The sequence below is a fragment of the Nocardia brasiliensis NBRC 14402 genome (assembly GCF_000308475.2).
Lineage (GTDB): Bacteria > Actinomycetota > Actinomycetes > Mycobacteriales > Mycobacteriaceae > Nocardia > Nocardia brasiliensis.
Genome location: NZ_BAFT02000027.1, coordinates 287688 through 345358 on the forward strand (window position 1 = coordinate 287688; position 57671 = coordinate 345358).

Genomic DNA, 57671 nt, shown 5'->3' on the forward strand with positions numbered 1-57671 from the left:
GCGACGCTGAGCAATCCCCAGTTTCACTCGACATACTCGCCGAGGCGACCGACCGTCTCCTCGACACCATCCGCAAGTTGAGCGACGACGACCTGACCGGTCCGTCGCTGCTGCCGGGCTGGACCCGCGGCCATGTGCTCGCCCATCTCGCGCGCAATGCCGACAGCGTGCTCAACCTGCTGCTGTGGGCGCACACCGGGGTGGAGATCCCGCAGTACGCCAGCATGTTCCTGCGCGACTTCGATATCGAGGCCGGCGCGCCGCGACCGCTGGACGCGCAGCTCGCCGACAACGAGGCCGCGGCGAAACGCTGGGCGGCGGTAGCGAATTCACTGACCGATGCGGCCTGGCACGCCGAAGTCCGTACCCGGCAGGGCCGTCCGATTCCGGCGACCGAGGTGCGCTGGATGCGCCTGCAGGAAGTGGAGATTCACCACGTCGACCTCAATGCCGGGTTCTCACCCGCCGATTGGCCCGCCTCGTTCGTCGCGCGCATCCTGGCGCAGGCCACGGTCGACATGAACCGGCTCACCGCCGCGGCGGCCACACCCACGCCCGCGTTCGAGATCCGCTCCACCGACACCGACTTCGTCGGCTTGGTCGGCACCGGCACTCCGTCGGGCACCATCGCCGGCACTGCCGCCGCGCTGGCCGCCTGGCTGCTCGGCCGCTCCTCGGGCGAAGAGCTGACCGGCGAGCTGCCGGCCCTGCCGGACTGGAAGTAGCTGCTGGACAAGCAATCCCCAGGTAATGGCGGCAGCTCGACCGATCCTGCCACCGTTACCTGGTGATCTTGTGATCAGGCCCGATGGAAATGCTCCACTGCCTCTTGCACACGCAGTCCCGCCGCGAAGTCCGCGAGGGTCGAGGCTTCGCCGCGGATGGCGGCGGCGAACGCGGACAGCCGCGTGTGCTCGGTGCCGCGTGGACCGTCGAGGGCGTGCTCCTGCCATGCGGTGCCGGTGCTGACCTCGAGACGGGACCAGTCCGTGAGCCGATAGGAACGCTTGGTGCCGTAGAGGATCCACTCGTAGGTTTCCGGCGCGGCCGCGACCAATCCGGTGATCGTGACCGGGACCGCACCCGCGGTGTACAGCCCGTGCGCGCTGAGTTCGGCGTCCGCACCGTAGGCGATGCGGGTATGCGCCGGTGTCAGCGGGCCCAGCAGCCGGTCGGTCAGGAAGAGAAAGTGCGAACCGACCTCGCGCAGTAGTCCGCCCTGATCGCGACCCGCGACCCAGCGAGCGTCCCGCTGGAAGGCGCGCGGCCATTCCGGGAACGTGAAACGCATATCCACAGCGACGATTTCACCCGCTTCGCCGTCGTGCACGGCTCGCGTCACCGCAACAGCCGCCGCGCGATCGGACAACGTGAAATTGAGCGCGTTCACCGCACCGGTTTCCGCCGCGACCCGCACCATGTCCGCGCCGTCGGCGAGCCGCGCCGCGAGCGGCTTCTCCGAGAACACCGCCTTGCCGGCGTTCATGGCCGAAATCGCATAGGACGCATGCGTATTCGGCGGGGCCGCGATATAGATCGCGGCAAGCCGTTCATCCTGAACCAGCGCCTCGGGATCACGTCCGACCGCGAGATCGGGATACTGCGCGCGAATCCGTTCGACCGTCGCCGCGTCGGGATCGGCCGCCGCGACGACGTCGAACTCCGGATGCCGGTGCGCCACTTCGAGCATCTCGGTGCCCATCACGCCGAGACCGATGATGCCCAGGCGGATGCGGGAATTGTTGACCATCTCGCCAGCCTGGACGGCATTCTCGGCCGGGGCAAGCGGGGGCGGGACGGGAAAATAAAGTTCAGCGCGTCGGTTACATCGGTCAGCGGAAAGTCTCGTACAGTCGCGCGTCGACCAGGATGCCGAAGTGGCCGGTGATGAACTCGTTGCATTCGGCGTGCGGATGGGTCTGGGTGGCATCCATTTCCGGGTGCGGACCCGCGTAGGCGTGCCGCTGACTCGACTGCCGGTAGGGGCCGATCCCCGGGTTGCGGCCGATCGAAATACCGATGCAGTCCGCCTCCACCGTGAAGAAGCCGTCGCCGCCGGGACAGAAGCCCGTCGCGCCGGTCAACGTGCGATCGAGCGTGCAGTCTCGCGGTTCCGCGGCCGCGGGACCAGCGGTGACGATGGCCGAGGCCACCGCTGCCGCGAGCAAGGTGGACCCACTGATGAAACGAACCCAGCTGCCTGTCATTCGAATCTCCTTTTCTACGGTTACCGCGTCAACCTGGCGAAGCCCCGCCTTCGATATTTCGAGAGCGGGGCTTTGCTGGATGAGCGATGGGGGTGTTCAGACGGCGGCTCCCAAACCTGCGGCGATCAGCGCGGGGATCATGTACATCAGCGGGAACGGAATGTGCGCGTAGGCGCGGGCTTTGATGTTGGTGATCACCGCTCCACCGAAGTAGAGCACGATCCCGATAGTAGCGGCGATTCCGATCACAGGAAAGAACAATCCGGCGACAAGTCCCACGGCGCCAGCGGCTTTGGCGATGCCCAACCAGGTCCACCACGCCTGCGGCACGCCGTATTGCACCAGCGGATCCACCACCCAGGCGGCACGGAAGAAGATCGACGCGGCCGAGAAACCCACCCAGGCGGCGGCCAGAATCGTGACGATGACATAAGCGGCATGCATTGGTTCGTGCTCCTCGTGCGGTGTTCAAGGTGGGACACCGAGTAGACGAAGCACGGGAACCAGGTGTGACATGCCGCCCGAATCGTCAGTGCGCGGACCTCACGCTTCCCCGCTGAAGTCGCGGCGGACGAAATTGGGACGGATGTCGAGATCGGGCGGGTCGTAATAGCGGTGGAAAGTCGGGGTCAGGCCGGAAGAGAGCGGTGGGTTGATCCAACTCCAGTCGGTGGGACAGGCGCGGCCCGCGGACTTCTCCCGTTCGACGTGATCGCAGAACTGTTTCGCCACCGTGTGATGGTCGACCACATACACGCCCGCCTTGCGGAAGCTGTAGAGGACCGCGCGGTTGAGCTCGACGAGGGCCAGATCGCGCCACAGGTTGCGCTCGGATCTGGTGTCCAGGCACATCATTTCGGCGATGAGCGGCAGCATGTTGTACCGCGTGGTGTCGCTGAGGTTGCGCGCGCCGATCTCCGCGCCCAGGTACCAACCGTTGAACGGGGCGAACGGATAAGTGACACCGCCGATTTCGAGGTTCATGTTGGAGACGGCGGGGACCGCGTGCCAGCGCAGGCCGAGGCCGGCGAACCACTCGAACTCCGGATGCTCCAGCTTGACCTCGCGCGCCAGTTCGGGCGGGACGTCGAACCAGCGGATCGGTTCGTCGGGCGTGCTGATCAGAAGCGGAAGAATGTCGAAAGGTGTTCGCGCGCCGCGCCACCCGAGTTTCATCGCGAACTCGGTGAGCGCGATGTTGGCGGCGTCACCGGTGACGGTGCCGTCGCCGTTGCGGTACCCCGCGTACCGGATGAGCTGCGGGCTGACGATGCGGAACTCCCGCCCGTCGGCCTGGCGTGGTGGGCCGACGGTGATCATCGACTGAATGGCGCCGCCGTTGGTGGCGACCCGCAGATGCTCCCAGCAGACCTCGGCCAGGTCGCGCGCGGATCGCACCTGCCGGGCGTCGAGCAATTTCAGTGAGCGCCAATGCTTTCGGCCGACACAGCGGGCGTGGTTACGCCACGCGAGCTTGGCTCCGATCAGGATTTCCTCGGCGGTTTGCAGATAGCAACCGGTCTGTTCCAGGTGATGCAGCACGGTGCGACGGCGCTGCGCCGGTAGGTGCGCCAGCTCGGGCATGCGGAAGAATTCGTCGCACTCACGGAGTCTGCGTTTCAGATCGTTGCTGAAAGGCTTTGTGTCAGCGGTGGTTTCGAGCGGTGACGCGGGTAACACAGGGTTCACGGTTTTCTCCGGTCGGGCATAGGTACTGCGGTGAGACAGACAATTTCGAGCAGGAGAATTTCGCGCAGGCGCGCAGCCGATACCGCCTACCGGGGCGGCCCGCGCAGACGGGCCGGCGCGCCGATGCCGCGAAATAGCTTCAGCCGCACAGCCACACCCATGTTCGTCCTCATTCATGCCCGGAAAAGGCCCGGACAGTAGCGTACGGCGGGTGTGCTGGCAGTGTGCCCGGATTTGCTCGATTCACCACGTCGGCCCAAGTCGGCGATGATTGGACGCTGTCGAGCGTTATTGACAGGGTGATCTAGACAACACCAGCGCTCGGCTCCGCTGACCTGATGCGGCGACCGCACCGGCGCAGTGCACCTCGGCTATGGGCAAAGACGCTGGCAGTACCGCCACATTCGGCACAGCCGCATAAACGTGGCCCTGGTCACACATTATGGCCAACCGCTATGGCTGCCGCGGCGAACCGGGCGTTTCTGGCAGGATGGATCGCATGCTGTCTCGGCGTGGGGTGCGGCGCTGGGTGTCCAGCGTCATGGTCAGCGTGGCACTGGTTTCGGGTGCCGCGACGTTCGGCGCTCCGCAGGTGGCGGCCGAACCCGGGGACCCCCAGCAGCCCAGTACCGGTTCTTCCGATGGCCCGGCTCCGGCCCCGGCCACGACGGAACGACCCGCCAGGCCGCGGATCGACCGGATCGAGCCGATCGACGACCGGTGGCTGCGGGTGTTCGTCGCCTCCCCCGCCATGAGCCGCACCGTCGAGGTGCAGGTGCTGCTGCCGCGGGACACCTCGCACCCGCGGCCCACCATCTACATGCTCGACGGTCGCGAGGCGAACCCGACCACCAACAACTGGACCGAAAAGGGCCACGCCGACAAGTTCTTCGAGGACAAAGACGTCAACGTCGTGCTCACCGTCGGCGGCCCCGCCAGCTTCTACACCGATTGGCAGCAACCGGATCCGGTGCTCGGCACCAACAAGTGGGAGACCTTCCTGACCCGCGAGCTGCCGCCGCTGATCGACGCGAAATTCCGAGGCAACGGGCGCAATGCGGTGATGGGTGTCTCGATGGGCGCCGAAGCGGCGATGATGCTGGCGTTCCGGCAGCCGCAGCTGTACACGGCGGTCGCGGCGCACAGCGGCTGCTTCTCGATGGGCACCGATCTCGGTCAGGCTCAAGCCAGGGCGGTCGTCGCCACCTATAAAGGCGAGCCGGACAACATGTTCGGCGCGCAGGACGACCCCGCCTGGCTCGACCACGACGTCACGCTGCACGCGGAAGCGTTGCGCGGCAAGACGATCTACATGTCCGTGGGCAGCGGCCTACCCGGCATCCACGACGTACCGGGCGAGCCCGACGTCGACCTGCCCACCGCGATCACCTTCGGCGGTCCGCTGGAGGCGGCGACCAACGTCTGCACCCGCCGCCTCACCGATCGGCTGCGCGGTCTCGATATCCCGGTGACCGCGCACTTCCGGGCGACCGGCACCCACGCGTGGCCCTACTGGGCCGACGAGTTGGTGCGGTCGTGGCCGGTCATCTCGGGCGCGCTCGGGGTCTAGCCCAGGAAGCGCGCCACCACCGCGGGATCGGTGGCGAAGGCGAGGAACAGATCGTTCTCGTGCGGATCGCCGGTGGTGACCCGCACACCATCGGTGCCGTAGGGACGCACCAGCACACCCGCCTCCGCGCTCGCCTCGCCGTATTCGGCGCTGCGCGCGCCGAGCGGCAACCACACGAAGTTCGTTTCACTCGGCGGCACCTGGTAGCCGGCGGCGAGCAGGGCCTCGCGCATCCGATTCCGTTCGAGCACCAGCGCCTCGGTGCGGTCCAGCAATTCGTGCCGCGCCTCCAGCGAGGCGATCGCCGCCGCCTGCGCGAGCCGGTTCACGCTGAACGGGATGTGCACCTTGTTCAGCGCCGTGATCACGGCCGGATCGCCCACCGCGTAGCCCACGCGCAGGCCGGCGAGCCCGTACGCCTTCGAGAAGGTCCGCAGCACAAGGACATTCGGCCGGGTGCGGCCCAGCTCGATGCCGTTCGGGTAATCCTGCGGCGCGAGCCGCATGTACTCGAAATACGCCTCGTCGAGCACGATCAGGATGTGGGCGGGCACCGAATCGAGAAAGCGGGTCAGTGCGGCCTGGCCGACCGCGGTACCGGTCGGGTTGTTCGGGTTGCAGACGAAGATGAGTTTGGTGCGCTCGGTGATCGCCGCGTGCAGCGCGTCCAGATCGTGCACCAGGTCCGGGGTGAGCGGCACCTGCACGGCGGTCGCGTTGCCCACCTTGGTGACGATCGGATACGCCTCGAACGAGCGCCAGGCGAACAGCACCTCGTCGGTCGGGGTGTCGCAGGTGATCTGCACCAGTTCCTGGCACAGCGCCACGCTGCCGCAGCCGACCGCGATGTTGGCCTGCTCGACACCCAGGAAATCGGCGAGCGCCGCCCGCAATTCGACGGCCTGGTTGTCGGGGTACCGGTTGGCCAGCTCGGCCGCCTCCGCGATGGCCTTGGCCGCCGAAGGCAGCGGGCCGAAGGTGGTTTCGTTGCTGGCGAGCTTGACCGCGCCGGGGTGGCTGCGGCCTGGGACATACGCCGGAATCGCATCGAGGTCCGGCCGGGTTGACGCTGTCACCCCCCAACCATATGTCGCGAAGTCATGGGATCTTCTGGGTATCACGCACAAAGCCGGGCTTGCGTACCGAAAAATATGCGGCCGATAGGCTCTCAGCAGCAATTTCTACCGCAGAGCACGAAGTCGCCCTACCCTGGTTTCATGTCGGGCACTTACAACGACCTTGCCCCCTTACGCGGTGACGAGCCGGCACCCGAGCACCGAGCCGCGCCCGCGCATCCGTCCACCGACACCCAGGTGCCCATCATCGTGGTGGAGCCCGAAGGCAACGCGCGCGGCGGCATCGTGATGCTGCACGAGTCCCGCGAGTTCACCGGCGCGCTGCTCGCCCTGATGAGCGCCCTGGCCTCCGAAGGCTGGACCGTGGTGGCGCCCAACCTCTTTCACCGGACCGGGCACGAACCGGCGCAGGAGGTGTTCGGCGACGAGCTCTTCGACGACTTCGACGCCTGCTTCGACTGGCTGACCCGGCGCGGTGTCTTCCCCGACACCATCGGCGTGCTCGGCTTCGACACCGCCGGCACCGCCGCGTTCCTCGTCGCCACCAACCGCCCGGTCGGCGCCGCCGTCAGCGTCGCCGCGCCCGGCATCGTCGAGCCGCTCACCGAACAGGCCGACGCTCTGGTCCGGGTAGCTCCGAGCCTGCAAGCCCCGTGGCTCGGGCTGTTCGGCGCCGACGACCCGGCCACGCCGCCCGCCGAGGTCGAACGACTCCGCGACGCGACCGGCCGGGCCGCCGTCGCCAGCCTGGTCGTCAGCTATCCGGGACTGCGGCACCGGGCCGACCATCCCGACGTCGAAGACGACAGCACCCTGGTCGATTCACAGACCCGTATTTTCGACTGGTTCGACAGCAACTTACGCTGATAACCAGCCGTTTTGCGATCTGGACAGCAGCTCCTGTAACCTTCATGCTCGGCGGTTCGAAAGGACCGGTGCCCTCGAAGAGAAGGCTCCAGGAGGCGTGCCAGAGCGGCCGAATGGGACTCACTGCTAATGAGTTGTCCCTTCACGGGGACCGGAGGTTCAAATCCTCTCGCCTCCGCCACACCCGGGTAACCGGGTACACAACTGAATACCCATGCGGCTGTAGCTCAACGGATAGAGCATCTGACTACGGATCAGAAGGTTAGGGGTTCGAATCCCTTCAGCCGCACAATTCAGAACAGCCTCTCCGCACGGAGGGGCTGTTCTGTTGTCTGGGTGACGATGTGCGCTGGTGGCCCGAGTCGCGCAGTATGCGGGATTTCAAGGCGCTCGACTCGGCGGGGTTGCCCTCGCTGCTTAGGTTTCGGGGGGCCGTAGTCGGAGGCCGGTTGTGTAGTCGCGAGAAGTGCTGAGGACGAGGGCTTTTCGTCTCACGCTTTGCGCGGATAGGCCGTTGGTAGCTGAAACCCGCGTCGAAGCCCTACCCGTTCACCCCGCCCGATAGAACACGTTTCAGATAGCGTGCGGGGCGGATACGGCGCAGCCGTAGGTCTGTGCAGAACTGGGAGATGAGGGGGCACTTCCGTGGTCAGAGCTTTTTCGAGCATGCGCCGGTTCGGGCTCGGCGCTGCGGTCGCCGCGGCGGTCACCGTGCTTGCCGCGCCCACTGCTGCCGCGGCCGAAGCCCGGCTGACGATGACCTCCGACAACGGCACCTACTCCGTGTGGTCGACCTATGCGTTGACGATCACCGTCGAACCGCCGATGGAAGGGACGGCCACTTTCTGCTACAACGTCGATCGCATCATCAACTGCCTGAAGCCGGTCGCGGCGACGAACGGCACCGCGACCGTGCAATGGATGCCGGTCAAGCAGGGCACGTATGAACTCGAAGCCAAGTACGTCTATACCGATCCAAAGGGCCCGAACGGGAGTTACGGACTGCGCGACTACAAGACGATCAAGGTCTATTGCCCGGGGCATCAAGGGCAGTCGTGGGATTGCTCCCGGCGTCCCTGAACTCGCCTTCGTCGACCTTCAAGACGCGAAACAGGCCCCTTCCTGGCGAGGGCTGTTCTGCGTCCGGGCAGTTGGCGCGGGTAACGAGGGCTTACCGTCCGCCGATCTTCGGACAATCGGAATGTTCGGGACTGCATCGGGAGGAGCGGGATGAAGAACTTGTTGCGTGGAGTGGCCGGGGCCGTCGCGGCGGTGGGGCTCGGGGCGGGGATGTCGATGGTGGGCGGCGGTGTGGCGGGTGCGGCGCCGGAAGGTTGCGGAGTTGATCGTGGCGTGACGGCCGCGACATCGCACTGTGCGGGCGGGGACGGGGTACATCGGGCCGGAGTGCGATGCGTGGGCATCATGCCGTTGATCGCAGGTCCTGTGACGATTCCATTCCCCGGGCAATGGTCGGCACCGGGACCGACGGTGTCACCCGGCACCCCGTCGACCGCCTCGTGCGCGGGCGCGCCGATGGAGTTCGGCATCGTGATCGACGCGTGGGGCGATTGCGGGACGCCGCATCCGCAGTGGAGCCACTACATCGACTGGCGGCGTTGCTGAACCCCGCCCCTCGAAACGATGTGCGGGACGGGGCTTTTCGAGTGACTATTCGGGCCAGGTGCCGGTGAGGGACTGATAGCCGGTGGCGCCCGCGCGATCGATGGCCGCTTTGACCAAGCCGAAGATCGCGCCTTGCAGGGCGGCGGCGAGCAGCACTTCACGCCAGGTGCGGTTGCGCGCGGTGGCGGTGGGAGCTTGATCCTCGCCGCTCACGGCACGCCACACCCGAATGAACGCCGCGTTGGCCGCGAGTCCACCGACGATGCTCACCAGCATGCCGAGCGGCTTGTAGAGAGTTTTCACGCCTGCCGCCTCCGCACGATCCACCACACCAGCACGGCCGCGAACGCCGCCGCCACGGCGAGCGGAACGGGCTGACGGCGGGCGAAGCCGGCCGCCTGTTTGCCACCGGTCACCACGGAATCGGGTGTCGCGGCCTCGGCCCGGTCCGCCAATCGGCGGGCCTCGTTCTTGGCCTGGTCCGCGGCGATTCCGGCGACCTCCTTCGCCTCCGTAGCCTTACGGGACACGAGTTCCTCTGCCTGCGCGGTCTTTTCGGCCGCGGTGGTCTTCGCGTTGTCGGCCACCGAAGCCGCCTTCGCGCGGGCGTTGTCGGCGGTATCGTGCAGCTTGTCCTTGGCCCGCGCCTTGACGTCGAGTTTGTCGGTGAGCTCTGAAACCGTTTGGCCCAGTTGCTCTCTCGTCTCGTCGCGGTCCTGGCGCAATGCTTCCTCGTCGATCGGCCCGCTCACGATCGGATCCTCGGCCTTGGCGCGTTTCGAGTCGCTCATGAGTGGCTCCCGTGCTTGATGGTTTCGATGTCCTGTTTGACGCCCGCGGCGGCTTCCTGCGGCACCGGCGGAACCGCGCGCTCGACGTCCTTCTTGCCGAGCACCGCGAACAGCGCGGCCGCGATCAGCAGCACCGCGCCGACGATCAACGCGGCCGCCCACCCGGGCAGCGGAATCGCCAACGCGAAAACGGCCGCCGCGACCAACGCGGCACCGCCGTACAGGCCGAGCAACGCGCCGACCCCGGCAAGCCCGGCGCCCCGGCCGATCAACTTGCCCTTCTGCTGCACCTCCAGCCGGGCGAGCTGAATCTCGTCCCGCACCAGCCTGCTCACCTGCTCGGTGGCGTCGTTGACCAGCTCTGCCACGGACCGGGTGTCACCCGGCGCTCCGGTATGCGTTTCTGTCATGGTGAGACCTCCCAGTCGACGGCCGGGTACCCGGCGTATCGGGAGGCAAACTCGAATGGCTACGGACGACGTGCAGGCGGCTTCCTAGCGGGCCTGGCAGCTACCGACCGGCGCGGTGGGCTGATCCGCGTATCGAAGTGCGTACTCGCCAGCCGCCGTTCCGCCACGCCCACCAGGTCGAGAACGTCGTGCGCGAGGTAGCCGGTGGTCCCCGATCAGCCCGCATCGCTTCGCCCAGAAAGTATGAGATCTAACCTTTGACAGCGAAGCTTCTCATCAAAGGTTAGTTCCTAAGGTTTGATGAGAGCTCGGCTCGTCAAAGGATCGGGAGTATCACGCAGAGGGCGGAGCGGGGTTGCGGCGCTCGTCGAAACGACGTTGTTCCACCGCGTCGGCGAAGTCGGAGTGCGCGGAAACAACCAGGTAGTCGGTCGAATCCGTCAGCCAGACGTCGGCGAAGTAGCTGGACCGGGACCAAGCGACGACGGCGACGGCTAGGGCAATGGGGAAGCAGCCGGGGATGACCGCGAAGGCGAGGGGGACGGAGAGCTGGTCGAGGTGGAGGAGGCGAGCGGCGGCAATCGCGGCGAAGGTGAGGACGACAGCGAGCACAGCCAGCACGGCGAACCGCCGGAATCTACTGACCTCGTATAGGCAGTATTCGCACGCCGGACATGCGAATCGAAGCAGAGCGTCCGGCCCGCGCGACTCGCGGGGCTGCCAGGGCCAGCGCATGGATCGCAGGAAGGAGCGGGCAGTCGGCAGTTCGGAGCCTGGGCCGCTGGAACGCACTGTGCAGGAACGCGTTTCGACAGCGGGTAGGCCGTGCTCACTGCACAGGTCGGGCAGACTTTCGGCCAGGATCAGTTCGAGGGGTGCGGACGTGAGAACCGGAGCCCACTGCGGATTCACCTCTGTCGCGAAGAGCACTCGCCGCCGACCGCTCACTGCGGCCAGACCTTGAACGCGTCGCGCATGAACTCCCCCTTGGTGGCGCGCCGCACCTTCGGGTGGCTGAACGTGCGGCGGGGCCTCTGAGCGGAGACGGAGGGATTTGAACCCCCGGTCGCTCTCGCGACGCTCGCTTTCAAGGCGAGTGCATTCGGCCGCTCTGCCACGTCTCCAGGATCACGATGGTAGCGGACGGGTCAGAGGGGGCGCGTTCCGATTTCCTGATCGACGCGGGCGAAGACCTCGGCGATGACCTCTAGCTGGTGCGGGGTGAGCAGGTCGACGAAATCGCGGCGGACGGCGTCGACGTGGCCGGGAGCGGCGGCTTCGAGGCGGCGCATGCCTTCGTCGGTCAGTTCGGCGAGCACGCCGCGGCCGTCCTCGAGGCAGGTGTTGCGGCGCACCATCCGCTCGGCTTCCAGCCGCCGAATCTGGTGGGTGAGGCGGCTGCGGGAGGAAAGCACGCCGTCGGCCAGTTCGCTCATCCGCAGGGATCGGCCGGGCGCTTCGGACAGCAGGACGAGGATGCGATACTCGGCGACGCTCAGGTCGCTGTCCCGTTGCAATTGCCGGTTCAGCGCGGTCATCAGGCGCTGATGTCCGTCCATATAAGCCCGCCAGGCTCGTTGCTGCGCCGGGGTGAGCCACCTCGGTTCGGCCGCAACGGGACTGCTCGATTCGGGGTGCACGGTGCTCATTCTAAGCCGGGCGAACTGGGGAGATCCCTGGTGCGAGAAAGCCATACCGGACTACCGACGGAGTAGGTCTGCAGGCCGTTCGCCACAGCAAGATTTTGTGCCATCGCACAGATCGAAGCGCGAGGTTTGCGGTGCGGCGACCGGGGCCGCCGCCCGCGCGGGCGGGTACAGGGGCAGTATGGGTCTCGTGCATGCGATCAAGCTGAACGGTTTCGGCGGACCCGAGGTGATGGAGTGGGCCGAGGCGCCGGATCCGGTGCCCGGCCCCGGCGAAGTGCTGATCGAGGTGACGGCGGCCGGCGTGAACCGCGCCGATCTGCTCCAGCGCCAAGGGCACTACCCGCCGCCGCCGGGCGCGAGCGAGGTGCTCGGGCTCGAATGTTCCGGTGTCATCGCCGAACTCGGCGCCGGTGTGCACGACTGGCAGGTCGGCGACCGGGTGTGCGCGCTGCTGTCCGGTGGCGGGTATGCCGAGAAAGTGGTTGCGCCGGCGGCGCAATTGCTGCCGGTCCCCGAAGGGTTGGATCTCGGCGCGGCCGCGGGACTGCCCGAGGTGGCGGCGACCGTGTGGTCGAACCTGGTCATGACGGCGGGCTTGCAGGCCGGTCAACTGCTGTTGATCCACGGCGGTGGCAGCGGCATCGGCACCCATGCGATCCAGGTGGCCCGCGGCCTGGGCGCGCGCGTCGCGGTGACGGCCGGCTCGGCCGAGAAGCTGCGCCGATGCCAGGAACTCGGCGCGGACCTGCTGATCAACTACCGCGACGACGATTTCGTCGCCGCCGTGCGCGCGGACGGGTCGGGCGCCGACGTCATCCTGGATCTGATGGGCGCGGCCTACCTGTCCCGCAATGTGGAGGCGCTGGCGAACTTCGGCCATCTCGTGGTGATCGGGATGCAGGGCGGCGCGACCGGCGAGCTGAATCTCGGTGCGCTGCTACGGAAATGGGGCAGCGTGCACGCGACGAACCTGCGGAACCGGCCGGCCACCGGCGTCGGCAGCAAAGCGGCGGTCATCGCCGAGGTGCGGCGGCACCTGTGGCCGCTGGTCGCCGACGGCAGCGTCGTCCCCGTCATCGACGCCGAGGTGCCGGTCGCCGAAGCGGGCGAGGCACATCGGCTGCTGGAATCCGGCGACGCGTTCGGCAAGGTCACCTTGCAGATCCGCAAACCCTGACTCCCGCGCGCGAATTGTCGCGCCGCGCGCGGATTCGTCGGCGAATACGCGCGCGGCGTGCGAACACGTGCGCGACAGGCGAACACGTGCGCGGCGGGCAGATACGTGTGCGGCAGGCGAATATGTGCGCAGCAGGCAAATGCGTGCACGGCAGGCGAACACGTGCGCGACAGGAAATCACTTGCACGGCAGGCGAATTTGCACGCGGGCAGGCGAGTACGTGCACGGCGAGCAAATGCGCGCGCAACACGCGAGCACCTGCACGGCGAGCAAATACGTGCACAACAGGCAATTACGTGCACAGCAAGCGAACACGTGCGCGACGAGAGATCACCTGCGCGGCAGGCTAATTCGCGCGCGGCGCACAACACCTCGCGGTCTCACTCCAACGCGACGAGCGCCCGTCCCAGCTGATCGATCTCGAATTTGGTGGTGTAGGGCGCGAGACCGATGGTTACCGCCCCACCTTCGTCGTTCACGCCGAGCGCGTCGAGCAGCCTGCTGCCGCCGTGTACCCCGCTGACCGTGCCGATCCGGTTGTCGGCCAGCTTGGCGGCCACCTTCTCGGCCTGCATGCCCGCGAGAGTGAAACTGACGGTGGGGATTCGGGTGGAGGCGCGGCCGATGACGGTCAGGCCGGGGATCTTCTCCAGCACATCCATCAAATGCTCGAACAGCTGATCGTGGTAGTCCTGCAGCGACGTGATCGACATTTCCAGGCGCTGGCGCCTGCTGCCGCGCGCCCGCTCGTCCAGGCCGGCCAGGAAGTCGATCGAGGTGGTGAGCCCGGCGAGCAGGGCGTACTGATGCCCACCGACCTCGAGCCGCTCGGCGCCCTTCGCGTAGGGGTTCAACGACATCGACGGAATCCGGTCCAGGAAGGCCGGGTCGCGGAAGACCAGCGCGCCGATCTGCGGGCCGCCCCAGGCGGGGGCGCTGAGCGCGACCACGTCGGCGTTGAGTTCGTCGATGTCGATGAGCGCATAGGGTGCCGCGCCGAACGCGTCGGCGACGAGCAGCCCACCCACCTCGTGCACCCGGTCGGCGGCCACCCGGACCGCGGGCGCGGAGCCGACGATCGGCGAGGCGGCGGTGAGCGCGACCAGTCGCGCGGTGGGGCCGATCAATTCCTCGAACTGCCAGGAGGGCATCTCGCAGGTTTCGATCTCCACCTCGGCCCAGCGCACGTGCGCGCCGTAACGATTGGCGATGCGCAGCCAGGGGGCGACATTCGCTTCGTCGTCCAGCCGGGACAGCACGATGCCGGTGCCCAGCCCGAGCCGCGAGCTCAGCGATTCGGCCAGCCAGGCCAGCAGGACCGCGCGGTCGGGGCCCAGCACGACGCCCGCCGGATCGCCGCCGACCAGATCGGCCACCGCCTCGCGCGCCGCGTCCAGGATGGCGGCGCTGCGCACCGCCGCGCCGTTGCGGCCGATATGCGAAAAAGAGGACGTTCGGAAACCCGTTGAGACCGCGCGGGATACCGCATCGGGCACCAGCATGCCCGCCTGCGGGTCGAGATGAATCCAGCCGTCGCCGAGGGACGGTATCAGGCCCCGAACCCTCGCGACGTCGTAAGTCATGTTGGCCACTCTAAGGGCAGCGGGCGAGCCTGTGTAACCGTGTTCCCCTCCGCTTCCGCACGGGGGCACAGCGACCTGGGACTCAGCATGGCAACCGACTTTCAGCAAATCCGAACCACACGACCCGAACAGAATAGAACGCCGCCGCGTCGCCAGGGCGGGGACCGGGCACACCGGTGCGACAGCTCGTCGCGCCGCCGCGCGCGACTCTCAGCGCAGCCCCTTTAGCGCGTTCGGCGGCAACGCGACATGATAGGGACCATGACGCAATCGGATGAGTCACCGGACCACATCGTCGTCGTCGGACCGGACGGCCGCCCGTTGGTCATCCCGGCGGAGGCCGCATCGGACGCGCCCTTCACCGCGCAGGTGGTGACCGACGAGGACAAGAAGGGCGAGTCGGACGATCGCGACGACGCGGGCGAATCGCTGGCCGACATGGTCGAGCAGCCCGCGAAGGTCATGCGGATCGGCACGATGATCAAGCAACTGCTCGAAGAGGTGCGCGCCGCTCCGCTCGACGACGCGAGCCGCAGCAGGCTCAAGGACATCCACAAGTCGTCGGTGCGCGAGCTGGAGCAGGGCCTGGCTCCGGAACTGCGCGACGAACTCGAGCGGCTCACGCTGCCGTTCACCGACGACGCCATTCCGTCGGACGCGGAGCTGCGGATCGCCCAGGCCCAGTTGGTCGGCTGGCTGGAAGGGCTGTTCCACGGTATCCAGACGGCGCTGTTCGCCCAGCAGATGGCCGCCCGAGCCCAGCTCGAGCAGATGCGCCAGGGCGCGCTACCGCCCGGCATCCACGCGGCGGACCCGCGCGGCGGGCCGGCGAATCACGTCACCGGCGGTTCCGGGCAGTATTTGTGAGTCCCGCATCACGGCTGTGAGAGGCACCGGCCCGTGTGTGCCACGCGGGTCGGTACGAATGTCCAAGGGTAGGCTCGGGCACCGTGCCCGCCGCTGCCGCTCGCCCCGACTCGAATCAGAGTCCGGGGCGTCGTGAAGAGAGCTCAGTGCGTTCAGATGACAGCTCAGTGCGTTCAGAAAACCCCGAGCGTTCCGTTGAGTCCGAGCGTTCCGATGAATCCGCGCGTCCAGACGCCGACGCCGCTGTGGCGCGCGCCGAGGACAGCCAGCCGGAAGCAGGCTCGGTGAGCGCCGGGGAGGCTCCGGCCGTGTCGAAGGCGACCGCGGCGGACGAGCAATCGGCTGCCGCGCCCACCGAACCGGCCGACGATGCGCCGATCACCTCGGATTCGCAGACCTTCCAGCGCGCCTTCAAGGACTTCCGCGTCGGCTTCGGGCAGCGCGAGCTGTGGCTCTCGCTCGGCTGGCAGGACATCAAGCAGCGGTACCGCCGTTCGGTGCTGGGCCCGTTCTGGATCACCATCGCGACGGGTGTGCAGGCGGCGGCGATCGGCCTGCTGTATTCCGCGCTGCTCGGTCAGCCGGTCAAGGACTACCTGCCGTATGTGGCGGTCGGCATCATCGTCTGGAATGTGATCAACGCGAGCATTCTCGAGGGTTCCGATGTCTTCATCGCCAACGAGGGATTGATCAAACAGCTGCCCTCGGCGCTGAGCGTGCACGTCTATCGCCTGGTCTGGCGGCAGTTGCTGTTCTTCGCGCACAACATGCTGATCTATTTCGTGGTGCTCGTCGCGTTCGGTGTGTGGGAAAAGCTGCACTGGACCGCGATATTCGCGATTCCGGCACTGGGACTGCTGTTCCTCAACGCGATGTGGGTGTCGATCGTGTTCGGCATCTTCAGCACGCGCTATCGCGATATCGCGCCGATCCTCGGCAGCCTCACGCTGATGCTGTTCGTGCTGACCCCGGTGATGTGGAATACCAAGAGCCTCGAGGCGCAGGGCGGGCAGGTCAGCGAGCGCGCGAAGCTGGCCGAGATCGTGCCGACGTTCCACTATCTGGAGATCATCCGCGCCCCACTGCTCGGCGACGACCAGCACCTGTATCACTGGCTGATCGTCGGCGCCATCACGGTGGTCGGCTGGATCGTCGCCATCTTCGCGATGAAGCAATTCCGTTCGCGCGTGCCGTACTGGGTTTAGGAGCGGATCGATGACCGAGCATGTGAGTATCGAAACCCGCCAGGCCTGGGTCGAATTCCCGATCTTCGACGCGAAATCGCGGTCGCTGAAGAAGGCGTTCCTCGGCAAAGCCGGCGGCGCCATCGGGCGCAACAAGTCCGACGTGGTGGTGGTCGAGGCGCTGCGCGACATCACGCTGTCGCTGAAAGAAGGCGACAAGGTCGGCCTGGTCGGACACAACGGCGCGGGCAAATCGACACTGCTGCGGCTGCTTTCGGGCATCTACGAACCGTCGCGCGGCAGCGCGCGCATCCGCGGCCGGGTGGCGCCGGTGTTCGACCTCGGCGTCGGCATGGACCCGGAGATCTCCGGCTACGAGAACATCATCATCCGCGGTCTTTTCCTCGGACAGACGCGCAAGCAGATGCTGTCCAAGATCGATGAGATCGCCGATTTCACCGATCTGGGCGAATACCTGTCCATGCCGCTGCGCACCTACTCCACCGGTATGCGGGTCCGCCTCGCGATGGGCGTGGTCACCTCGATCGACCCCGAGATCCTGCTGCTCGACGAGGGCATCGGTGCGGTGGACGCGGAATTCATGAAGAAAGCTCGGCTGCGCCTGCAGCAATTGGTGGCCCGATCGGGCATCCTGGTATTCGCCAGCCATTCCAACGAATTTCTCGCACAACTCTGCGATACCGCGCTGTGGATCGATCACGGCGAGATCCGTTTGCGCGGCGGTATCGAAGAAGTGGTGCGAGCCTATGAAGGTCCGGACGCGGGCAACCACGTCGCGACCGTGCTGCGCGAACTGGAAGCCGAACGGGCCATGGAAAACGGACGAGAACTGGAGCGGAACCAGGTATGAGTGAGCCGACCGGGCAGGACACCCCGATCGAGACAGGGGCGGCCGCCCAGGTCGACTCCGCATCGGCGACGCCCGGTGACCCCGCGGCGGAACCCGTAGTGGGCGGCTCTGATTCGAGCGCGGTGACCCCCGCAGGCACCGGGCCGGACGCGCGCATCGTGGCCGTGGTGGTCACGCACAAGCGCCGCGAACTGCTCGCCGAGTCGCTGAAAGTCATTGCCTCCCAGTCACGTCCAGTCGATCACCTGATCGTGATCGACAATGCCAACGAGGCCGAGGTGGCCGAACTGGTCCGGGATCAGCCGATCGAGTCCACCTACCTCGGTTCGGCGCACAACCTCGGCGGCGCAGGCGGTTTCGCGCTCGGCATGCTGCACGCGCTGAGCATGGGCGCGGACTGGGTCTGGCTGGCCGACGACGACGGTCGCCCCGACGGTGCGGAAGTGCTTGCCACCCTGCTGGATTGCGCTCGCCGGCACGGACTCGTCGAGGTGTCGCCGGTGGTGTGCGATATCGACGAACCGGATCGGCTGGCCTTCCCGCTGCGCCGCGGCGTGGTGTGGCGGCGGCTGCGCTCCGAACTCGGCGACGAGGATTTCCTGCCCGGCATCGCGTCGCTGTTCAACGGTGCGCTGATCTCCGCCAAGGCCGTCGACGTGATCGGTGTGCCCGACCTGCGCCTGTTCGTGCGCGGCGATGAAGTCGAGGTGCATCGCAGGCTGGTGCGCTCCGGGCTGCCGTTCGGCACCTGTTTGCAGACCGCGTACCTGCATCCCAACGGCGCCGCGGAATTCAAGCCGATCCTCGGCGGGCGGATGCACACCCAGTACCCCGACGACCCGGTCAAGCGCTATTTCACCTATCGCAACCGCGGCTACCTGATGTCGCAGCCCGGCATGCGCAAGCTGCTGCCGCAGGAATGGATCCGCTTCTCCTGGTTCTTCCTGGTCACCCGGCGCGACCCGGCCGGGCTGCGCGAATGGTTCCACCTGCGCTCGCTGGGCCGGCACGAGCAGTTCGGCAAACCGGACCCACGCGGGTAGCGGCGCGGATTTAATTCGGTTGCGTGCCCTCGGCACGCATGCGATGGTGAGGGCCAACTGCGAGAGAGACGAGGAGGTGTGGACCGTGGCTAGGACTGTTCGGATTGCCGTGCCCGGACGAGCTGTGCGCATGCACGCCGCCACACGGACCTCCACCCTCATCTCCAGTCGCTGAGTCCGGTACGGGCTCGGTGCCCGACGAAGGATTCCCTCCATCATGGTCGAGTACGACCTTCTTGTCCCTTACGGCTGGACCGAAGCCGTAGCCGAGGAGTACACCGCGCTGATCGAAGAGAACTGCGTGCCCGCCCGAGTGATTCGGATGGACCGCAGCGAATGCGATGTGGCGACACCCACCGGGCTCGCGCGGGCCCGTTGTCCACGAGCCGATGCCGAGGTCAGCGGCCTGTGCACCGGTGACTGGGTGAGCGTCGACGCCGACGCCGCGGTCCGGCAACTGCTGCCGCGCCGATCGGTGATCATGCGGTCCTCGGTCTCCGGCCGGTCCCACGGACAGGTGCTGGCCGCCAATGTCGACACGGTCCTGATCTGCACGGCGGCCGACGCCGATGTCGATCTCGGACGGATCGAACGGATGCTCGCGCTGGCCTGGGAGAGCAACGCCCAGCCGGTCGTCCTGCTCACCAAAGCCGATGCGGCAGTGGATATTCCGCTCGACGCGGTGCAGGCCGTCGCACCCGGCGCCACGGTGCTCACGGTGAGCGCCGAGACCGGAGCCGGGCTCGATGTGCTCACCGCGGTACTCGACGGGACGGTCGCGCTGATCGGTCCGTCGGGCGCGGGTAAATCCACCCTCGCCAATGCGCTGCTCGGGCAAGAAGTGTTCGCCACCAACGCCGTTCGCGCCGCGGACAAGAAGGGCCGGCACACCACCGTGCATCGGGAGCTGCGGCCGCTGCCCAATGGCGGCACGCTCATCGATACACCGGGACTGCGCGGGATCGGCCTGTGGGATGCCGCCGAAGGTATCGAGAAGACCTTCAGCGATATCGAATCCTTGGCCGCGCGATGCCGTTTCGGCGATTGCGCACACAACGGTGAGCCCGGGTGCGCGGTACTGGCGGCCATCGACAGCGGTGAGTTGACCCAGCGCCGGTTCGACAGCTATCGGAAGCTGGCCAAGGAGAACGCCTGGATGGCGGCGCGCACCGACCAGCGGTTGCAGGCGGAGCGGCATCGCCAACTGCGCGAGATCACCAAACAGCAGCGGCAGATCTATCGGGAGCGCGGGTCGCGCCGCTGAACAGTGGCCGGGCGGGTGGTGCAGTCGGCGATCGGCACCACCCGCCCGGCGTCCTGTCGTAAGAGAGGAAGTTCACGCACTCCCCCTATGCAACTGGTTGCATAGTAATGGGGGTTACGCTTAGTGTGCGAAGTGCGGAAGGCCGCGGGGCCCACCTGCGGCATGGACGACAGGAGCAGGTCACATGACGGAATCGGGATCGAAGCCGCTCGCGGGCGCGACGATGATCATGTCCGGTGGTAGCAGGGGCATCGGCTTGGAGATCGCCAAGCGGGCGGCGGCCGACGGCGCGAACATCACGCTGATCGCCAAGACCGATCAGCCGCATCCGAAGCTGCCCGGCACCATTCATACCGCCGCGGCGGAGCTCGAGCAGGCCGGCGGCCAGGTGCTGCCGTTCGTCGGCGACGTGCGCAGCGACGAATCGGTCGCGGAGGCGGTCCGGCAGACCGTGGAACGGTTCGGCGGCATCGATATCGTGGTGAACAACGCGTCGGCGATCGACCTGTCCCCCACCGATCTGCTGCCGATGAAGAAGTACGACCTCATGCAGGACATCAACTGCCGCGGCAGCTTCCTGCTCGCCAAGCTGAGCATCCCGCACCTGCGCGCGTCGGCGGCGGCGGGGCGCAACCCGCACATCCTCACCCTCTCGCCGCCGCTCAACCTCGACCCCAAGTGGGCCGGGGCGTCGCTCGGCTACACCATCGCCAAGTACGGAATGTCGCTCACCACACTGGGTTTGGCGGAGGAACTGAAGAACGACGGCATCGGCGTCAACTCGCTGTGGCCGCGCACCACGATCGCCACCGCCGCGGTCAAGAACCTGCTCGGCGGCGAAGAAATGATCGCCACCTCACGCACCCCGGACATCTACGCCGACGCCGCCTACCTCGTCCTCACCTCCCCCGCCAAGGACACCTCCGGCAACTTCTTCATCGATGACGACGTCCTCGCCGCCCACGGCATCACCGACCTCGACAAATACCGCGTAGTCCCCGGCGACGGCCCCCTGACCACCGACCTCTTCCTCTGACGCACTCCCCCAGGCCACCTTCAGCCCACCGCCCAAGCTGAAGGTGGCCTTTCGGTCGTTATGCTCTCAGCACTGCCGTGGTAAGGGGAGGACGAAACCATGACAACAGGCGAGACGCCGATGCAGGCGGTGCCGGATGAGGTGAAGGCGATCGGCAAATTCGCCTACGACATCGCGGAGCAGCTGAAATCAGGCTCGACCGCGTTAGATCGGGAAGTACAGGCACTGTTCAGCACCTGGAAGGGCAGCGCCGCCGACGGCTACCGCACCGGGTGGGACGAAATGCAGGACGGCGCCATGCAGGCGTGGGACGCGCTCACGGAGCTGGCGGCAAAACTCGGTTTCAGTGCATCGACGCTGCAGGAGCGGGACGAGACGAACGCCTCGTCGATCAGCTCGCTGCGATTGGACTGACGCCATGACCTCGGAATTTCATTTCGACCTCGAGCACATCGACCAAGTGACCGCACGTGCCCGTGGCTTCAAGGAGTTCTTCGCCGACCAACTCGAGCAATTGGAAAGCCGCGTGCAGGGCGTCGCACAGAGCGGGCAGTGGACCGGCGCGGCAGCGACGGCCTATGCCGAGGAACATCGGGACTGGATGGCCGGAGCCCGTGAACTTCTCGACGGGCTGGCACAGATGGAGCAGGCGGCGCAGGCCGCGCACGATTCGTACGCTCGAGCGATCGAAGTCAACGTGCGAATGACGGGGGGCTGACATGGTCGGCGTCGCACCACAGACCTACTACACCGCCGCGGATGCCTGCTACAAGCTCTCGAAGGAGTTCCAAGCGGCCTACAACCCGCTACAGACGGCGTTGCTCGAGACCGGCGGGATGGCCGGAAATTACCAGGCGGCGAAGGCCTGGTCGCAGAGCTATGACGAGCGCGGTGGGGCCTTCACCACTGCGGCAACCGGATTCGCCAGGGCGCTGACGCATTTCGGGGACATTCTCATCGCGTCTGGATACAACTGGGAGTGCGCCAACTACGCGGCCAATCGCGACCCGAACAAAGGCGTCGGCCCGGCCTGTCCGCGGCAAATTCCTTCCGAATTGCCTTACGGCGCTGCGGTTGTCGTCGGCGTCGCATCGTCACGAGACAACGGCCCCGGGCTGCAGACCGAGTTTCCCGAGTTGTACGAGAAGATCACGGCCAAGCTCGCGGGTGGCGAGGTTCCCAACGGTGACACCGCAAAGCTGGAGAAGGCCGCCAAAGCCTGGAAGACCTTCGCCGACGACGACACGATCTTCGCCGCGCAGACACGCCTGCGAGTCGTCGCCGACGGCTTGGCCAAGTTCGACGCACCGGACATACCGAACCTGACCGAACATCTCCGGACACTCGCCACCAACGCAGGCGAAATCAAGCTGGCCGCAGATGATCTCGCGACGACGACCGGCAAACACCATGTCGCGCTCGCGGGACTGCACTCGGACATCAACACCCAGGTAGCCGCGACTCTGGTCGTCGCGTCGGTCGTGATCGCCGTGACCTGCGTGTGGATTCGTAACCCCCGCGCGGCGACAGTGGAAGGTCCCGCGCTCGACTCCGCGGCGACGGCGATCGCCGGAGTGATCGGCACGTTCGTGAGCGGATTGGCCGGAATCCAGTTCAGCACTGCGGCATTGGCCGCCACCGCGCTGGCCACCATCACCGGACTGACCATCCTGTCGATCGCAGGCGAGACGACATTCAACTCGAACTACAAGCCGCCCGCCAACGCGTACGACCCCAACGGACCCAAAGCACCGGGGCGACCGGGCGACGCCGAAGGGTTCGTGCCACCGAAGGACGGTGACAAGTGGGTGCCCAACCCGAACGGTAAGGGGTCCGGCTGGCTTGATGCCGATGGGCGGGTATGGGTTCCGACGGGGCAGGGTTCGACCGCACACGGTGGGCCGCACTGGGACGTCCAAGAGAAGAAAGGTGGGTATACGAACGTGTATCCGGGTGGGAAGTCGCGATGAGTGGGGTGGGCGAGGTGGTGATCGAGGCTGCCGGGGTTACCTATTATTCGGCGCTGGATGAGGCTGGGTTCTTCGGGTGGCTCGACCGGATTCGGTGTGTGGAGTCTTATCGCGGGGAACTGCGCACGTTGTATTTGACGGTGCGGCTCGAGGCGGTGGACGAGGACGGGTTGCGGGAACTCATTGCGCTGTATCGGAGATACGACATCGATCTGAAGCAGTTGCGGGTTCTCGACGCCGAGCGCGTGGGGCCTTGGTTCAGCGATCCTGAGCGCTGGTGGCATGCGGAGGTTTTCGGGTAGCGGCGAATCGAGACCTGAACGACCGCGAGCCGCCCGGCAGAGGTGCGGGGCGGCTCGTGGTGGGGTGGGCTATTCGGGGGTGATGCCGTAGAGGCGTTCCCAGTTGGCGCGGCTGGTGAGGTCGGGGACGGCGGCGCGGTATTGCTGTTGCAGGGTGGGGAGTTCGCGGCGCAGGCGGCGCAGCACGTGGAAGGTGCGGCGCAGGAGTTGGCGGGCGCGGGCCTTGTCGCGCTGCCGGACCCGGACACCGGACTGGGAAGCGTCGGTGACCACGACATGATCGAACAGCGAAACATGCCACCAGTAGGCGTCTTCGCGGGTGACGCCGATAACGCCGTGCTGGGTGCGGCCGAACCACTGGTTGATCGCCCGTTTGATCAACACGAGCAGCGGACGGCTGGGTTCGCCGGTGGCACGGCGTAATTGGATGTCACCGGAACGCACCGGCGGCGTCGAAGCGGGATGCTTCTTGGTCTCCGCGTAGTCGGCGCGACTGGTGCGGGCCGCCGCGAGCGCGGCGATGCCGCCGTCCTGCAACACCTTCGGGCCCTGCAAGAAATCCTCGATACCTTGCAGCGTGGTGTGCACCAAACCGTACTGCATGGCGACCAGCTGCTCGGACAGTTCCCGGAACAGCTTGCGGGTGATCGCCTTTCCGTCCAGATCGGTGTGCAAGGCGCCGACGATCAGCGAGTTACGCGTGCTGAAGTAGCGCGCCCAGTCGTCGTAGTCCTTCCAGTAGAAGTCCGCGTGCCAGACCGCCGCGTTCGGCAGGGTGACCGTGACGAAACCGCTCTCTCGGGCCCGGATGCCGTATTCGACGTCGTCCCACTGGAAGAAGATCGGCACCGGCAGCCCGATCTCGGCGACCACCTCGGCCGGGATCAGGCAGGTCCACCAGGCGTTGTAGCCGGCGTCCACGCGCCGTTCCTGGTTGCGCTTGAGCATGCTGGTGTTGCGCAACGCCTTCGGCACCTTCTGCCCGTGCCGCAGATCCTGCAGATGCACCTCTTCGGCGCCGACGTTCAGGTAATCGGGGTTGAGCAGGAACAGCATCTGCGCGCCGACCAGGGTCGGTTCCACCGTCATGTTGGCGAAAGCGTTGAGCCGCAACACGGTTTCGGGTTCGCACAGGATGTCGTCATCCATCAGGATGACGTCGGCGTGCTCGTTGGCGGCCGACACCTCGTAGAGCCCGCGGGTGAAGCCGCCCGCCCCACCGAGATTGGGCTGGCGGATGTAGCGCAGCTTGTCCCCGAAGGTCGGCGCCACCTCCTGATAGAGCGGCCGGTTCTGCACCAGGTCGGTGCCCTGGTCGACGACGTACACCGCGTCGATCGCGCCGAGCACGACCGCGTCGGAGGCCAGCGCCGCGACGGTGTGCGCGCAATCCTCGGCGCGGTTGAAGGTGCAGATGGCGATGGCGACGGGACGGATGTGGTCCGGCGCCGCACTGGTCCAGCTCACCTCGGTGATACCGAGATCGCCACCGACAGCGTCGAATTCGAGCCAGATCGCGCCACCGTCGACGTACTGGTCCAGCGTGGCCGAGAGCGTCACCGGCCCGCTCGCGGTGACCTGCGCGGTGTCGATGATGCGGCGGTGCCCCGCGATATCGGAGGCGACCAGGCGCAGCTTCGCCTTCTTGACCACGTCCAGCACCATGGTCACGCGTACTTCGGTGACGGTGGTCCAGCGCTGCCAGTAGCTGGCGGCGAAACGGCCGAAGTAGGTGTTGGTGTGCGCGGCGGCGCCCTTTTCCAGCCGCAGCGCCTGACGCTCCCGGTGGGCGCGGCCCTTGACGACGGCGTACAGCTCGTCGCTGACCTTGGCCGACGGTCCGGTGAAGATGCCGCGCTGCAGCACCAGCCGGTCCGGCGCCCGATGGTCGGAGCGCAGCGAAGCCGGGGCGTCAACGGCCGTCGCTCGATCTTTCGTTTCGGTAACGGCCTGGGTAGCCGACTGCTCCATGAAGTCCTCGAAATCGTTATCGTGCCGGACGGGACAGACACGCCCCTGGATGCCGTTCGCGGCGGGGGTGAGGATATCAATCACCCTCGGTAGCTGCCTGCTCAGGCGCTGAAGCCGCCGTGTCCCATGCTATTGCTGGGAATTCGCTGTGCCGTCACCGTCGGTCGCCTCGGCGCGCTCGGCCGCGCCGGTGAAAACGAACTTGTCGTAGGCCCAATACCGGAAGACCACGGCCACGATCTGCCCGATGAGCGTGCCGGAGATATTGTCCGACAGCGGCGAGGACAGGTCGAGCACGTACCGGGAGAAGCCGAGGCACCCCAGTTGCAGGCCGATCGCGACGACATTGAACACCGCGTACAACAGATATTCGCGCCCGGGATTGTCGGTCTTCTTGTGCGCGAAGGTCCACCACTTGTTGCCGAAGTAGGTGACCACTGTCGCGACCGCGATCGCGATGATCTTGGCGGGCAGCGGGTAGTGATAGAGCAGGCCTTCGCCACCCCAGAAGACCAGGAGGTTGTAGGTGCCCGCATCGACGAGAAACCCGATCGCGCCGACGACCAGGAACGCACTGCCCTGCCGCAACGCGGTCAGCACCTTCCGCACCATCGATCCCCCGGCGGCTGACACGGTCTCGCCCGCCTGCGCGGTCGACTCACTGGTTGGCACGGCCCGACGGTACCGCAGGGCCGCCCTCACCGACCGCGCCGCAAAATTCCTCGGTCGCAGCGGTGAGGTCGGGCACGCGTCGCCGGTGCGTTCCCTGTACCCTCCCGGTGTTCCCACATTCACCACCGATCGCGAGGATTGACCCGGGTGGACTCCACCGAGCTTCGTATTGCCGCAGTGGTGCCGTGCCACAACGAAGAGGCTTCGGTCGCCAAGGTCGTCGCCGACCTTCAGGCTGCCGTGCCGGGGATCGTTGTCTACGTCTACGACAATCTGAGTACGGACAAGACAGCCGAACGTGCCCGCGCCGCGGGGGCGATCGTGCGCCACGAGTACACCAAGGGCAAAGGCAATGTGGTCCGCCGCGCCTTCGCCGATATCGAGGCCGATGTCTATCTGATGATCGACGGCGACGACACCTACGAGGCGTCGGCCGCACCGTTGATGATCAAGACGCTGCTCGACGGCCCGTATGACCACGTGCTCGGCGTGCGTAAGCAGGACGAGAGCGGCTCGGCGTACCGGGCCGGTCACGAGACCGGGAACAAGGTGCTCAACGGCGTGGTCGGGCAGGTTTTCGGCGAGAACGTCGAAGACATGCTGAGCGGCTTCCGGGTGTTCTCCCGCCGTTTCGTGAAGAGCTTCCCGGCCGTCTCGCGCGAGTTCGAGATCGAGACCGAACTGACCGTGCATTCGCTGCACCTGCGAGTACCGCGCACCGCGGTGCCGGTGGGTTTCCGCGACCGCCCGGCCGGCAGCGAGAGCAAGCTGCGCACCTACCACGACGGTTTCAAGATCCTGGCGCTGATCATCGGCCTGGCCCGGCACGAGCGGCCGGTCGCGTTCTACGGCCTGTTCGGCACGCTGAGCTGGCTGGTCTCGATCATCCTGAGCATCCCGATCGTGGTCGAGTTCTACAACACCGGCGAGGTGCCCCGGTTCCCGACGCTGTTCCTCGCGTTCACCTTGCTGCTGCTCGGCAGCCTGGCCTGGACCGCGGGCCTGATCCTGGACGGCATCCGGCGCTCCCGGCACGAGGCCGCGCGACTGGTGTATCTGCGCTACTCCGCGGTGAGCGCGGACGACTTCCATCCGAACGGCAACGGCGGTGACGCCCGCACCGGCGGGGCCGGACGGTGACCACTTCGGCGGACAGCACCACGGCTGAGCACAGCGAAACGACGCAGGCGCCGAACGAGACCGCGCCCGGCGCAACGCCGTCGGCGCGACCCGATATCGCAGGCGACGAGCCGAAGGCGAGCAAAGCCGCGGTAGCCACCGCGGGCGCGCGCGTCGTCGAGCGTTTCGGCGCGGCGACCATTGCTTTCACCGTGCTGGTCGCGATCTTCGGCGGGTTGTTCACGGTGCTCACCCCGCCGTTCTGGGGACATGACGAGATCACCCAGTTCGGCCGCGCCTACCAGGTCGCGCACGGCGGGTTCCTACCGCAAAAGATCCATGACGACCGAGGTGTCGCCTACGGCGGCGAAGTCCCGACGAGCATCACCGCCCTGATGGGCTACGCGCTGAAGGACTACACCACCAACCCCGACGAGCCGGACCGCATGGTCGCCGACCCCGGCGCCTACGACCGGCTCGGCAGCGCCGCGGTGTCGGAGGCGACCGAACCGGTCTGGTTCACCAACACCGCCGCCTACTCACCCGTGCCGTATATCCCTGCCGCCGTTGGCATTCGGCTGGCCGAGGTGTTCGGCCTGGATGTCGGCGGGATGGTCGCGCTGACCAGGCTGGCCGGGCTGCTCTGCTATCTGGCCGTGGTCGGCTTCGGGTTGTACGCGCTGCGCAAGCATCGGGTGCAGTGGCTGGCGTTCACCGTCGCGGCACTGCCGATCGCGGTGTTCCAGGCGGGCACCGTCACCGCGGACACGATGACCAACGCGCTGGCCATCATGGTCTCGGCGCTGCTGGTGAAGGCGCTGTTCCTCGGCGACCGGCTCGGCCGGGTGGAAACCGGTGCGCTACTGGCCGCTACGGTGCTGCTGCCCGTCAGCAAGCCCACCTACGTGCTGCTGGCGATGCTGGTGGTGCTCGTGCCCGCGCAGCGGTTCGGCTTCACCGGCTGGCGACGCGCGCTCCCTTGGGTTTTCGCGGGGCTGGGCGGTATCGCCTTCGCCGGCTGGATGAAGATCGCGGCGCCCACCGGCGACGGCATGGGCCTGATGCGGCCGGAGCACCAGTGGCGCTCGGTGCGACCGGGTGACCAGCTGCACGGAATCCTCACCGACCCAGGGCATTTCATCAGCGTGTTCGGTGAGAGCATCGCGCTGCGGGACGAGCGGTGGTTCAGCCAGTTCTTCGGTGAGCTCGGCTTCGCCTACATCGACGTGCCCGCCCTGACCATGCTGGCCTGCCTGTTCGCCTTCGCGGTGAGCATCGGCATCGCGGATCGGATGAGCGCCGCCACCTTCCGGCGCACGTTGCTCGTCGCGCTCACCGTCGCGGCGAGCGTCGCGATGATCTACGTGACGCTGTACATGTCGTTCACCCCGGTCGGCTACTACATCATCGACGGCGTGCAGGGCCGCTACTTCGTGCCGCTGGCGCTCGTCGCCTTCGCCGTGCTGCTGCGCTGGATGCCGTTGCGGCTCACCAACATCGCCGGACGGACCCCCACGGTCGGCCCGGCGGTCACGGTCATCGTGGCCACCGTCGTCGCCCTGATCGGCGCGGTCTGGAAGTACTACGAGATCGTCTGGGGCTGAGACCGCGCGGGACTACAGCGTCTGCTCGCCGGCCGCCACGTAGGCCCGCTCGGTGATCGCCTTGTGCGGACGCCACCAGGCTTCGTTGTCGCGGTACCACTGGATGGTCGCGGCGAGGCCGGCCCGGAAGTCGCCGTAGCGCGGAGTCCAGCCGAGTTCCTCGCGCAGCAGAGTCGCGTCGATCGCGTAGCGCTGGTCGTGGCCCGGCCGGTCGGTGACGTGGTCGAAATCGTCGGGGTCGCGGTCGAAGGCTTCCAGAAGCATCCGCACGACCGACTTGTTGTCGAGTTCGCCCTGCGCGCCGATCAGGTAGGTCTGCCCGATTCGGCCGCGCTCCAGCACATCCCAGACCGCGCGGTTGTGGTCGTCCACGTGGATCCAGTCGCGCACCTGGTGCCCCGCGCCGTAGAGCCGGGGGCGCACGCCGTCGATCAGGTTGGTGATCTGGCGCGGGATGAACTTCTCCACGTGCTGATACGGCCCATAGTTGTTGCTGCAGTTGGACAGCGTGGCGCGCACGCCGAACGACCGGGTCCACGCCCGGACCAGCAGATCACTGGCTGCCTTGGTGGCCGAGTACGGGCTGGACGGGTTGTACGGGGTCTGCTCGGTGAACGCGGGCGCCTCGGCGGTGAGGTCGCCGTAGACCTCGTCGGTGGAGACGTGGTGGTAGCGCACGTCGTAGCGGCGTACCGCCTGCAGCAGCGAATAGGTGCCGACGATATTGGTCTGCACGAACGGCCACGGTTCGGCGAGGGAGTTGTCATTGTGGGATTCGGCCGCGAAATGCACCACCGCGTCGACACCGCTGACGAGTTCGTCGACCAGGTCGAGATCCGCGATATCCCCGTGCACGAAATCGATGCGGTCGGCCACTTCGTCGAGTGAGGCCTTATTTCCGGCGTACGTCAGCGCGTCCAGTACGGTCACGGTGGTGTCGGGATGATCGACAACAGTCGACTTGACGAAGTTCGCCCCGATGAATCCGGCTCCGCCGGTGACAAGCAATCGCACCCCACGACTCTACGTCGGCGGGCGCGACAAGTCGGGTTCTACGCCAAGAACTGGCAATCCACGCAAAAAATTGCCACAGTTGCAATCTGTGACCTTCGTCTCTTACCGTCCGGTAGATGCCGAACGCCCAGTTTGGTTCACGGCCCAAAAACCGTTCAGGCGTGCATATTTCGGACATCTCACCGACGCACGAGTCACCAGGGTGAACAAAATTTGAATTAACGGTCACAACCGGTTCACCACTCGTTAGCTGGTCTAGATTTCCATCGTCTAGTCCCCTCCGAACGCTTCACATCGAGGTTCTCCACAAAATGCTGATGAGGAAATTCGCCGCGACTTCGGCGCTGATGATCGCCGCCCTCGGCGTCACCGCAGGCGCCGTCAATGCGGCTCCGGCCACCGAGGCCGAGAACGGAGCCGTCAACTTCACGGCGAGCTCCACCGACACCCAGACCACTATCAAGACCGACGCCGGCTCCATGGTCGTCGAAGACGGCGTCCTGAAGATCAAGGCCGCCAACGGCACCACGATCGCCGGCACCGATCTGCACTTCCGGGTCGATGACTTCGAATTCCCCATCGCCGCGGACATTTCCGACCGCACCGCGACGCTGAGCCCCGAGTTCAGCATGGACAAGGCGGTTTACAAGCCCGTCGCCCTGCCGTTCGAGGACAAGGCGCCGTGGAAGAGCGAGTACGACCGCGAGCAGGCGGCCTTCAACCGGATGAAGGACACCATCGCGATGGGCGCCACCATCGGCACCCTGGTCGGCGGTCTCGGCGGCGCGGCCGTCGGCTGCGTGCTCGGCGGCATCGCCGGCGCCACGGTGGCCTCGGCCACCATCATCGGACTGTTCGGCCCGTTCATCCCCGCGGCCGCCGTCGGCTGCCTCGGCGGCATCATCGCGGTCGGCGCCCTGGGCACCGTCGCGGGCCAGATCCTGATCACCGCCCCGGTCGCGATCGGCGCGGCCATCCAGTACTTCGCCACCACCAGCGGCCCGTTCAACGCGCCGCCGGCCCCCGCGAAGTAAGTCCCTTCTCCCACAACTGAATTCGCACAACTGAAGAAGCGAGCCAGGAGACCCCGCTCGACCGTCCCGTCGGGCGGGGTTTCCTCAGCCCGGCCGAGTTACTGGAAGTTAGCGAACTCAGGTTTCCGGCCCCCACCCTGCCACAAGCAACTGGATGAGGACCCAGAAATGATTATCAGGAAAATAGCTACCACCTCAGCACTGCTGATCGCCGCGCTCGGCGTCACCGCGGGCACCGTCAACGCGGCTCCCGCCGCCGCCGACGACGCCATCAACTTCACCGCCGAGTCGGTGGACTCGAGCTCCATCATCAAGACCGATGCCGGCTCTATGGTCGTGGAGGACGGCGTTTTCAAGATCAAGGCCGCGAACGGCGCCGTGGTCGCGGGCGCCCCGTTGACCTTCCGGGTCGACGAGTTCGAATTCCCCATCGCCGCCGACATTTCCGAGCGCACCGCGACGCTGACCCCGCAGCTCGACCTGTCGAAGGCCACCTACAAGCCGGTCGCGCTGCCGTTCGAGGACAAGGCGCCGTGGAAGAACGAATACGACCGTGAGCAGGCGGCCTGGAGCCGGATGACCAGCACCATCAGCATGGGCGCCACCATCGGCACCCTGGTCGGTGGCCTGGGCGGCGCGGCCGTCGGTTGCGTCCTGGGCGGCATCGCCGGCGCCACGGTGGCCTCGGCCACCATCATCGGCCTGTTCGGTCCGTTCATCCCGGCCGCCGCCGTCGGCTGCCTCGGCGGCATCATCGCCGTCGGCGCGCTCGGCACCGTCGCGGGCCAGATCCTGATCACCGCGCCGGTCGCGATCGGTGCGGCGATCCAGTACTTCGCGACGATCAACCAGCCGCCGGTGCCCGCACCCGCCAAGTAGGCGAAACCGCACGCGCACAACCGAATACCGAGATACCCCGTCCGGCCGACCGCCGGGCGGGGTATCGCCGTTTCCGAGCGGGCAACGAATCCCGCTGCCGCCGAACGGGTCCCGACATGCGCGAGCCCCGTCCCGGCCACAGCGGAACGGGGCTCGCCTGGACAGGCCGGGCCGCTTTACGCGGTCCGCGCCTGCTGGCTCTCCTCGATCCTGGCTCGGACGAATCGCGACACCCGGGCCAGCGCGGCCCGGCTCTCCGGCAGGTTCGGCGCGATGCTCATGAAGGCGTGCACCTGGCCGCGCCACAGCTCCACCGCGTTCGGCACGCCCGCGGCGGTGAGGCGTTGGGCCATCAGCTCACAGTCGTACCGGAGCACCTCGTCTTCGGCCGCGATGAGCAGCACCGGCGGCAACCCGGCCAGTATCCCGTTCACCGGCGAGAGCAGCGGGTCGAGCTTGCCGTCCACCTCCGCGCCGATCCGGACCACGGCCGCCAGCGCGAGCAACGGGATATACGGATCGCGGCGCACGTTGACGTGTCCGCGCTTGGCCGCATAGTCCAGATCGAGCAGCGGGCTCAGCCCGACCAGACCGGCGGGCGCGGGCAGGCCCTCGGCCAGCGCGCGCAGCGCGGTCGCGAAAGTCAGGTAGCCGCCCGCGGAATCACCGGCGAAGACGATGCGGCCCGGCTCCGCCCCGTGCGCGAGCAACCAGCGGTACGCGGTGAGGCAGTCCTCGACCGAATCGGTGATGCGCCGCCCGGGCAGTTGCCGGTAGTCGACATTCACCACCGGCAGGCCGGTACGCCGGGCCAGGCTCGCGGCGACCGGACGGTGCGTGCGCAGGCCGCAGACCGCGAATCCGCCGCCGTGCATGTACAGCATGGCGCCGTGCCGCAGCGCCCGCGCCGCACCCGCGGGCCGGATGATCTCCATCCGGAAACCGTTGAGCGACACCCGTTCCCGATCGATACCCGTCGGCTCCGGCCGCAGCCGCGCCAGCGTATCGATCGCGGCGGCGCCGATCGGGATGGTGGCGCGGGTGATCGGCGCCGCGCGCAGCGCCGGACGGATCACGCCGAGGCAGGCCGCGAGCAACAGGCGTGCGGGCGCGCTCAAATTTTCCGGATTCATGACCATGCCGGGATCGCCGACTCGACTGGCAGCCATCGCGCACCTACCTCACCACTGGCGCGCCGAGTCCCGACCGGACGGTCCCAGGCGAGCTGTCGGCGCTGACAACTCACACGATGTTGTTTCAGAACAACATGTGTTGTGTGACCTAAGCAACAGAATCTCCCCACGGCCCGCCCGCGAAACCACGAAGGCCGATTCCGTAATCAATTCGAAAGGCCGCCCGTACCGAAACGGCAGTCCCCTGGCAGACTCCTCGGCATGCGCGGAATCATCTTGGCGGGCGGCACCGGTTCGCGGTTGCACCCGATCACGCGCGGCGTGAGCAAGCAGCTGGTCCCGGTCTACGACAAGCCGATGATCTACTACCCGCTGTCCACGCTGATGCTCGCGGGCATCCGGGACATCCTGGTCATCACCACGCCGGGCGATGCGGCCGCGTTCACCCGGCTGCTCGGTGACGGCACCCAGTTCGGCCTGTCGATCAGCTACGTGGTGCAGCCGGAACCGGACGGGCTGGCCCGGGCCTTCGTGCTCGGCGCCGACCACATCGGTACCGATACCGCGGCACTGGTGCTCGGCGACAACATCTTTCACGGACCCGGCTTGGGCACCAATCTGAATCGCTTCACCGGCATCGACGGCGGCGCGGTGTTCGCCTACTGGGTCTCGGACCCGACCGCGTACGGCGTGGTGGAGTTCACCGGGGGACGCGCGGTCTCCATCGAGGAGAAACCGAAGACGCCGCGCTCGAACTACGCCATCCCCGGGCTGTACTTCTACGACAACGACGTGGTCGAGATCGCCCGCACGCTGCGCCCTTCCGCGCGCGGCGAGTACGAGATCACCGATATCAACCGCGCTTACCTGGAACAGGATCGGTTGCAGGTGGACGTGCTCGCGCGCGGCACCGCGTGGCTGGACACCGGCACCTTCGATTCGCTGCTGGACGCCGCCAACTACGTGCGCACCATCGAAGAACGACAGGGGCTCAAGATCGGCGTGCCCGAGGAGGTCTCCTGGCGGATGGGCTACATCGATGACGAACAGCTGTGCAAGCTGGCCGAGCCGCTGGTCCGCTCCGGCTACGGCAGCTATCTGCTCGATCTGCTGCAGCGCGGACGGGATTGGTGAGCATGGAGTTCCGTGAGCTGGCCGTGCCGGGCGCGTGGGTGATCACCTCGCGCCAGTTCGGCGACGACCGCGGCATGTTTCTCGAGAGCTTCAAGGCCTCGGAGTTCGAGAAGGCGACGGGCCGGGCGCTCGATCTGCGCCAGGTGAACTGCTCGGTGTCCGCGGCCGGCGTGCTGCGCGGCATCCACTACACCGAAGACCCACCGGGGCAGGCGAAGTACGTCACCTGCGTGCGCGGCGCGTTTCTCGACGTGGTGGTCGATCTGCGTCCCGGTTCACCGACCTACGGGCAATGGGACAGCGTGCTGCTCGACGACGTCGACCGGCGTTCGATGTTCCTGTCCGAGGGGCTGGGCCACGCCATCCTCTCGCTGGAGGACAACTCCACCGTCACCTATCTGTGCTCGCTGGAGTACACGCCCGAATTCGACCGGGAGATCGACGCTTTCGATGCCCGGCTCGGCATCGACTGGCCGACCATCGGCCGGGACGGCACTCCGCTCACATTCATCCGGTCCGCCAAAGACGCTGCGGCACCGCCCTTTTCCTGAGCACCGAAAACAGCCGACCGGCACCACCCCCTCGGGGCGATGCCGGTCGGCACTCGTGCGGAATCAGCCGACGAGCTCGAGCTCCGGTTCCGCGACCGGTTCGGCCTGCTTGCCGCGCTTGCCGAGGAAGGCCGAAAGCGCAACCAGCGCACCGACGATCGAGACCGCCGCGGCGAAGATCAGGCCCGGACGGTAGGTGTCCAGCATCGCGGTCGGCGAGGTCCCGCCGTGCGCACCCGAGGCGATGATCGCGGTGGTCACCGCGAGCACGATGGCGGCGCCGACCTGCATGGAGGTCTGCAGCACGCCCGCCGCGAGACCCTGTTCCTCGTCGTCGATCCCGTTGGTGGCCTGAATGTTGATGGCAGGGAAGCCCACCCAGCCGATGCCGATCAGCAGGATCGCGGGCAGCAGCATCGTCCAGTAGGACGGCGCGGTGTCCAGTCGCAGGAACAGCAGGTAGCCGACGGCCATCACGGCCATGGTGACGCCGATGATCGGGCCGGTGCCGAAACGGTCGACCAGCTTGTCGGAGAACACCGCGGACAGGGCGACCATCAGGCCCACCGGCAGCAGCGCCATCGACAGCTTCAGCGGCGACCAACCCAGGGTGTCCTGCATGAACAGGGTCACGATGAACTGCCAGCTGAAGTAGGAGCCGGCCACCGCCACGATCGCCAGGCTGGCCCGCACCAGCGAGACCTTGCGCAGGATGCCGAGCCGGACCAGCGGGTGCTTGACCCGCTTCTCCACCGCGACGAACGCGGCGAACAGCACGAGCACCGCGGCGAACGAACCGAGCGTGCGCGCCGAGGCCCAGCCCGCTTCCGGCGCGGTGACCACGGTGTAGACCAGCAGCAGCATGGCGGAGGTGGACAGCAGCGCACCGAAGAGGTCGTGGCCGCCTTCCTCGGCGGGCTTGTCCTTCGGCACCAGCACCCACGCGGCGGCCAGCGCGGCCAGCGCGATCGGGACGGGCAGCAGGAAGGTCCAGCGCCAGCCGACGCCGGTCATCAGGCCGCCGAAGAGCAGACCGGACGAGTAGCCGCCCGCGCCGAACACGGTGTAGATGGACAGCGCCTTGTTCCGGGCCGGGCCCTCGGCGAAGTTGGTGGTGATGATCGACAGACCGGTCGGCGCGGTGAACGCGGCGGCCAGGCCCTTGATGAAGCGGGTAAGGATCAGCAGCGGGCCCGAGCTCACCAGGCCGCCCGCGAGCGAGGCCAGGGCGAACACACCCAGCGCGATCAGGAAGACCTTGCGGCGGCCGAACAGGTCGGCGGTGCGGCCACCGAGCAGCAGCAGGCCGCCGTAGCCGAGGATGTAGCCGCTCACCAGCCACTGCAGGGTGGACGTCGAGAGGTCGAGTTCATTGCCGATGGACGGCAGCGCGACGCCGATCATCGACACGTCGAGGCCATCGAGGAACAGCACGATGCACAGCGTGATCAGCATGCCCCAAAGGCGGGTAGTCCATTTGGTCGGATCGGTCGCGGATGCGGCCGCCAGGGTTGCTGGTGAAGTCATGCGGGGTACGTTACATGCAGGCGCATTAAATGCCAACACATCTAATGCAGTTGCATGGATCGCTGCGGACCACTAGGATGGGGCCATGTCGAAGCCGTCGACAATCGAGACAGCCCGGCGCACCGTCGCGCCGACCGGGCTGGTGGGTGAGTGGCGTGAGCTGCTGGACCGGCACGCGACGGTGAGCTGTGCCATGGAAAAGGCGCTACAGGGACAGCACGGGATCGGACTCAGCGAGTTCGAGACGCTGGACCGGTTGATCGACGCCAACTGCGGCGACTATCGAATGAGCGATCTGGCCAACGACATCTACCTGAGCCAGAGCGCGCTGTCCCGCGCGGTCGCCCGGCTGGAGCGCGATGGCCTCGTCGCGCGCACCATGTGCCAGGACGACCGGCGCGCGGTCTTCGTCTGCCTCACCGAGAAAGGCCGCGCAGCCTACGCGCAGGCGCTGCCGACCCACCGTGCGGTGCTGGCGGACACCTGGGGCGTGCCCGGCCGAAAGTGCTGAGGCGCCGCGAGATTCCCGCCGTCAGAACACGCGGCTGCTGCGCGCCTGCTCGATATCGTCGCGCGCGTCCACCGCGACCGATTTGATGCTCGCCAAGGCCCTTCGGTACCGGTCGATCTCGTTCTCCTTGTCCAGATACACCGGGCCGGTGAACGATTCGACGTAGACCACCGGCGGTTCGGGCGACTCGCCCGCACGCAGCTCGGGGAACTCGAGCATGACGAAACGGCCCGAGTCCATGCCGTCGTGGTAGCCGGAATCCGTCGGCGCCACCTGGATTCGGACGTTCGGCAGGTCGCACATGCGCCGCAGGTGCTCGAGCTGCGCGGCGGTGACCGCGTCGCCGCCGATGCGCCGCCACAGCACCGACTCGCTGATCACCACATCCAAGTGCAGGGGCGCGTGCGCGCGGGTGACCAGGGCTTGGCGCGCCATGCGCAGCTGCACCCGCCGATCGAGCTCGTTCGCGGGCATGTCCGGGCGCGCGGCCGTGAGCAACGCGCGCGTGTAGTCCTCGGTTTGCAGCAGGCCGGGCACCAGCTCGTTCTCGTAGGTCGACAGCCGGGTGGCCGCTTCTTCCAGGCCGATGTAGACCTCGAAGCCCTCCGCGATCACGTCGCCGTACGCAGTCCACCAGCCACGAGCCTTCGTCTCCCGCGCCAGGGCCGTGAGCGGACCGATCAGATCGGACGGCGCGCCGTAGACCTTGCACATCGCCTCGACGTCGAGGCTGCGCAGCGAGGTCTGGCCGGTCTCGATCCGCCAGATCTTGGCTTCCGACCATTCCAGCTGCTGGGCAGCGGTTCTGGTGGTCATCCGCGCGCGATTACGCAGGTCGCGCAGATGCCGGCCGAGTTGACGCCGGGGCATGGTCGAACCGGTCGTCCCCTGCGGTAATGCCATAGGTGTTCCCCCCTTGTAGCCGAGCACCGGGCACTCTCACCGAACCACTCCGAAGTCCGGCAGCGTGACCTTCTCTATCAGACACCGTCCCAGCCGGAGCTGGAGCATCCAAACGGCATTGTTTCACAGCAAAACAACCCCCGGTCACTATGGGCGACACCACAACCCGAGGGTGGGCAGATTGCCGGGAGATCCGCGGCGCGCGTTGTGCACCCGGCACCGGACCGGGCCTAGCGCCGGGGACCTCGCTTGCGGAACCGCCAGAACTGCACCGCGCGAACGTCTTCGGAGAGCTGGTTCACCGGTTCGGCGACATCGGAGAGCGCCTGGAACAGATCGTCGGCCAGTTCGCTGATGTGCTCGACCCGGGTGGCCAGCCGCGACGCGTTCACCAGGAACTCGAGCATCAGGCGGACCGCAGCCGCGATGGTCAGTCCCAGCGGCACGCCGAGCAACGCGGCCAGCACGCCCAGCACGGCCGACACCCGCCACATGAGCACGGTGAGCGCGATCGGGACGGCGACGGCGAAGGCGAGTCCGAGAATGTAGGCCAGCGGCAGCAGGGTCCGGGTGGCCGGGCGGTGGAACTGCACGTCCAGCAAACCGCGGGCGGCCTCGACGCTCCACTGCCCGAAGGCGCGCGGGCTCTCGAACGGCTCCGGCGTCTGCTCGGTCGCGGCGGTTTCCGTGCGCGAGAACCGGCGGGCCGCCGATTCCTTCCATGTGATCCAGCGGGATTCCGCTTCGAACTCCTCCGGGTCCGGCAGCGGACTCCCCTTTGCCGCACCGGTTCCGTTGGACTCATCGCTCATGGCAAGAAATCCTCCCCGCAATCGCGCGTCCGGGCCAGCGGGGATTCGCGGGCCGACCCATACGTCACATCATCCTCACACCGCGGTCACATCATTCCCAGGTTCTCCTCAGCGACATCCCAGGGAAAGAACAGGTCAGCACCCGAAAGTGGCGGCAGGACAACGGTTCCGGATGGAAAGACCACGGTTATAGCGAACAGCTTTTACGCCCCCGCAGAAGAGACGTGAGCAACAGTCGTGAAGAAGTTTTGAAGATCGCGTAACGCTGCGGATGGCCATCACCGATACGACCCATGAATGCAGGACCCAGATCTACCGGGGAATGGAGAAAGACAGTGCGCACCACGTTTCCGACTTCCGTCTCGGCGGCTGCCATGACCGCCGCAGCGCAGGAATACACCCAGCGCGGATGGACGGTCGCCGAAACGGCCAACGGTCTTTGCCTGATCACCGATGACGAGCTTTCGGCCATCGAGGTCAGCGGCGAGCTGGCCGGTCAGGTCCGCCGCTTCCTGCGAGCGAACAACCTGTCCGGGCCGGTCATCGAGATCCCGGGCACCGAGCGTCGCGAGATCCACTTGGTCACCGGCGTCCGCAAGGCCGCCATGGCGCTGGCGGCGCTGACCGCCGCGGGCGCTGTCGTGCACACCGACGGCGCGGGCGTCCCGTTGCCGCCCACTCAGCTCTCGGCAGGCTCGGCCTGCTGGGGGGTCGCACCCACCGAGGCCCGCTGGGTTCCGCCGGTGGTTGCGCTCAGCGCGGCCGTCCGGGCCGCGACCGCAGGCAGCAAGACGCAGCTCACCAGCGTCGCCTGCTGATACCGCACAACCTGCTGAACACAGACCGGGACTGGGACTACCCGGACTGCACGACCGATATCCGCCACCTAGCCGGCCTGCACCGGCGTGCGGATATCGGTCGTTTTGCGTGGACGGCCGTCTGTGACGCCGATCTCGATTACGCTATGGATTGAGACACTCGGGACGTCACGACTGAATTGCGCGTACGTGGGTCAGCCCGGCCGATGCGCCACCCCGCCGCGCGCCAGCCACCGGCGCGACGCTCGAGCCCGAACACGCGAAAGAGGCGGACGAGCATGGCCGACGTCACCGATCAGCGGAACCTGTTGCGCACCTGCCCCCTGTGCGAGGCGGTGTGCGGACTGGAGATCACGCTCGATCCCGAGGATCATGTGATCGCGGTGCGCGGCGACAAGGCCGACCCGTTCAGCAAGGGGTTCATCTGCCCCAAAGGCGCGAGCTTCGGTCATCTCGACGAGGACCCGGACCGGCTGCGCGAGCCGATGATTCGCGACCGGGCCACCGATACCTGGCGCACCGCGTCGTGGGACGAGGCGTTCGACCTCATCGCGGAGCGCTTCCCCCAGATCGTTGCCGAACACGGAAACCAAGCCGCGGCAGCGTATCTGGGCAATCCCAACGCGCACACCGTGGCCGGCGCGCTGTACGTGCCGGTGCTGCTGCGCGCGTTGAGCACCCGCAACATCTTCTCCGCGAGCACCGCCGACCAGATGCCGAAACAGGTGGCCAGCGGCTTGATGTTCGGCGATCCGCTCACCGTGCCGGTGCCGGATCTGGATCGCACCGACTATCTGCTGATGCTCGGCGCCAACCCGCTCGAATCCAACGGATCGCTGTGCACCGCACCGGATTTCCCCGGCAGGCTGAAGGCGCTGCGCCGTCGTGGCGGCCGCTTCGTGGTGGTCGATCCCCGCGTGACGCGTACCGCGAAGCTGGCCGACGAGCACCTGTTCATCCGGCCGGGTAGCGACGCGTACCTGTTGTTCGGCATCGTGCACACCTTGTTCGCCGAGGATCTCATCGATATCCGGGTCGAGGTCGCCGGTGTGGACGAACTGCGTACGGCCGCAGCGGCGTTCAACCCGGATACGGTGGCGACGCGCACCGGCGTGCCCGCCGGCACGGTGATCCGGCTCGCCAGGGAGCTGGCCGCCGCGCCGACCGCGGCCGTCTACGCCCGGATCGGCACGTGCACAGCGGAATTCGGCACCATCACGCAGTGGCTGGTGGACGCGATCAACGTCTTGACCGGCAACCTCGACACCGCGGGCGGCGCGATGTTCGCGACCGCGGCGGCGGGCGGCATCGTCCGCAGCAAGCCGTTCCGGCCCGGGCGCTGGACCAGCCGGGTGCGCGGCCTGCCCGAGGCGATGGGTGAACTGCCCGTCGCGACCCTGGCCGATGAGATCAACACGCCGGGCGAGGGGCAGATCCGCGCACTGGTGACGGTCGCGGGCAATCCGGTGCTCTCGGCGCCGAGCGGCGCCCGGCTCGACGCTGCCTTCGCCCGGCTCGACTTCATGGTCAGCGTGGACCGGTATCTCAACGAAACCACCCGGCACGCCGATGTGATCCTGCCGCCGCCGCGTCCCGTGCAGTCACCGCACTACGACTTCGCACTGCTGCAGTTCGCGGTGCACAACTACGCGCGGTACTCCCGCCCGCTGGTGCCGCTGGGCGACCGGCCGTCGGAGTCGGCGGTGCTCACCAGGCTGGCCGCCGCGGTGTCGGGGATGCCGCACGCGGGCACCGACGGCGTCGACCCGCTCACCGGCGTCGACGAACTGATCATCGCGGGCATGCTGCACAAGGCCGGAATGACCGAGCGGCGCGGTGAATTGATCGGAGCGGACACCACAGAACAGCGCATCGACCTGATGCTGCGGCTCGGACCCTACGGCGAATGGGCCGGTGGACATCTGAATCTGCAAGTGCTGCTGGACAATCCGCACGGCGTCGACCTCGGGCCGTTGCAGCCCAAGCTGCCCGGCGCACTGCGGACCGAGTCGAAGAAGGTGGAACTCGCGCCGCGGCAGCTGCTCGACGACGTGACCCGGATGCGGGCCCGCCTGGCCGACGCGGCGCCGGACGTGGTGCTGATCGGGCGGCGGCAGCTGCGCTCGAACAACAGCTGGATGCACAACGTCGCCACGCTGGTGAGCGGCTCGAATCGCTGCACGCTGCAGATCAATCCGGCCGATGTCGCGCGGCTCGGCCTGCACGAGCACGCGGTGGTGAAATCGGCGGCGGGCATGCTGACGGTGCCGCTGGAGCCGACCGACGCGATCATGCCGGGGGTGGTGAGCCTGCCGCACGGCTGGGGCCACACCGACAGCACGCAGAGCGTCGCGAGGGAACACGCCGGGGTCAACGCGAACGTGCTGACCGACGACTCGGTGGTCGACGTCCCCTCCGGCAACGCGGTCTTCAACGGCGTCCCGGTGACCTTGACGCCGGCCTGACGCGCGCGGAAAATCGGACTGTTTCCGGGCGGCCGGTCGCGTGAAAAATTCCGGCCGGTCGGAATGCAGCTAATCCGTGGAAACCCTTGCGCTAATTACGCATTCAGTGCATTCTCAACGTGGATTCCGTACTTTTGCCAAGCCGAATCGGATTAAAATGGGCAGGATTTCGGTTTAGTCGCGGGCGCGATCTCGACGCCTCGACGGAACCCGATTCCGCCTACCAGAGGGGGCACGAATGCCCGGCGCGCAGCACGGCAGCGACGGCGAACGCGAGCTACAGGATCGGTACGGCACCCAGGACAGAGCCGCACGCTTCTACAACGATCAGGTGCTCGATCATCTGAACCACACCATGATCGAGTTCATCGGCCGGATGGAGATGGCGTTCATCGCCACCTCGGACAAACACGGCGAATGCGACTCCAGCTTCCGCGCCGGCGAACCCGGCTTCCTGCACGTGATCGATGAACGCACGATTGCCTACCCCGAATACCGCGGCAACGGCGTGCTCGCCAGCCTCGGCAACATCCTGGAGAATCCGCACGTAGGCATCCTGCTAATCGATTTCGTGCGCGATCTGATCGGCCTGCACGTCAACGGCTCGGCCCGGATCATCGCCGACGACACGCTGCGCAAGATCACGCCGGGACTGCCCGCCAATGCCAAGGGGCGCGCGGCGCAGCGCTGGGTCGTCGTCGACATCGAAGAGGCATACATCCACTGCCGCAAGCACATTCCCCACCTCGTCCCGGCCGACCGGGAACAGCGCGACTGGGGCACCGACAACACCCGCGCGAAGGGCGGGGACTACTTCGGGGCAAAGGCGCAGGGACGCGAACTGTCCGCCGCCCTGCTCACGAACGGCTGAACGGCCGAGCGCTCACTTGATCTTGAAGATCACCAGGCGCTGGACGACGAAGTTGATGACGGTGGCGGTGCCCTGCGCGACGACGAAGGCGAGCAGCTGGCGCCACGGCGCGTCCGGCAGCGCCTCGTACAGCACCGCGTTGATGCCGACCTGCACGGCGAAGGTGACCGCGTAGAGAATCACCACCGCGACGAAACGAGCCCGGCTCGGCGGGGCCTGGAAGGTCCAGCGCCGGTTGATCAGATACGCGGTGGTGGTGCCCGCGATGAAGCTGAGCGACTTGGCCGCCTCGCGCGGCAGCCCGATCAGGTTGAACAGCAGGCTGTACAACCCGAAGTCGACGATCGCCGACAGTCCGCCGGTCAGGGTGAACCGGACGATCTGCGTCTTGAGGTCGACATCGGTACCGCCCGGCTCGTCGACCAGCGGCAACTCGACCGGAAGCGGCAGGTGGGGTTCGGCAGGCACGGGCACGAGCGTAGCCGGGGCCCGCCGCAGCGGCGCGCGGACCGGCCGAGCCCACCGAACCCGCGATGTGGGCGGCGGGCGTGTCCAGCGCCATAGCGACGTATATGTCACTACTCCGGAGTAAGAGACATCGACCGGATGTCCGGTCATACCTGTAGCCTCTATGCCGATGTCCACGAAAGCTCCGACCGCCACCACGACGACCGGGAACGAGAACGGCGCCACCGTCACGAACGGGGACGCCGACGCCGGGAGCGCGTTCGCCTTGCCGACGCAAACCCGCACGTTGACCGGGTGGGGTCGCACCGCACCAACCTCATCCGAAGTGCTCTCGACCGGCGATCCGGAACTGATCGCCAAGGCCGTCGCCATGGTCGCCGAGGACAACGACAGCAAGCCACCACACCTGCGCCGCGGTGTCATCGCGCGCGGGCTCGGCCGCTCCTACGGCGACCACGCGCAGAACGCGGGTGGGCTGGTGGTCGACATGACGGCGCTGAACAACATCCACCGGATCGACCGCGACACGCGGATCGTCGATGTGGACGGCGGGGTCAGCCTGGACCAGCTCATGAAGGCGGCGCTGCCGTTCGGGCTGTGGGTTCCGGTGCTGCCCGGCACCCGTCAGGTGACGATCGGCGGCGCCATCGCCTCCGACATCCACGGTAAGAACCATCACAGCGAGGGCAGCTTCGGCAACCACGTGCGCTCGATCGAGCTGCTCACCGCCGACGGGCAGGTGCAGCACCTCACGCCGAAGCGCAACGCCAAGCTGTTCTGGGCGACCGTCGGCGGCAACGGCCTCACGGGCATCATCCTGCGCGCGACCATCGAGATGACGCCGACCGAATCGGCGTACTTCCTCAACGACGGCGTGAAGACCACGACGCTCGACGAGACCATCGCGGCGCACAGCGACGGCAGCGAAGCCGACTACACCTACTCGAGCGCCTGGTTCGACGTGATCAGCCCGCTGCCGAAACTGGGCCGCGCCACCATCACCCGCGGCAGGCTGGCCAAGGTCGACGAGCTACCCAAGCGCCTGCGCAGCAAGCCACTGAAATTCGATGCGCCGCAACTGATGACGGTGCCGGACATCTTCCCGAACTGGACGATGAACAAGCTGACGCTGCGCTCCATCGGCGAGGCGTACTACGCGATGGGCGGCAACTACACCGGCAAGGTGCAGAACCTGACGCAGTTCTATCATCCGCTCGACATGATCGCGGAGTGGAACCGTGGCTACGGCTCCAACGGATTCCTGCAGTACCAGTTCGTGGTGCCGACCGAGGCGGTCGAGGAGTTCAAGCGGATCATCATCGACATCCAGGCCTCGGGCCACTACTCGGCGCTCAACGTGTTCAAGCTGTTCGGCGCGGGCAACCCGGCGCCGCTGAGCTTCCCGATGCCGGGCTGGAACATCTGCGTCGACTTCCCGATCAAGCCCGGGCTCAACGAGCTGGTCAGCGAGCTGGACCGGCGGGTGCTGGAGTTCGGCGGGCGGCTGTACACCGCGAAGGACTCGCGCACCAGCGCGGAGACCTTCCACCAGATGTACCCGCGGATCGACGAGTGGATCAAGATCCGCCGAAGTGTCGATCCCACAGGCGTTTTCATGTCCGATATGGCGAGAAGGCTGGAGCTTCAGTGATCAATGCCGTGGGAAACCCGCAGGCCATTCTGCTGCTCGGCGGTACCTCCGAGATCGGCCTCGCGATCTGCGCGGAATACCTGAAGAAGGGGCCCGCGCGGATCATCCTGGCCGCCCTGCCGAATGATCCGCTGCGTGACGAAGCCGTCGCGCAGATGAAGGCGGCGGGTGCGAGCAGTGTCGAGCTGATCGATTTCGACGCGCTCGACACCGACGGCCATCCGAAGGTGATCGACGCGGCCTGGGACGGCGGCGACGTCGATATCGCGATCGTCGCGTTCGCGCTCGACGGCGACCCGGAAGAGCTGTGGCAGAACCAGCGCAAGGCCGTGCAGGTCGCCGGAATCAACTACACCGCATCGGTTTCGGTCGGCGTGCTGGTCGGCGAGAAGATGAAGGCGCAGGGCTTCGGGCGGATCATCGCGATGTCCTCGGTCGCCGGTGAGCGGGTCCGCCGCACGAACTTCGTCTACGGCTCCACCAAGGCCGGCCTGGACGGTTTCTACCTCGGGCTCGGCGAGGCGCTGCGCCCGCACGGGCCGCGCGTGCTGGTGATCCGGCCGGGCATGGTGCGCACCAAGTTCTCCGCGCACGTCAAAGAGGCGCCGCTCACCGTGGACAAGGAAGTCATTGCCGAGCTGGCGGTTTCGGCCGCGCAGAAGGGCCGGGAACTCATCTGGGCGCCGGGCACCTGGCGCTACGTCATGATGATCCTGCGCCACATCCCGCGCCCGATCTTCCGCAAGCTGCCCATCTGACGCACGCTGCCGCGCCGGTCCGCGCCGCTGTGCCGGGCGCACCGGCGGCGGGCGGGCCTGCGCGAAATCAGGCGTCACCGGCATGGGTCGCCACATCCGGCAGCGGACCTGGCAGCATGTTCGCGGATCGTCCGAACGCCGCGGTGCGGTCGTCGTGACGCCGACGTGAAAGCCGAGCCCGAACGAAGCCGGAGATGCCATGCGAGTGTTCGACTGTGACGACTGCGGAGCGCCGCGGTGACCACCGCGACCGCACCGAGCGGTGCATCGACGGAGCACGGCGAGCCGGCGCGGACGCCGGGTAAAGGGGCGCTGCTGGCCCGCCATCTCGGCTCCGGGGTGGGCGAGGCGCTGCTGGCGGCGGTGGTCGCCACGGTGGTGACCGGCGTTGGGCTGGTGGCGTTCTCGCGGGTGCAGTGGCCCGCGTTCAACTCCTCCAACGTCACTCGGGCGCTGACCACGGTCGGACAGGTCGTCGCGGCGGTCCTGCTGATCGCGGCGATCGCGTTGCTGCGGCGGCAGCGCTGGCCCTGGGCGGCGAAAATACTGTCCTGGGTGGGCGTCTCGACCTTCGTCACGTTCACGCTGGGGATGCCGCTGGCGGCGACCAAGCTGTATCTGTTCGGCGTCTCGGTGGACCAGGAGTTCCGCACCGAGTATCTGACCCGGCTCACCGACACCGCCGCGCTGCGCGATATGACCTACGCCGACCTGCCGCCGTTCTATCCGGCGGGCTGGTTCTGGATCGGCGGCCGGGTCGCCAACCTGCTCGGCCTGACCGGGTGGGAAACCTTCAAGCCGTATGCGATCGGCTCGATCGCGGTCGCGGCGGTGATCTCGCTTGTGCTGTGGTCCAAGCTGATTCGCGCGGACTGGGCGGTCGCGGTGGCCGCGGCGGTGACCGCGCTCGCGGTCGCGTACGCCGCGCCCGAGGCCTACAGCGCGGTGATCGTGATCCTGCTGCCGCCCGCACTCGTGCTCGCCTGGGGTGCGCTGCACCGGCCTCGCGACGCGGGTAAGACCCTCGGCGGCTGGGGCGCGGTGGTCGGCACCGGACTGTTCCTCGGCTGGTCCGCCACGTTCTACACGCTGTACGCGGCGTTCGCGGCCTTCGCCGTCGCGCTGATGGGTCTCATCGCGGCCGGGCTAGCGGTGCGCGAACACCGGGCCGCCGCCCATCCCCGGCGGACGCGCGGCGACGCCGAGACGCTGCCGCCATGGCGGGCGGCGGTCCCGCCGCTGGTCCGGTTGGCGGTGATCGCGGTGCTCGCCGCGCTGATCGCGCTGATCGTGTGGCTGCCGTACCTGCTGAAGACGCTGAGCGGCAAGGTCGCCACCTCCGGTTCCGCGTTCCACTACCTGCCCGAATCCGGGGCCGAACTGCCGTTGCCCATGGCGGAGTTCTCGCTGCGCGGCGCGCTCTGTCTGATCGGGCTGCTCTGGCTGGTGGTGCGCGCCGCCTCGTCGCGGCGGGCGCAGGCGCTGGGCATCGGGGTGCTGGCCGTGTACCTGTGGACGCTGCTGTCCATGGCGGCGACCGCGGCGGGGACCACGCTGCTCTCGTTCCGGTTGGAATCGGTGCTGCTCGCGCTGCTCGCGGCGGCCGGCGCGTTCGGTTTCGTGGAGGGTGCGCGGGCGATCTATCAGGCGTTGAACGAGCCGCGGCAGTTCCGGATCGTCGCGGTCGCGGTCGCGGTGGTCGGCGCGCTCGCGTTCACCCAGCACATCCCGCACATCCTCGCGCCGGAGATCACCACCGCCTACACCGACACCGACGGCAACGGAACACGCGCCGACCAGCGCGCCCCGTCGGCGGTCGCGCACTACCGCGCGATCGACGCGGCGCTGCTCGCGCAGACCGGCCGGCCGCGCTCGGACACGGTGCTGCTCACCGCCGACACCAGCTTCTTGTCCTTCTACCCGTACTACGGCTTCCAGGCGCTCACCTCGCACTACGCGAACATGCTCGCCGACTTCCCCGGCCGGGCCGCGACCATCGAGAGCTGGAGCAAGCTGAAGTCGTCCGCGGCGTTGCTCGACGCATTGGCGGCCTGCCCGTGGCGGGCCCCGGACGCCTTCCTGTTCCGGCGCAGCGGCGACACCTACACCCTGCGCCTGGCCAAGGACGTCTACCCGAACGATCCCAACGTGCAGCGCTACACGGTGGCTTTCCCCAAGGACCTCTTCGCCGATCCGCGCTTCACGAGCACCGATATCGGCCCGTTCACCCTGGTCACGCTGCGCAAATAAGATCCGGGCAGGCCCCGGCCGGCCGGGTCCCGTTCGTCACATCCCTACCCGACTGCCAGGCAGAACACAGGGTTGCCGGGTAGGGTCGGCGGCTGAGTTTCAGCTAGGCCGAGGAGAAGTTTGCAGGTGGTACGGGCACGACAGGCCGATCCGGTGGTCACGAACGGGTCGGCGGTAGGGATCGCGGAACGGGAAACCACCGCGATCGGCGTGCCCACCGCGGAGCCGTCGGCTCCGGCGCGCCGCCGAAGACTCCCCCGGATCCGGGTGCACCGGACCGACCTGCTCGTCACGGTCGGTTACCTCGCACTGGCCGCCACAGTCTTGTCCGGTCAGTGGCGCAACACCCAGAGCGGTTACCTGATCAAAAGCGGTCAGGACCAGACCATGTGGGAATGGTTCTTCGCGGTCACCGCGCACTCGGTGGCGCACCTGGAGAATCCGCTCGGCACCGACCTGCAGAACTTCCCCGCCGGGGTGAACATGATGGCCAACACGGCCATGTTCGGGGTCGGCGTGCCGTTCACCCCGATCACCCTGCTGTTCGGGCCCACGGTGACCTTCGTCCTGGTGCTCACGCTCGGCCTCGCCAGCACCGCCGCGGCGTGGTACTGGCTGTTCTCCCGGGAACTGGTCGAATCCCGGGTCGCGGCCGCGATCGGCGGGCTGTTCTGCGGTTTCGCGCCCGCGATGATCTCCCATGCCAACGCGCACCCGAATTTCGTTGTGCTGCTCCTGCTTCCGATCATGGCCGGACTGTTGATCCGGATGGCGCGGCGGGCGGGTGGGCGTGACACCGACGCGCGGCGCTGGCGCGTCCGCGATGCCGTCTGGCTGGGATTCCTTGTGGCACTGCAGATCGCGCTCGGTGAAGAACCGCTGTTGATTTTCGCGCTGGCGTTCGGCCTGTTCTCGGTCGTCTATCTGCTGCACACCCCCCGGCACGGGCTGCGCGTGCTGCGCGGGCTCACCCCCGCGCTGCTGCTGGCGGCGGTGATCGCGCTCATGCTCACCGAAATTCCGCTGTGGTGGCAGTTTTTCGGACCGCAGAGCTACCGCTCCATCGACCACGGCCCGATGGGCAACGATCTGAAGGCGATCGTACAGTTCCCGTCCGAATCCCTCGGCGGCCTCTTCGCGCCCGGACAGAACGTCGCGATCAACGAGACGGAGCAGAACGCCTACTTCGGCTGGCCGCTGCTGCTGGTGCTCGCCGCCACCCTCGCGCTGCTCTGGCGCGAACGGGTGGTGCGAGCGGCGGCCGTGGTGATCACGGTGTTCGGCGTCCTCTCCCTCGGCGCGGTCGCCATGTTCGGCAAGCAGGACACCGGCATCGAATTGCCTTGGCGCTGGGCCGAACACGTGCCGCTGCTGAGCACCGTGCTGGAGACCCGGCTCACCATGGCGGCGATCCCCGCCATCGCCGCGGTGCTGGCGCTGGCCACCCAGCGGGCGATCGGCTGGTGGCGCGAGTCGCCGGGCGACTGGCGGCCGCTGGCCTGGTTCGGCGCGCTGCTGTGCGCGCTGCTGCCGTTGACGCCGACCATCCTGCCGGTGGTCCAACGGCCCGCCACCCCCGCGTTCTTCGCGGACGGGACGGTGCGCGACTACGTCCACGGCGGGTCGGTGGTCATGGTGCCGCCGCCGCGACCGCTGGACGCGGGCGCACTGCGCTGGCAGACCGACGCGGGCTTCGACTTCCCGCTCGCCGGAGGGTATTTCGTCGGTCCGACCGGCACGCAGAAGAAGGGGATCTACGGCCCCGAGATGCGTCCGACGACCGCGCTGCTCGTGCAGGCGCAGGAAACCGGCACGGTGCCGTCGATCACCGAGGAGACCCGCGCCGCCGCCCAGGAGGACCTCAGGTTCTGGCAAGCCGACGTCCTGGTGCTGCCCGCCACAAAGAACGGCGACACGCTGCGCACCACCGTGACCCGGCTGCTCGGCTTCGCCCCGGCCAGCGTCGACGACGTGTGGCTCTGGAAGCTGAGGTGATCATCGGCAGCGCCCGGTCGAGTAGCTAGCATCAACGACCGTGCGAGCGGACCGAGCAACTCGAGCGTTCACCCGTCCCGGCGACAGCGACGGGGCCGACGGTGGTCGGCGCCGGGATCGGGCCGCTCGATATCGCCTGATCGCCATCGTCGCCGGGTTGCTCGGGTTCGTGCTGGCGCTGCTCACCCCGATACTGCCGGTGAAACAGGACCGGGCGACGCTGGACTGGCCACAGGCCGGGACCAGCAGCGTCGAGGCGCCGCTGGTGTCCTACGTGCCGCTGCGGATGCACGCGACGCTGCCGTGCGCGCTGGTGCGGGCCGTGGGACCGGCGGGCACCGTGGTGTCCACCGCGCCCGTCGCGTCGGGTCAGGCGGCGACCAAGGGCTTGGTCGTCTCGGTCGCCGACGGTGTGCTGTCGGTGATCCTGCGCGATGTGCCGCTGCTGTCCGCGCCGGTCGAGGAGATCACCGCGGGCACCGGCTGCACAGCGCTGACCATCGATTCGACCGCCGCCGCGACGAGCACCGAGCTCACCGGCGTGACCCGGCAGGACGGAACGCCGTTCCGCAACACCGTGACTCGCGACATCCGGCCCCAGATCGTCGGCGTCTTCACCGATCTGGCCGCCGACCGGCTCGACGGCGCCGCGGTGCACGCCGATATCGACTCGCGCTTCTCCTCCTCCCCCACCGCGCTGAAACTGGCCGCGATCGTCGTCGCGGCGCTGAGCACCGTCGTCGCACTGCTCGCGCTGCATCTGCTCGACACCAGTGACGGACGGCGGGCCCGGCGCTTCCTGCCCGCCCGCTGGTGGCGGTTCGGCGCGACCGACGCGGTGGTGCTCGGCACGCTCGGCCTGTGGCATTTCATCGGCGCCAACACCTCCGACGACGGCTACATCCTGAACATGGCGCGGGCCTCCGGGCACGCCGGGTTCATGGCGAACTACTACCGCTGGTTCGGCGTGCCCGAGGCGCCGTTCGGCTGGTCCTACGAGGTGCTCGCGTGGATGACCCGCGTCTCCGACGCCAGCCCCTGGATGCGCTTGCCCGCACTGCTCGCGGGCATCACCTGCTGGCTGGTGATCAGCCGGGAAGTGCTGCCGCGCTTGGGCGCTCGCGTACGGCGCAACAAGGTCGCGCTGTGGACCGCGGGCCTGGTGTTCCTCGCCTTCTGGCTGCCCTACGACAACGGCCTGCGGCCGGAACCGCTGATCGCCGCCGGCGCGCTGCTCACCTGGTGTTCGATCGAACGCGCCATCGCCACCGGGCGACTGCTGCCCGCCGCCATCGCCGTGCTGATCGCAGGGTTCTCGCTGGCGGCCGGCCCGACCGGGCTCATCTGCATCGCGGCCCTGATCGCCGGATCGCGACCGGTGTTGCAGATCATCATCAAACGCGCCCGCGGCGTGGTCCCCGCGCCGGGCGGCGGCGTGGCCGAAAGCCCCACGGCCGCCGCCGATACCGGCACCGCCCAAATCGCTCGCCGAAACTCGCTGCCCGCCTCGATCTTCCGCTATCTGGCACTGCTCGCGCCGGGCCTGTCCGCCGGAACCCTGGTGCTGGTGGTGGTTTTCGCGGACCAGACGCTGTCCACCGTCATGGAGGCGACCCGGGTGCGCACGCTCGTCGGGCCGAACGTGGCCTGGTTCGACGAACGCACGCGGTGGGATTCGCTGCTGATGCTCTCCCCGGACGGCTCGCTGGCCCGGCGCTTCGGCGTGCTCGTCATGCTGCTGTGCCTGCTCGTCTGCGTGCTGCAGGTGCTGCGCAAGGGCCGCATTCCCGGCACCTCGCGCGGGCCGTCGGTGCGGATTCTCGGCATCGTGTTCGCCTCGCTGTTCCTGATGATGTTCACCCCGACCAAGTGGACCCACCACTTCGGCGTGTACGCCGGGCTGGCCGGCTCGCTCGCCGCGCTCGCGGCCGTCGCGGTCGGCACCGAAGGGATTCGCTCGCCGCGCAACCGGGCCCTGTTCGCCGCCGCGGTGCTGTTCCTGCTCGCGATCACGTTCACCGGATCGAACGGCTGGTGGTACGTGTCCAGCTATGGGGTGCCGTGGTGGGATAAGGCGCCACTGGTGGCGGGCAAGGGCTTCTCCACCCTGTTCCTCGGGTTGAGCGGCGTCGCGCTGCTCGTCGCGGTGTGGGCGCACTATCGAGAACCGTATCGCCGGGATCGGTTGACGCCCAGGCGCTTCGACCGGTTCGCCAGCGCGCCGTTGACCATCGCCGCCGCGGTGCTGGTGCTGTTCGAGGTCGCGTCGCTGGCCAAGGCGGCGGTCGCGCAGTACCCGGCCTACTCGATCGCGAAGTCGAATCTCGAATCCCTGGCCGGTGATTCGTGCGCCCTCGCGAACGAGGTGCTGGTCGAGACGGATACGAAGAACTCGCTGCTGCTGCCGCTCACCGGCGCTCCCGCCGACGGTTTGGCCGCCGAGACAAAGGGATTCACGCCGAACGGGGTCGCCAGCGACCTCACCGCCGATGCCGAGGAGACCGTCTCCGGCGGCGCCAACTCGGTGAACAGCGACGCCGAGAACAAGACCACCAAGACCACCGGCGCGGGTACCGGCGGCGGCACCACCGCCCAGACCGGCATCAACGGCAGCACGGTCGCGCTGCCGTTCGGGCTCGACCCGGCGACGACCCCGGTCCTGGGCAGCTACCAGGAGAACGAGCAGCAGCAGGCCGCGCTCACCTCGCAGTGGTACGGCCTGGACCTCACCGACAGCATGCGCCACGACCCCGCCTACCAGGTGCTCGCGATCACCGCGGCGGGCCGGATCCGGCACATCGACGCCGACGGCGTGCTCACCTACGGACAGGAACTGCACCTCGAATACGGCGTGCGCGAGGCGGGCGGCGCGGTACGCAAACTCGGCTCGATCGACCCGCTCGACATCGGGCCCGCACCGTCCTGGCGCAACCTGCGGGTGCCGCTGGACCAGTTGCCGGTCGAGGCGAACGCGGTGCGCTTGGTCGCGGTGGACAACGACATCACGCCCAAGCAGTGGCTCGCGGTGACCCCGCCCCGGTTGCCCAAGCTGGCCGCCCTGAATTCCGTTGTCGGCAGCAAGGATCCGGTGCTGCTCGACTGGCATGTCGGGCTCGCGTTCCCGTGCCAGCGTCCGTTCGACCACCACGACGGTGTGGCCGAGGTGCCGCGCTGGCGCATCCTGCCCGACCGGGTCGGCTCCGATGCCTCCAACGCCTGGCAGGACGATATCGGCGGTGGACCGCTCGGTTGGACCGGGCTGCTGCTGGAATCCGAGACCGTCCCCAGCTACCTCGAACACGACTGGTCGCGCGACTGGGGTTCGCTGGAGAAGTTCACCCCGTACGACCCGAATGCCCGGCCCGCCGTGATCGGCGGCACGGTCGAAACGCGCAGCGGATTCGCCAAGGACGATCCGATCCGCGCACGCGGATGAACGGTCGCCGCCGCGCACCCGAACCGACCGGTTGGGTGTTGTGGCGGCGAAAAAATATCGTAAACAGACCGGTTGGACGGCAAATTCACGGTGCGATCACAGGACGAGTTCAGCGAAAAACCGTAATCTGTGCAGTATGACGTCGGCTTTCGATCAGATGGATCTGCGCGATCTCGTCGGTCTCCTCACCGAGGACGAACAACGGGAACTGCGTCCCGCGGTCCTGCGCGTACTCAACCGCCTCCCCTCCCAAGAAGTGCTCCGCCGCGAACTCGGTCTGCGTATGACCAAGGTCTGAGCAACTCCCCGGCTAGCCCGATCCGCGCCCTACACCCCCGGCCCGCGTCAGCCCCGCCCGAACGTACCCGGCCCGGATCGCAGAACCAACGAAATCTCTTGCCCACCACCGCTGCACACGACCAGCGGCAGTCGCCGGCAACGCCGAAACCCCCGCGCCCCGCATCACCCACTCCTGAAACCGATGCGGGCGCCCGACTTTCACCCGCGGGTAGACCCACGCCCGGATAATTGAGCCACGAGTCCCAAACAAGCCATCAACGCCATTTCCTCCCGTGACGACCACACCGGCACGTCCTTCGTAGACCCGAGCCGGTCCGGCCGATCGGCCCTGAAGTCCAATTGCTGAGGGAAGGTTGCACGCATGACGGCGTCTTTCGATGGCCTGGATCTGCCCGCGCTCGTCTGCTTCCTGACCGAGGACGAACAGCGCGATCTACGCCCCCTCGTGCTGCGATTCATCGCATGCCGTGAGCCGTCGGCCGAGCAACGCCGGATTACCCCGAGGACAGCTCGCTGAATGCGATGTCGACGGCGATGGGGGAATCGATGGTCAGGCGGCGGGTGTGCAGGCAGACGAGGTGATACCGCCCTTCGGAGAGGCGGTACTCCTCGATCAGTTCGATGCCGTCCCCGGCTTCGGTGAGAAACACGATGAGGTACACCGGGATACCGGCCGCGGCGTAAGCCGCCTTCTTCTCCACCGTGTCGGTGTGGAACGAGCTGTCCGGCGAGACGATCTCGACAACCAGCACAGCGTCACCCGAGTACAGCCGCGCATCGTCGGCGAGGCAGCGGTACACGACGACATCGGGTCTGCGCAGACTCAACGGAACATCGCTGATTCGTACATCGACGTCGGTCTCGACCATCAGGCACGGTTCGGGCTTACGGCCCGCCTCCATCCGCTCGGCCATGCGGCGCGCCACTCGGTTGTGCAGACGTGACGGACTCTCACACTTGACGATGTGGCCGTCGACCACCTCGATGGTGCGGCAGAAGTCTTCGGGGAGCTGTTCATAATCCCGAGTAGTGATCTGCTCCGGTATCCACCGGTACCAGTCGGTCGGAGCGCCGCTCGTCATGCGCCGAGCCTACCCGGAGCGACCGCGCCGGACCCCGGACGCCCGCAGGCCCGCTGAGCTGATGCTCGGCGGGCCTGCGGGGTCTCAGGGGCTAGAAGACGCGGAGGTTTCCGGGGGTCCAGAAGCCTGAGCGGGTGGCGGTGCCGGTGTCGAGTTTTGCGGGGGTGGCGCTGCGGTCGTACTGGTCGTAGCGCTCCAGGGAACCCCAGTCGCGGGCGTAGTTGTCCTTCAGGTAGGTCGGGACGGTCACCGACTTCGCCAGCATCTGGGAGAAGCCGAGGATGCCGCCGAACTCCTCCGCCTGCCAGGTGTTGGTGGAGCTGATGGCGAGCGGGCGGTCCGGCAGGATGCGGTACCCGGGAACCTCGGCCACGCCGTTCTTGTGGTTGAACGGACGCTGGCAGGGGAATTGGAGACCGACCGCCCAGTCCTCGAGCACGGGCTGCTCGGAACCGATGAAGGTGTTGAGCGACTGCAACTTCGGCATCCGCGGCGGGGTGAACGCCAGCCACTGGTCACCGATCAGGATCGGGTCGTTGGCGACGATGCGGACCGCGTCGGCCTCCGGCGCGATCTCGGCGAGCGGGACGCGCAGGTTACGCCAGGACGGGAACGGGCCGATATCGCGCGGCAGGTAGGTGCCGAGCTTCTCGACGCTGCCGTCGGGCAGCTTCCGGCCGTAGTCGACGGTGAGCGACTGGCCGTAGCGGGTGTCCCCGGTGTCGTCGACGGACAGGATGCGCCCGGCCGCGCTGATCACCACGAGCGGGCTGTCCGCCGACCGCGGCGAGAGCCCGTACCAGCTCGAGGTGAGATGCGCGGGCTGCTGCACGCCGTTCTGGTAGCTGCCGAGGATCGGCGTGGTCGCCGGGTCCAGCCCGAACGGCAGCGCCACGGTGCTGCCGTTGACGCCACGCGCGCCCTGGCCGCCGCCGGTGCCCGCGCTCTGCCCCTCGGCGAACGCGGCGCCGACCGACTGGGTCGAGGTATTGCCGGTGCCCGGCTTCACCTCGACACTGTCGGCGGACAGATCGTTGGGCACGCCGTTCGGATCGAATCCGACCGGGTCGACGCCGGCCAGCGGATCGCCCGCATCGGTGAGCGCCGGATCAGGGATCGGCTGCAACCGGCCGCCGTTCGGATCCGCTTCCACCAGAACATCATTGGCGAGGCCGCAACTGTTGCCGCCGAGCGCGTCGAGGTTCGAGCGGGCCAGCGAGTACGCGGGGTACTGCGAAACCGCGCCCTTGACCAGCGAGAGCACCTCGAGCGCGACCATCAGCGCGGCGACGACGGTGAGCGGGATCGCGGCGAACTTGCGAATCCGTTTGCCGCGCGCCGACCGTGGTGAGGCCTCCGGCTTCGCGTAACCCTCGCGCAGGGAGTGCCAGGCGACCAACGCGAGCGCCAGCCCGAACAGGCCCAGCATCAAGGTGTTCGACTGGTAGCCGTGCAGCGAGATGCGCTTGTCGAACCACGGCACACCGAAACTGGACACATACCAGTAGCCGTTGATGCCGGAGAACGCCAGCGCGAGCACGAACAACAGCCCGGCCAGGAAGATCGCCCGGTTCTTGCGCGCCCGCAGGGCCGAGGCCGATACCGCGACCGCAGTCACCGCGGCCAGCGAACCGGCGATGCCCGCGTACGCGCCGAAGTGGTGCGTCCACTTGGTCGGGTTGAACATCATGAAGAAGATCGTGCCGAACACGACGCCCATCAATCGCCAGGTCGGCGCGCTCGCGATGCCGGGCACGCGCCGGCGCCGCAGCAGCACCAGCATGGTGGTGAACAGGCAGAGCAGCATCACCAGGAACGCGAAGCGGCGCGACAGCGAACCGTCGACGGTCTCCACGAACAGGTAGTAGTAGCGCAGGTAGTCCTCGTACCAGGCGAGGTTGGGCCCGGTGACCTGACGCACCCGGTTCGCCTCCTGGATGCCCGCGAAAGTCTGATCGCTGTACACCACGATGAGCACGAGCACCCCGGCCGCCGCGATGGGGGCGAGCAACGGCAGTGTGGCCCACCACTTTCCGCCCTGCTCGGCGAACTGGCGCCGCTTGCGCACCACGATCCAGATCAGCGGGCGGATACCGGCGAGCAATGCCGCCACACACATCAGGCCGGTCGGCGCGGCCGCGAGGGTGAACGCGGCGACCAGGACCGCGACGCCGGCGGGCAGCAGCCTGCCGGTCGCGATGGCCCGCTCGATCGACACCCAGGTGAGCAGCGCGCCGAGCGCGACGATCGGCTCGGACCGCAGGCCGTTGTCGAACGGCAGCCAGAACGCCAGGAACACCAGGCCGCCGGTCCACAACGCCACCTTGCTGTTGCGCACGCCGCGCCCGAGGCGGGGCACCACCTCGCGGCTGATCACCAGCCAGCAGAGGATGGCGCAGAGCAGCGCGGGCACTCGCACCCAGGCACTGGCGGTGGAGAACTCCGCGAAGAGCTGGATCACGTAGTAGTACCAGCCGAACGGCGCCTCCGGGACGCCGTACCAGCGGAAGTAGTTGGCCATGTAGCCGGCGTGCGGGGCGACCCGCACCATGCTCAGGATGTAGCCGTCGTCAGAAGTATTGGCGCCGACGAAATGCCACACCAGCAGCGTGCCGACGATCGCGCCGTCGGCCCAGGTGGGCTTGAGCCAGTTCGACGGCAGGAAGCGGCGGTGCCCGCGCCCGTCACTACCGTCGAGCCGGGCCAGCGCCGCGAGCGCGACCAGCGTGCACAGCACCGCCGCGATCATCGCGATCAGCTTGATCAGGGTGGGGCTGGTGGAGAACCGGGTGTCCACCGTCATGGTGAAGCCGAGACCGGCCGGCGCGGCGCCCTTGAGGTCGGAGAAGACGCCGACCACCTGCGGCCGCAGGTCGCCGTTGAGCGAACCCTCGACCGGCACCTGCACCTGCTCCTCGGCCCCGCCCGCGACCGGCTTGGTGACCGTGGTGGTCAGTCCCTCGAACACCGCGCGCGTGCGGTCGTGATCGGAGGTGAGCACCAGCGACGAGCACTGTTCCATATCCGCCCGCGGCGCCGACACCACCACGGCATTGCGATCGATCACGTCGACCGAGGTCTCGGACACCCGGATGAACAGGGCCTCCAGTGCGGCCCGGTCGCCCTGCGGCGGCGCGGTGGCCAGCAGCATGCCGCCGCGTTCGGGCAGCTGCGCGACCGTGCTGCACGGAATCGTGGCCTTCAGGTCGATCGGGACCTGAGACATCAAGGGCGCCTGCACGTTGCCGAGCGTCGTGGTCTGCGGCCAATTCAAGACCGCCGTGGTCTGCGTGACCGGCAGGAAGGGGGTCGCAATGGCGAACAGCGCGCCGAGCAGACCGGCGACCAGCGCGATTATTCGCGCGGTCCGGAAATCGGCCGGAGAGGCCGCCGGAGCGGCAGGCGGTTTCGTCAGAACAGCGGTAGCGGCGTCGGGCACGATTGGCAATGCTAGCTGTGTTCAATATGCCGCGCCCGCAGCACGCCATTGTTCGTAAATGCGCGCCGTGATGGTCAAGGGGGGTTCGCACC

General features: G+C 67.6%; 54 protein-coding genes and 3 tRNA genes (1 of these 57 only partly in view). 35 read left to right on the forward strand and 22 right to left on the reverse strand.

Going from position 1 to position 57671, the window contains the following annotated elements:
- A protein-coding gene (locus TY25_RS07780; protein ID WP_042255126.1) for a maleylpyruvate isomerase family mycothiol-dependent enzyme crosses the window boundary here: on the forward strand, positions 1-725 show its 3' portion. 7 nt of this gene lie to the left of the window's left edge; only the last 725 of its 732 coding nucleotides appear in the window; the start codon falls outside the window, past its left edge; it ends in the stop codon at positions 723-725.
- A gap of 74 nt (positions 726-799) precedes the next feature.
- Here TY25_RS07780 and TY25_RS07785 read toward each other — a convergent pair whose 3' ends face one another.
- The 4 genes from TY25_RS07785 to TY25_RS07800 form a co-directional block, all read right to left on the reverse strand.
- Positions 800-1750, reverse strand: a complete 951-nt coding sequence (locus TY25_RS07785) for a Gfo/Idh/MocA family protein (RefSeq protein ID WP_042255128.1) — start codon at positions 1748-1750, stop codon at positions 800-802.
- A gap of 82 nt (positions 1751-1832) precedes the next feature.
- Complete coding sequence (locus tag TY25_RS07790) at positions 1833-2207, reverse strand: hypothetical protein (protein ID WP_029894797.1); 375 nt, start codon at positions 2205-2207, stop codon at positions 1833-1835.
- A 96-nt stretch (positions 2208-2303) separates the two neighbouring features.
- Entirely contained in the window at positions 2304-2651 is a 348-nt protein-coding gene (locus TY25_RS07795) for a DoxX family protein (protein ID WP_042255130.1), read from the reverse strand.
- Positions 2652-2750: 99 nt separating this feature from the next.
- Positions 2751-3830, reverse strand: coding sequence for a nitric oxide synthase oxygenase (locus TY25_RS07800; RefSeq protein ID WP_088607270.1), 1080 nt, complete (start codon positions 3828-3830; stop codon positions 2751-2753).
- Between the two features lie 565 nt (positions 3831-4395).
- Between TY25_RS07800 and TY25_RS07805 the strand changes: the two genes are divergently transcribed.
- Positions 4396-5466: an alpha/beta hydrolase gene (locus TY25_RS07805; RefSeq protein ID WP_042255272.1), complete on the forward strand. Its 1071-nt coding sequence runs from the start codon at positions 4396-4398 to the stop codon at positions 5464-5466.
- Here the strand turns inward: TY25_RS07805 and hisC are convergent.
- Positions 5463-6542, reverse strand: coding sequence for a histidinol-phosphate transaminase (gene hisC / locus TY25_RS07810; RefSeq protein WP_042255133.1), 1080 nt, complete (start codon positions 6540-6542; stop codon positions 5463-5465). The two genes, TY25_RS07805 and hisC, sit on opposite strands and share 4 nt — an antisense overlap.
- A gap of 141 nt (positions 6543-6683) precedes the next feature.
- Between hisC and TY25_RS07815 the strand changes: the two genes are divergently transcribed.
- From TY25_RS07815 to TY25_RS43935, 5 genes are all read left to right on the forward strand, one after another.
- Positions 6684-7409 carry a dienelactone hydrolase family protein gene (locus TY25_RS07815; RefSeq protein WP_042255135.1) on the forward strand — a complete coding sequence of 242 codons (726 nt, stop codon included), beginning with the start codon at positions 6684-6686 and terminating at the stop codon, positions 7407-7409.
- 91 nt (positions 7410-7500) lie between these two features.
- Positions 7501-7590 (forward strand) — tRNA-Ser (locus TY25_RS07820).
- Positions 7591-7625: 35 nt separating this feature from the next.
- Positions 7626-7698: transfer RNA gene (locus TY25_RS07825), tRNA-Arg, on the forward strand.
- A 356-nt stretch (positions 7699-8054) separates the two neighbouring features.
- The gene (locus tag TY25_RS07830) at positions 8055-8489 is read left to right on the forward strand and encodes a hypothetical protein (protein ID WP_236639099.1); all 435 of its coding nucleotides are present in this window, start codon (positions 8055-8057) and stop codon (positions 8487-8489) included.
- A gap of 366 nt (positions 8490-8855) precedes the next feature.
- On the forward strand, positions 8856-9035 hold the full coding sequence (locus TY25_RS43935; protein WP_146154106.1) for a hypothetical protein: 180 nt from the start codon (positions 8856-8858) through the stop codon (positions 9033-9035).
- 45 nt (positions 9036-9080) lie between these two features.
- Here the strand turns inward: TY25_RS43935 and TY25_RS07840 are convergent, their stop codons facing one another.
- The 6 genes from TY25_RS07840 to TY25_RS07870 all read right to left on the reverse strand — a co-directional run bounded on the left by TY25_RS07840 (position 9081) and on the right by TY25_RS07870 (position 11885).
- The gene (locus TY25_RS07840) at positions 9081-9338 is read right to left on the reverse strand and encodes a DUF4235 domain-containing protein (RefSeq protein WP_172595732.1); all 258 of its coding nucleotides are present in this window, start codon (positions 9336-9338) and stop codon (positions 9081-9083) included.
- Positions 9335-9826 carry a DUF3618 domain-containing protein gene (locus tag TY25_RS43940; protein WP_052382866.1) on the reverse strand — a complete coding sequence of 164 codons (492 nt, stop codon included), beginning with the start codon at positions 9824-9826 and terminating at the stop codon, positions 9335-9337. The genes TY25_RS07840 and TY25_RS43940 overlap by 4 nt, the downstream gene beginning before the upstream one ends.
- Entirely contained in the window at positions 9823-10236 is a 414-nt protein-coding gene (locus TY25_RS07850) for a phage holin family protein (protein WP_042255141.1), read from the reverse strand. Before TY25_RS07850 ends, TY25_RS43940 begins: the two co-directional genes overlap by 4 nt.
- Positions 10237-10569: 333 nt before the next feature.
- On the reverse strand, positions 10570-10857 hold the full coding sequence (locus TY25_RS07855; RefSeq protein WP_146154107.1) for a hypothetical protein: 288 nt from the start codon (positions 10855-10857) through the stop codon (positions 10570-10572).
- A gap of 418 nt (positions 10858-11275) precedes the next feature.
- Positions 11276-11360, reverse strand: a tRNA-Ser gene (locus TY25_RS07865).
- 24 nt (positions 11361-11384) lie between these two features.
- A complete protein-coding gene (locus tag TY25_RS07870; protein ID WP_042255145.1) occupies positions 11385-11885 on the reverse strand; it encodes a MarR family winged helix-turn-helix transcriptional regulator in 501 nt (166 codons plus the stop codon).
- A gap of 187 nt (positions 11886-12072) precedes the next feature.
- Here TY25_RS07870 and TY25_RS07875 point away from each other — a divergent pair, with 187 nt between their 5' ends.
- A complete protein-coding gene (locus TY25_RS07875; protein WP_042255276.1) occupies positions 12073-13062 on the forward strand; it encodes an NAD(P)H-quinone oxidoreductase in 990 nt (329 codons plus the stop codon).
- A gap of 380 nt (positions 13063-13442) precedes the next feature.
- On the opposite strand, the gene TY25_RS07880 is transcribed toward TY25_RS07875, so the two are convergent.
- Positions 13443-14645 (reverse strand): cysteine desulfurase-like protein, encoded by a 1203-nt coding sequence (locus TY25_RS07880; RefSeq protein WP_029894056.1) that lies wholly within the window; start codon positions 14643-14645, stop codon positions 13443-13445.
- A 261-nt stretch (positions 14646-14906) separates the two neighbouring features.
- Between TY25_RS07880 and TY25_RS07885 the strand changes: the two genes are divergently transcribed.
- The 10 genes from TY25_RS07885 (at position 14907) to TY25_RS07930 (ending at position 23182) form a co-directional block, all read left to right on the forward strand.
- Positions 14907-15512: a bacterial proteasome activator family protein gene (locus TY25_RS07885; RefSeq protein WP_029894059.1), complete on the forward strand. Its 606-nt coding sequence runs from the start codon at positions 14907-14909 to the stop codon at positions 15510-15512.
- A gap of 377 nt (positions 15513-15889) precedes the next feature.
- Positions 15890-16717 carry a galactan export ABC transporter permease subunit Wzm/RfbD gene (gene wzm / locus TY25_RS07890; protein ID WP_042255277.1) on the forward strand — a complete coding sequence of 276 codons (828 nt, stop codon included), beginning with the start codon at positions 15890-15892 and terminating at the stop codon, positions 16715-16717.
- A gap of 10 nt (positions 16718-16727) precedes the next feature.
- A complete protein-coding gene (gene wzt / locus TY25_RS07895; protein ID WP_014981011.1) occupies positions 16728-17567 on the forward strand; it encodes a galactan export ABC transporter ATP-binding subunit Wzt/RfbE in 840 nt (279 codons plus the stop codon).
- Positions 17564-18610 (forward strand): galactofuranosyltransferase GlfT1, encoded by a 1047-nt coding sequence (gene glfT1 / locus TY25_RS07900; RefSeq protein ID WP_226887099.1) that lies wholly within the window; start codon positions 17564-17566, stop codon positions 18608-18610. Before wzt ends, glfT1 begins: the two co-directional genes overlap by 4 nt.
- A 217-nt stretch (positions 18611-18827) precedes the next feature.
- The gene (rsgA, locus tag TY25_RS07905) at positions 18828-19874 is read left to right on the forward strand and encodes a ribosome small subunit-dependent GTPase A (RefSeq protein ID WP_042255146.1); all 1047 of its coding nucleotides are present in this window, start codon (positions 18828-18830) and stop codon (positions 19872-19874) included.
- A 184-nt stretch (positions 19875-20058) separates the two neighbouring features.
- The gene (locus tag TY25_RS07910) at positions 20059-20910 is read left to right on the forward strand and encodes an SDR family oxidoreductase (protein WP_014981008.1); all 852 of its coding nucleotides are present in this window, start codon (positions 20059-20061) and stop codon (positions 20908-20910) included.
- 99 nt (positions 20911-21009) lie between these two features.
- On the forward strand, positions 21010-21324 hold the full coding sequence (locus TY25_RS07915) for a WXG100 family type VII secretion target (protein ID WP_042255148.1): 315 nt from the start codon (positions 21010-21012) through the stop codon (positions 21322-21324).
- Between the two features lie 4 nt (positions 21325-21328).
- Complete coding sequence (locus TY25_RS07920; RefSeq protein ID WP_042255150.1) at positions 21329-21628, forward strand: WXG100 family type VII secretion target; 300 nt, start codon at positions 21329-21331, stop codon at positions 21626-21628.
- A 1-nt stretch (position 21629) separates the two neighbouring features.
- Entirely contained in the window at positions 21630-22880 is a 1251-nt protein-coding gene (locus tag TY25_RS07925; RefSeq protein ID WP_042255152.1) for a polymorphic toxin type 37 domain-containing protein, read from the forward strand.
- Positions 22877-23182, forward strand: a complete 306-nt coding sequence (locus tag TY25_RS07930; protein WP_042255154.1) for a hypothetical protein — start codon at positions 22877-22879, stop codon at positions 23180-23182. The genes TY25_RS07925 and TY25_RS07930 overlap by 4 nt, the downstream gene beginning before the upstream one ends.
- A gap of 69 nt (positions 23183-23251) precedes the next feature.
- On the opposite strand, the gene TY25_RS07935 is transcribed toward TY25_RS07930, so the two are convergent.
- Positions 23252-25153 carry a glycosyltransferase gene (locus tag TY25_RS07935; RefSeq protein ID WP_029894074.1) on the reverse strand — a complete coding sequence of 634 codons (1902 nt, stop codon included), beginning with the start codon at positions 25151-25153 and terminating at the stop codon, positions 23252-23254.
- 129 nt (positions 25154-25282) lie between these two features.
- Positions 25283-25825, reverse strand: coding sequence for a GtrA family protein (locus tag TY25_RS07940; RefSeq protein ID WP_226887100.1), 543 nt, complete (start codon positions 25823-25825; stop codon positions 25283-25285).
- Between the two features lie 147 nt (positions 25826-25972).
- Between TY25_RS07940 and TY25_RS07945 the strand changes: the two genes are divergently transcribed.
- Complete coding sequence (locus tag TY25_RS07945) at positions 25973-26965, forward strand: glycosyltransferase (RefSeq protein ID WP_042255156.1); 993 nt, start codon at positions 25973-25975, stop codon at positions 26963-26965.
- Positions 26962-28548, forward strand: coding sequence for a DUF2142 domain-containing protein (locus TY25_RS07950; RefSeq protein ID WP_042255157.1), 1587 nt, complete (start codon positions 26962-26964; stop codon positions 28546-28548). Before TY25_RS07945 ends, TY25_RS07950 begins: the two co-directional genes overlap by 4 nt.
- 12 nt (positions 28549-28560) lie before the next feature.
- Here TY25_RS07950 and rfbB read toward each other — a convergent pair whose 3' ends face one another.
- Complete coding sequence (gene rfbB / locus TY25_RS07955; protein ID WP_042255158.1) at positions 28561-29562, reverse strand: dTDP-glucose 4,6-dehydratase; 1002 nt, start codon at positions 29560-29562, stop codon at positions 28561-28563.
- 311 nt (positions 29563-29873) lie between these two features.
- Here rfbB and TY25_RS07960 point away from each other — a divergent pair, with 311 nt between their 5' ends.
- Both TY25_RS07960 and TY25_RS07965 read left to right on the forward strand, forming a co-directional pair.
- Positions 29874-30596, forward strand: a complete 723-nt coding sequence (locus tag TY25_RS07960; RefSeq protein WP_042255160.1) for a DUF8020 domain-containing protein — start codon at positions 29874-29876, stop codon at positions 30594-30596.
- A 168-nt stretch (positions 30597-30764) separates the two neighbouring features.
- Complete coding sequence (locus TY25_RS07965) at positions 30765-31475, forward strand: DUF8020 domain-containing protein (protein ID WP_042255161.1); 711 nt, start codon at positions 30765-30767, stop codon at positions 31473-31475.
- A 176-nt stretch (positions 31476-31651) separates the two neighbouring features.
- Here the strand turns inward: TY25_RS07965 and TY25_RS07970 are convergent, their stop codons facing one another.
- Positions 31652-32644, reverse strand: a complete 993-nt coding sequence (locus TY25_RS07970) for an alpha/beta hydrolase (RefSeq protein ID WP_052281365.1) — start codon at positions 32642-32644, stop codon at positions 31652-31654.
- 225 nt (positions 32645-32869) lie between these two features.
- Between TY25_RS07970 and rfbA the strand changes: the two genes are divergently transcribed.
- Together rfbA and TY25_RS07980 are read left to right on the forward strand one after the other, a co-directional pair.
- Positions 32870-33742 (forward strand): glucose-1-phosphate thymidylyltransferase RfbA, encoded by an 873-nt coding sequence (gene rfbA, locus TY25_RS07975; RefSeq protein ID WP_042255163.1) that lies wholly within the window; start codon positions 32870-32872, stop codon positions 33740-33742.
- 2 nt (positions 33743-33744) lie between these two features.
- A complete protein-coding gene (locus TY25_RS07980) occupies positions 33745-34293 on the forward strand; it encodes a dTDP-4-dehydrorhamnose 3,5-epimerase family protein (protein ID WP_042255164.1) in 549 nt (182 codons plus the stop codon).
- 63 nt (positions 34294-34356) lie between these two features.
- Here TY25_RS07980 and TY25_RS07985 read toward each other — a convergent pair whose 3' ends face one another.
- Positions 34357-35820, reverse strand: a complete 1464-nt coding sequence (locus tag TY25_RS07985; protein WP_042255165.1) for an MFS transporter — start codon at positions 35818-35820, stop codon at positions 34357-34359.
- 85 nt (positions 35821-35905) lie between these two features.
- Between TY25_RS07985 and TY25_RS07990 the strand changes: the two genes are divergently transcribed.
- On the forward strand, positions 35906-36331 hold the full coding sequence (locus TY25_RS07990; RefSeq protein ID WP_042255166.1) for a MarR family winged helix-turn-helix transcriptional regulator: 426 nt from the start codon (positions 35906-35908) through the stop codon (positions 36329-36331).
- A gap of 21 nt (positions 36332-36352) precedes the next feature.
- Here the strand turns inward: TY25_RS07990 and TY25_RS07995 are convergent, their stop codons facing one another.
- Positions 36353-37234 carry a helix-turn-helix domain-containing protein gene (locus tag TY25_RS07995; protein ID WP_014980994.1) on the reverse strand — a complete coding sequence of 294 codons (882 nt, stop codon included), beginning with the start codon at positions 37232-37234 and terminating at the stop codon, positions 36353-36355.
- A gap of 230 nt (positions 37235-37464) precedes the next feature.
- The gene (locus tag TY25_RS08000) at positions 37465-38046 is read right to left on the reverse strand and encodes a DUF4282 domain-containing protein (RefSeq protein ID WP_042255167.1); all 582 of its coding nucleotides are present in this window, start codon (positions 38044-38046) and stop codon (positions 37465-37467) included.
- Positions 38047-38381: 335 nt separating this feature from the next.
- Here TY25_RS08000 and TY25_RS08005 point away from each other — a divergent pair, with 335 nt between their 5' ends.
- From TY25_RS08005 to TY25_RS08015, 3 genes are all read left to right on the forward strand, one after another.
- A complete protein-coding gene (locus TY25_RS08005) occupies positions 38382-38864 on the forward strand; it encodes a hypothetical protein (RefSeq protein WP_042255169.1) in 483 nt (160 codons plus the stop codon).
- Between the two features lie 278 nt (positions 38865-39142).
- Positions 39143-41329: a molybdopterin-dependent oxidoreductase gene (locus tag TY25_RS08010; RefSeq protein WP_042255170.1), complete on the forward strand. Its 2187-nt coding sequence runs from the start codon at positions 39143-39145 to the stop codon at positions 41327-41329.
- Between the two features lie 238 nt (positions 41330-41567).
- Positions 41568-42200: a pyridoxamine 5'-phosphate oxidase family protein gene (locus tag TY25_RS08015; protein ID WP_042255171.1), complete on the forward strand. Its 633-nt coding sequence runs from the start codon at positions 41568-41570 to the stop codon at positions 42198-42200.
- 12 nt (positions 42201-42212) lie between these two features.
- Here the strand turns inward: TY25_RS08015 and TY25_RS08020 are convergent, their stop codons facing one another.
- Positions 42213-42668 carry a GtrA family protein gene (locus TY25_RS08020; protein WP_082032436.1) on the reverse strand — a complete coding sequence of 152 codons (456 nt, stop codon included), beginning with the start codon at positions 42666-42668 and terminating at the stop codon, positions 42213-42215.
- Between the two features lie 163 nt (positions 42669-42831).
- Here TY25_RS08020 and dprE1 point away from each other — a divergent pair, with 163 nt between their 5' ends.
- The 7 genes from dprE1 to TY25_RS43375 all read left to right on the forward strand — a co-directional run bounded on the left by dprE1 (position 42832) and on the right by TY25_RS43375 (position 53575).
- Entirely contained in the window at positions 42832-44319 is a 1488-nt protein-coding gene (dprE1, locus tag TY25_RS08025) for a decaprenylphosphoryl-beta-D-ribose oxidase (RefSeq protein ID WP_043681449.1), read from the forward strand.
- Positions 44316-45077 carry a decaprenylphospho-beta-D-erythro-pentofuranosid-2-ulose 2-reductase gene (dprE2, locus tag TY25_RS08030; RefSeq protein ID WP_042255174.1) on the forward strand — a complete coding sequence of 254 codons (762 nt, stop codon included), beginning with the start codon at positions 44316-44318 and terminating at the stop codon, positions 45075-45077. The genes dprE1 and dprE2 overlap by 4 nt, the downstream gene beginning before the upstream one ends.
- 312 nt (positions 45078-45389) lie before the next feature.
- Entirely contained in the window at positions 45390-47327 is a 1938-nt protein-coding gene (locus TY25_RS08035; protein ID WP_370466211.1) for a galactan 5-O-arabinofuranosyltransferase, read from the forward strand.
- A 126-nt stretch (positions 47328-47453) separates the two neighbouring features.
- The gene (locus TY25_RS08040; RefSeq protein ID WP_106387047.1) at positions 47454-49322 is read left to right on the forward strand and encodes a glycosyl transferase; all 1869 of its coding nucleotides are present in this window, start codon (positions 47454-47456) and stop codon (positions 49320-49322) included.
- A 40-nt stretch (positions 49323-49362) separates the two neighbouring features.
- A complete protein-coding gene (locus tag TY25_RS08045) occupies positions 49363-52758 on the forward strand; it encodes an arabinosyltransferase domain-containing protein (protein ID WP_042255175.1) in 3396 nt (1131 codons plus the stop codon).
- Between the two features lie 136 nt (positions 52759-52894).
- A complete protein-coding gene (locus TY25_RS43370) occupies positions 52895-53056 on the forward strand; it encodes a hypothetical protein (protein WP_014980983.1) in 162 nt (53 codons plus the stop codon).
- A 363-nt stretch (positions 53057-53419) separates the two neighbouring features.
- Positions 53420-53575, forward strand: coding sequence for a hypothetical protein (locus TY25_RS43375; protein ID WP_169744328.1), 156 nt, complete (start codon positions 53420-53422; stop codon positions 53573-53575).
- On the opposite strand, the gene TY25_RS08050 is transcribed toward TY25_RS43375, so the two are convergent.
- Complete coding sequence (locus tag TY25_RS08050) at positions 53553-54140, reverse strand: Uma2 family endonuclease (protein WP_042255176.1); 588 nt, start codon at positions 54138-54140, stop codon at positions 53553-53555. The two genes, TY25_RS43375 and TY25_RS08050, sit on opposite strands and share 23 nt — an antisense overlap.
- 91 nt (positions 54141-54231) lie before the next feature.
- Complete coding sequence (locus TY25_RS08055; protein WP_042255177.1) at positions 54232-57579, reverse strand: arabinosyltransferase domain-containing protein; 3348 nt, start codon at positions 57577-57579, stop codon at positions 54232-54234.
- Between the last annotated feature and the right edge of the window lie 92 nt (positions 57580-57671).

Coding starts and splice junctions, on each gene's coding strand:
- TY25_RS07915 (WP_042255148.1), top strand. CDS start 21,010: ATGACAACAGGCGAGACGCCGATGCAGGCGGTGCCGGATGAGGTGAAG.
- TY25_RS07790 (WP_029894797.1), bottom strand. CDS start 2,207: ATGACAGGCAGCTGGGTTCGTTTCATCAGTGGGTCCACCTTGCTCGCG.
- TY25_RS07980 (WP_042255164.1), top strand. CDS start 33,745: ATGGAGTTCCGTGAGCTGGCCGTGCCGGGCGCGTGGGTGATCACCTCG.
- TY25_RS07920 (WP_042255150.1), top strand. CDS start 21,329: ATGACCTCGGAATTTCATTTCGACCTCGAGCACATCGACCAAGTGACC.
- TY25_RS07785 (WP_042255128.1), bottom strand. CDS start 1,750: ATGGTCAACAATTCCCGCATCCGCCTGGGCATCATCGGTCTCGGCGTG.
- TY25_RS07795 (WP_042255130.1), bottom strand. CDS start 2,651: ATGCATGCCGCTTATGTCATCGTCACGATTCTGGCCGCCGCCTGGGTG.
- TY25_RS07965 (WP_042255161.1), top strand. CDS start 30,765: ATGATTATCAGGAAAATAGCTACCACCTCAGCACTGCTGATCGCCGCG.
- rfbA (WP_042255163.1), top strand. CDS start 32,870: ATGCGCGGAATCATCTTGGCGGGCGGCACCGGTTCGCGGTTGCACCCG.
- rsgA (WP_042255146.1), top strand. CDS start 18,828: ATGGTCGAGTACGACCTTCTTGTCCCTTACGGCTGGACCGAAGCCGTA.
- TY25_RS08000 (WP_042255167.1), bottom strand. CDS start 38,046: ATGAGCGATGAGTCCAACGGAACCGGTGCGGCAAAGGGGAGTCCGCTG.
- dprE1 (WP_043681449.1), top strand. CDS start 42,832: ATGCCGATGTCCACGAAAGCTCCGACCGCCACCACGACGACCGGGAAC.
- TY25_RS07925 (WP_042255152.1), top strand. CDS start 21,630: ATGGTCGGCGTCGCACCACAGACCTACTACACCGCCGCGGATGCCTGC.
- TY25_RS07815 (WP_042255135.1), top strand. CDS start 6,684: ATGTCGGGCACTTACAACGACCTTGCCCCCTTACGCGGTGACGAGCCG.
- TY25_RS08050 (WP_042255176.1), bottom strand. CDS start 54,140: ATGACGAGCGGCGCTCCGACCGACTGGTACCGGTGGATACCGGAGCAG.
- TY25_RS08015 (WP_042255171.1), top strand. CDS start 41,568: ATGCCCGGCGCGCAGCACGGCAGCGACGGCGAACGCGAGCTACAGGAT.
- TY25_RS43940 (WP_052382866.1), bottom strand. CDS start 9,826: ATGAGCGACTCGAAACGCGCCAAGGCCGAGGATCCGATCGTGAGCGGG.
- glfT1 (WP_226887099.1), top strand. CDS start 17,564: ATGAGTGAGCCGACCGGGCAGGACACCCCGATCGAGACAGGGGCGGCC.
- TY25_RS07985 (WP_042255165.1), bottom strand. CDS start 35,820: ATGACTTCACCAGCAACCCTGGCGGCCGCATCCGCGACCGATCCGACC.
- TY25_RS07990 (WP_042255166.1), top strand. CDS start 35,906: ATGTCGAAGCCGTCGACAATCGAGACAGCCCGGCGCACCGTCGCGCCG.
- wzt (WP_014981011.1), top strand. CDS start 16,728: ATGACCGAGCATGTGAGTATCGAAACCCGCCAGGCCTGGGTCGAATTC.
- TY25_RS07870 (WP_042255145.1), bottom strand. CDS start 11,885: ATGAGCACCGTGCACCCCGAATCGAGCAGTCCCGTTGCGGCCGAACCG.
- TY25_RS07850 (WP_042255141.1), bottom strand. CDS start 10,236: ATGACAGAAACGCATACCGGAGCGCCGGGTGACACCCGGTCCGTGGCA.
- TY25_RS07995 (WP_014980994.1), bottom strand. CDS start 37,234: ATGGCATTACCGCAGGGGACGACCGGTTCGACCATGCCCCGGCGTCAA.
- TY25_RS08010 (WP_042255170.1), top strand. CDS start 39,143: ATGGCCGACGTCACCGATCAGCGGAACCTGTTGCGCACCTGCCCCCTG.
- TY25_RS43370 (WP_014980983.1), top strand. CDS start 52,895: ATGACGTCGGCTTTCGATCAGATGGATCTGCGCGATCTCGTCGGTCTC.
- TY25_RS43375 (WP_169744328.1), top strand. CDS start 53,420: ATGACGGCGTCTTTCGATGGCCTGGATCTGCCCGCGCTCGTCTGCTTC.
- TY25_RS07935 (WP_029894074.1), bottom strand. CDS start 25,153: ATGGAGCAGTCGGCTACCCAGGCCGTTACCGAAACGAAAGATCGAGCG.
- TY25_RS07970 (WP_052281365.1), bottom strand. CDS start 32,644: ATGGCTGCCAGTCGAGTCGGCGATCCCGGCATGGTCATGAATCCGGAA.
- TY25_RS07910 (WP_014981008.1), top strand. CDS start 20,059: ATGACGGAATCGGGATCGAAGCCGCTCGCGGGCGCGACGATGATCATG.
- TY25_RS07805 (WP_042255272.1), top strand. CDS start 4,396: ATGCTGTCTCGGCGTGGGGTGCGGCGCTGGGTGTCCAGCGTCATGGTC.
- TY25_RS07885 (WP_029894059.1), top strand. CDS start 14,907: ATGACGCAATCGGATGAGTCACCGGACCACATCGTCGTCGTCGGACCG.
- TY25_RS07930 (WP_042255154.1), top strand. CDS start 22,877: ATGAGTGGGGTGGGCGAGGTGGTGATCGAGGCTGCCGGGGTTACCTAT.
- TY25_RS07880 (WP_029894056.1), bottom strand. CDS start 14,645: ATGACTTACGACGTCGCGAGGGTTCGGGGCCTGATACCGTCCCTCGGC.
- TY25_RS07960 (WP_042255160.1), top strand. CDS start 29,874: ATGCTGATGAGGAAATTCGCCGCGACTTCGGCGCTGATGATCGCCGCC.